Source organism: Pirellulales bacterium, assembly GCA_019694455.1.
In the GTDB taxonomy this organism is placed as follows: Bacteria; Planctomycetota; Planctomycetia; order Pirellulales; family JAEUIK01; genus JAIBBY01.
Window position 1 is genome coordinate 1 of sequence record JAIBBY010000012.1, and the last position, 57,671, is coordinate 57,671.

General features: G+C 63.6%; 36 protein-coding genes and 1 tRNA gene (1 of these 37 running past the window's edge). 16 read left to right on the forward strand and 21 right to left on the reverse strand.

Features of this window, described 5'->3' with window-relative positions; all coding sequences use genetic code 11:
* The 3 genes from K1X71_06870 to K1X71_06880 form a co-directional block, all read right to left on the reverse strand.
* The coding region (locus K1X71_06870; protein MBX7072856.1) for a hypothetical protein at positions 1-1,584 on the reverse strand (1,584 nt) is incomplete at its 3' end.
* 311 nt (positions 1,585-1,895) lie between these two features.
* Positions 1,896-3,314: a replicative DNA helicase gene (dnaB, locus tag K1X71_06875; GenBank protein MBX7072857.1), complete on the reverse strand. Its 1,419-nt coding sequence runs from the start codon at positions 3,312-3,314 to the stop codon at positions 1,896-1,898.
* A gap of 197 nt (positions 3,315-3,511) precedes the next feature.
* On the reverse strand, positions 3,512-5,104 hold the full coding sequence (locus K1X71_06880; protein ID MBX7072858.1) for an amidophosphoribosyltransferase: 1,593 nt from the start codon (positions 5,102-5,104) through the stop codon (positions 3,512-3,514).
* Between the two features lie 277 nt (positions 5,105-5,381).
* On the opposite strand from K1X71_06880, the gene proB reads away from it, so the two are divergent.
* Positions 5,382-6,518: a glutamate 5-kinase gene (gene proB, locus K1X71_06885; protein ID MBX7072859.1), complete on the forward strand. Its 1,137-nt coding sequence runs from the start codon at positions 5,382-5,384 to the stop codon at positions 6,516-6,518.
* Positions 6,519-6,541: 23 nt separating this feature from the next.
* On the opposite strand, the gene typA is transcribed toward proB, so the two are convergent.
* From typA to K1X71_06905, 4 genes are all read right to left on the reverse strand, one after another.
* Complete coding sequence (typA, locus tag K1X71_06890; protein MBX7072860.1) at positions 6,542-8,368, reverse strand: translational GTPase TypA; 1,827 nt, start codon at positions 8,366-8,368, stop codon at positions 6,542-6,544.
* 241 nt (positions 8,369-8,609) lie between these two features.
* A complete protein-coding gene (locus tag K1X71_06895; protein ID MBX7072861.1) occupies positions 8,610-10,013 on the reverse strand; it encodes an MFS transporter in 1,404 nt (467 codons plus the stop codon).
* A 272-nt stretch (positions 10,014-10,285) separates the two neighbouring features.
* Positions 10,286-11,017, reverse strand: coding sequence for a hypothetical protein (locus tag K1X71_06900; GenBank protein MBX7072862.1), 732 nt, complete (start codon positions 11,015-11,017; stop codon positions 10,286-10,288).
* Positions 11,018-11,206: 189 nt separating this feature from the next.
* The gene (locus tag K1X71_06905; GenBank protein MBX7072863.1) at positions 11,207-13,486 is read right to left on the reverse strand and encodes an acetylxylan esterase; all 2,280 of its coding nucleotides are present in this window, start codon (positions 13,484-13,486) and stop codon (positions 11,207-11,209) included.
* A gap of 423 nt (positions 13,487-13,909) precedes the next feature.
* Here K1X71_06905 and K1X71_06910 point away from each other — a divergent pair, with 423 nt between their 5' ends.
* Entirely contained in the window at positions 13,910-15,739 is a 1,830-nt protein-coding gene (locus K1X71_06910) for a redoxin domain-containing protein (protein MBX7072864.1), read from the forward strand.
* A 59-nt stretch (positions 15,740-15,798) separates the two neighbouring features.
* On the opposite strand, the gene K1X71_06915 is transcribed toward K1X71_06910, so the two are convergent.
* Positions 15,799-17,475, reverse strand: a complete 1,677-nt coding sequence (locus K1X71_06915) for an SGNH/GDSL hydrolase family protein (GenBank protein ID MBX7072865.1) — start codon at positions 17,473-17,475, stop codon at positions 15,799-15,801.
* The gene (locus K1X71_06920) at positions 17,472-20,099 is read right to left on the reverse strand and encodes a tetratricopeptide repeat protein (GenBank protein ID MBX7072866.1); all 2,628 of its coding nucleotides are present in this window, start codon (positions 20,097-20,099) and stop codon (positions 17,472-17,474) included. The genes K1X71_06915 and K1X71_06920 overlap by 4 nt, the downstream gene beginning before the upstream one ends.
* Before the next feature lie 201 nt (positions 20,100-20,300).
* Between K1X71_06920 and K1X71_06925 the strand changes: the two genes are divergently transcribed.
* Together K1X71_06925 and K1X71_06930 are read left to right on the forward strand one after the other, a co-directional pair.
* Entirely contained in the window at positions 20,301-21,860 is a 1,560-nt protein-coding gene (locus tag K1X71_06925) for a protein kinase (GenBank protein MBX7072867.1), read from the forward strand.
* Positions 21,861-22,036: 176 nt separating this feature from the next.
* Positions 22,037-22,109, forward strand: a tRNA-Glu gene (locus K1X71_06930).
* 96 nt (positions 22,110-22,205) lie between these two features.
* On the opposite strand, the gene K1X71_06935 is transcribed toward K1X71_06930, so the two are convergent.
* A complete protein-coding gene (locus K1X71_06935; protein MBX7072868.1) occupies positions 22,206-23,813 on the reverse strand; it encodes a hypothetical protein in 1,608 nt (535 codons plus the stop codon).
* A gap of 227 nt (positions 23,814-24,040) precedes the next feature.
* On the opposite strand from K1X71_06935, the gene K1X71_06940 reads away from it, so the two are divergent.
* Entirely contained in the window at positions 24,041-24,763 is a 723-nt protein-coding gene (locus K1X71_06940) for a YebC/PmpR family DNA-binding transcriptional regulator (GenBank protein MBX7072869.1), read from the forward strand.
* 124 nt (positions 24,764-24,887) lie between these two features.
* Here K1X71_06940 and K1X71_06945 read toward each other — a convergent pair whose 3' ends face one another.
* The 5 genes from K1X71_06945 to K1X71_06965 form a co-directional block, all read right to left on the reverse strand.
* Positions 24,888-25,055, reverse strand: coding sequence for a hypothetical protein (locus K1X71_06945; GenBank protein ID MBX7072870.1), 168 nt, complete (start codon positions 25,053-25,055; stop codon positions 24,888-24,890).
* Positions 25,052-25,654: a hypothetical protein gene (locus tag K1X71_06950; protein MBX7072871.1), complete on the reverse strand. Its 603-nt coding sequence runs from the start codon at positions 25,652-25,654 to the stop codon at positions 25,052-25,054. The genes K1X71_06945 and K1X71_06950 overlap by 4 nt, the downstream gene beginning before the upstream one ends.
* A 105-nt stretch (positions 25,655-25,759) precedes the next feature.
* Complete coding sequence (locus K1X71_06955; protein MBX7072872.1) at positions 25,760-29,050, reverse strand: hypothetical protein; 3,291 nt, start codon at positions 29,048-29,050, stop codon at positions 25,760-25,762.
* A gap of 70 nt (positions 29,051-29,120) precedes the next feature.
* Entirely contained in the window at positions 29,121-33,809 is a 4,689-nt protein-coding gene (locus tag K1X71_06960; protein ID MBX7072873.1) for a PEP-CTERM sorting domain-containing protein, read from the reverse strand.
* 464 nt (positions 33,810-34,273) lie between these two features.
* Positions 34,274-35,644 (reverse strand): PhoPQ-activated pathogenicity-related family protein, encoded by a 1,371-nt coding sequence (locus K1X71_06965; GenBank protein MBX7072874.1) that lies wholly within the window; start codon positions 35,642-35,644, stop codon positions 34,274-34,276.
* A 262-nt stretch (positions 35,645-35,906) separates the two neighbouring features.
* Here K1X71_06965 and K1X71_06970 point away from each other — a divergent pair, with 262 nt between their 5' ends.
* A complete protein-coding gene (locus tag K1X71_06970) occupies positions 35,907-38,276 on the forward strand; it encodes an MMPL family transporter (protein MBX7072875.1) in 2,370 nt (789 codons plus the stop codon).
* Here the strand turns inward: K1X71_06970 and K1X71_06975 are convergent.
* Positions 38,167-40,290: a hypothetical protein gene (locus K1X71_06975; protein ID MBX7072876.1), complete on the reverse strand. Its 2,124-nt coding sequence runs from the start codon at positions 40,288-40,290 to the stop codon at positions 38,167-38,169. The two genes, K1X71_06970 and K1X71_06975, sit on opposite strands and share 110 nt — an antisense overlap.
* Before the next feature lie 219 nt (positions 40,291-40,509).
* Between K1X71_06975 and K1X71_06980 the strand changes: the two genes are divergently transcribed.
* From K1X71_06980 to K1X71_06995, 4 genes are all read left to right on the forward strand, one after another.
* On the forward strand, positions 40,510-41,325 hold the full coding sequence (locus K1X71_06980) for an ABC-2 family transporter protein (protein ID MBX7072877.1): 816 nt from the start codon (positions 40,510-40,512) through the stop codon (positions 41,323-41,325).
* A 69-nt stretch (positions 41,326-41,394) separates the two neighbouring features.
* A complete protein-coding gene (locus K1X71_06985; protein ID MBX7072878.1) occupies positions 41,395-42,156 on the forward strand; it encodes an ABC-2 family transporter protein in 762 nt (253 codons plus the stop codon).
* 45 nt (positions 42,157-42,201) lie between these two features.
* The gene (locus K1X71_06990; GenBank protein MBX7072879.1) at positions 42,202-42,657 is read left to right on the forward strand and encodes a hypothetical protein; all 456 of its coding nucleotides are present in this window, start codon (positions 42,202-42,204) and stop codon (positions 42,655-42,657) included.
* Positions 42,654-43,415, forward strand: coding sequence for a class I SAM-dependent methyltransferase (locus K1X71_06995; GenBank protein ID MBX7072880.1), 762 nt, complete (start codon positions 42,654-42,656; stop codon positions 43,413-43,415). The genes K1X71_06990 and K1X71_06995 overlap by 4 nt, the downstream gene beginning before the upstream one ends.
* A gap of 1,089 nt (positions 43,416-44,504) precedes the next feature.
* Here K1X71_06995 and K1X71_07000 read toward each other — a convergent pair.
* Entirely contained in the window at positions 44,505-45,635 is a 1,131-nt protein-coding gene (locus tag K1X71_07000) for a PA0069 family radical SAM protein (protein ID MBX7072881.1), read from the reverse strand.
* Between the two features lie 197 nt (positions 45,636-45,832).
* Between K1X71_07000 and K1X71_07005 the strand changes: the two genes are divergently transcribed.
* The 4 genes from K1X71_07005 (at position 45,833) to K1X71_07020 (ending at position 51,093) form a co-directional block, all read left to right on the forward strand.
* Positions 45,833-47,383 (forward strand): hypothetical protein, encoded by a 1,551-nt coding sequence (locus tag K1X71_07005; GenBank protein ID MBX7072882.1) that lies wholly within the window; start codon positions 45,833-45,835, stop codon positions 47,381-47,383.
* Positions 47,384-47,496: 113 nt separating this feature from the next.
* Positions 47,497-48,498, forward strand: a complete 1,002-nt coding sequence (locus K1X71_07010) for a phytanoyl-CoA dioxygenase family protein (GenBank protein ID MBX7072883.1) — start codon at positions 47,497-47,499, stop codon at positions 48,496-48,498.
* A 15-nt stretch (positions 48,499-48,513) separates the two neighbouring features.
* The gene (locus K1X71_07015; protein MBX7072884.1) at positions 48,514-49,452 is read left to right on the forward strand and encodes a sulfotransferase; all 939 of its coding nucleotides are present in this window, start codon (positions 48,514-48,516) and stop codon (positions 49,450-49,452) included.
* Between the two features lie 84 nt (positions 49,453-49,536).
* A complete protein-coding gene (locus tag K1X71_07020) occupies positions 49,537-51,093 on the forward strand; it encodes a hypothetical protein (protein MBX7072885.1) in 1,557 nt (518 codons plus the stop codon).
* Positions 51,094-51,106: 13 nt separating this feature from the next.
* Here K1X71_07020 and K1X71_07025 read toward each other — a convergent pair whose 3' ends face one another.
* Positions 51,107-53,002, reverse strand: a complete 1,896-nt coding sequence (locus K1X71_07025; protein MBX7072886.1) for an ABC-F family ATP-binding cassette domain-containing protein — start codon at positions 53,000-53,002, stop codon at positions 51,107-51,109.
* A gap of 221 nt (positions 53,003-53,223) precedes the next feature.
* On the opposite strand from K1X71_07025, the gene K1X71_07030 reads away from it, so the two are divergent.
* Complete coding sequence (locus K1X71_07030; GenBank protein ID MBX7072887.1) at positions 53,224-54,003, forward strand: methyltransferase domain-containing protein; 780 nt, start codon at positions 53,224-53,226, stop codon at positions 54,001-54,003.
* Between the two features lie 26 nt (positions 54,004-54,029).
* Here K1X71_07030 and ndk read toward each other — a convergent pair whose 3' ends face one another.
* Together ndk and K1X71_07040 are read right to left on the reverse strand one after the other, a co-directional pair.
* On the reverse strand, positions 54,030-54,491 hold the full coding sequence (gene ndk, locus K1X71_07035) for a nucleoside-diphosphate kinase (GenBank protein ID MBX7072888.1): 462 nt from the start codon (positions 54,489-54,491) through the stop codon (positions 54,030-54,032).
* A gap of 113 nt (positions 54,492-54,604) precedes the next feature.
* Positions 54,605-55,798, reverse strand: a complete 1,194-nt coding sequence (locus K1X71_07040) for an acyl-CoA dehydrogenase family protein (GenBank protein ID MBX7072889.1) — start codon at positions 55,796-55,798, stop codon at positions 54,605-54,607.
* Positions 55,799-56,052: 254 nt separating this feature from the next.
* On the opposite strand from K1X71_07040, the gene K1X71_07045 reads away from it, so the two are divergent.
* On the forward strand, positions 56,053-57,543 hold the full coding sequence (locus tag K1X71_07045) for a hypothetical protein (protein MBX7072890.1): 1,491 nt from the start codon (positions 56,053-56,055) through the stop codon (positions 57,541-57,543).
* Between the two features lie 69 nt (positions 57,544-57,612).
* Here the strand turns inward: K1X71_07045 and K1X71_07050 are convergent, their stop codons facing one another.
* Positions 57,613-57,671 carry the 3' portion of a Gfo/Idh/MocA family oxidoreductase gene (locus tag K1X71_07050; GenBank protein ID MBX7072891.1) on the reverse strand. The gene runs 1,279 nt beyond the window's last position, so only the last 59 of its 1,338 coding nucleotides appear in the window; its start codon lies off the right edge, out of view — the gene reads right to left on this strand; its stop codon occupies positions 57,613-57,615.

A 57,671-nucleotide genomic window follows, 5' to 3' on the forward strand; every position in this document is an offset into this window, starting at 1 on the left:
CCGACCCGTCGCATTGGCCGCCACGGCGCCGGCAACGGGGCGCAGCGCGCCGGCGCGGCCGCGCGGCACGTATTGAAAGCTGTTGTCTGGCCGCTCGACCAGATCGACGATCCAATCGTTGTCGCTCGGCGGCTCGACAATGCCATCCTCTGGATCGGGGCTTTGCCCGCGGAAGTTGCCGGGATCCTTCGGCTTTTCGGCGTAGCTCTCCAGCTCTTCGTCGCCGTCGGGCGCGCGGAACACGATCTTCGGCGGCTCGCCCCCTTGCGTGGGGTCGACCATGAAGATGCCCGACGCCTTCAATCGGCGCTCGCTGTCGCGAATTTTGCGGATGTCGGCGATGTCGCCCGGACGCACGTCAAGGCGGTTCAGCACCGTCATGCGTCGCGTGTGCGGATCGTCGCCTTGAATATGCACGTTGATGGCGCCAATCCGGCAGCGCGCTCCTTCTTCGATCTTGTAAACCAGGTCCACTTCCCCGGGCTGTTCCAGAAACCGCGTCTCGGGCTGAATGGCCGCGAACAGGTAGCCTTTGCGGCCGTACTGCTCCTCGATCGCGGTCACGTCGGCGCTGAGTTTGGTCTGGTTGAAGTAATCGCCGCTGACCAGCGTCATGGGCTCGCGCAGTTGCTCAACGGTGCGTTTGGTGTTGCCGATGAAGTTGACGTTGCGCACCTTGTAGCGCACGCCTTCGCTGATCACGAACTGCACGGTCGCCCACTCGTGGTCATCGTCGTACATGACCTCCGGGGCGATCTTGGCCTGAAAATAACCGAGCGCGCGATAGTACGCGGTCAGCGCGTCGACATCGGCGTCGACCTTGTCCTTTTCCGCAAAGCCCTTGAAGCCGGCAAAGAGATAGGGAATCCGCAAGAACGGCTTCTTGGTCTGCACAAGCTGCTGCAATCGTCCGTCCGGCGCCAGCTTGGGATCGTTGCCCACGAAGCGCACCTTGCCGACGCGTTGAATCGGCCCTTCGTGGATCATGAACACGGCGCCCTGATCGCCGGGCTTGGTTCCTTCGGTGGCGGTGACCACGGCACGCGAGTGTCCTTTGTCGCGCAACCATTGCTCGATTTTTCCGCGCGCGTCCTCGACCGCGTAAGGATCGGCGGAATCACCCGGTTTGATGCCAGATTGCTTGGCCAGGCTTCTGGTCTTCACCTTGCGGTTGCCGGCGTATTTGACATACGCCAGTTTGGGGCGTTCGATCACCTGGTAGGTCAGCACCACGCCACCAGCCACCTTGGTGTACGTGGGCCGCACATCCAAAAACCGTTTCGAGCCGTGCAGTCGCCGCACGTCTTCTTCCACCATCCGCGGGTCGAGCGGACGGCCGCTGCGGGTGCGCACCATGGCGCGGATCTGGTCCAGAGAGTTCTTCGCGTGTCCTTCAATGCGCACGTCAACGACCATCGGCATCGTGGGGTCGACATACACGGGGCCCACCAGATCGGGATGGACATGCTCACCGCTCTTGCCGCCCATCAATTGCGGCGGCGGCGCCATCCCACCCGGCCCGCCACCCATTCCCGGCGAGAATTGGGCCCAGGCCGCGCACGGTGCCGCACAATACAGCGCCATGGCCAGCGCGATTGGCCGCCAGCTTCGCAGTACCGTACCAGGGCGTAATGCCATCCAGTGGCTTTCGACGTGTGTGCGGTAGCGCGGGTGCGCAAGAACTAGAAACGACGCCAGACTGTCACCCCTCGCGGCGGCCACCGGTCTGCGCGCAAGCTGCGACCGACCGGCGGAGCGCCATAGGGGCGGCTAGAAATATCCGAACCCCCCGCCGTCGGCAAGGCGAACTTCAGATCGATTGAGTCGTGGCAGTCTGGGCGAACTTCGATGGCCGTTTGCCGTCAGTTCACGCCGCGCTTGCCGCTGAGCGGCCGCTAGAACGGATTGAATTCTTCAAAACGGGCGGCGGCGCGGTCGGTGAAACGGGTGTACTTGTCTTCCCAATTTAGCTTGACGTCCCCAATCGGCCCGTTTCGCTGTTTCGCCACGATGATCTCGGCCAGCCCCTTGAGATGCTCCTTGCTGCCGCCGGGCTCCAGCTCGTCGCGGGTGGCGTAATACTCCTCGCGATGAACGAACATCACGACATCCGCGTCCTGCTCAATGGCGCCCGACTCGCGCAGGTGGCTTAGCCGCGGCCGATTCTCCTTGCTCGTTTCCGCCTGCCGATTGAGCTGCGCCAGGCACAGGACCGGCACCTTGAGCTCGCGCGCCAGCCCCTTCAGCCGCCGCGCGATCTTGGCCACCTGCTCCTGTCGCTGGTCCTTTTGATTGTCTGGTTCGATCAATTGCAAATAGTCGATCACGATCAGCGACAAACCATTTCGCCGCTTCAATCGCCGGCCAGTGGCCGCGATCTCCGTGACGTTGCGGCTGGGCGAGTCATCGATATAGAGCGGGGCCTCGCTCAACTCCGCGCTGGCGGCCACCAGTTGCCCACGCTCGGCCGCCGAGATGAATCCGCTGCGAAACTTGCGGCTGTCGATCCGCCCGTGCGAGCAGAGCATGCGCTGCGCCAACTCCAGACGCGCCATTTCGAGGCTGACGAACAGCACCGGCTTCTTTTCCTTGAGCGCCACATGCTCGGCGATGTTGGTGGCGAAGGCCGTTTTGCCCATGCTGGGCCGCGCGGCCAGGATCACCAACTCCGATTCGTGCAGTCCGCCGGTCATCTCGTCCAGATCGGCGTAGTGCGACGGCACCCCGGTCGCCCGCCCATGTTCCAGCCGCTTGTCGATGTGGTCGAAGGCCTCGATCAGCACATCCTGCATCGGCTTGACTTCGCCCCCCCCTTTTTGATCGTGAATCGCGAAGATTTTTTCTTCCGCGCGATTCAGCAGATTCCGCGGCTCGTCGGTGGGATCGTACGCCTCGCGCAGAATCTCCGTGCTGGCGTGGATCAACGAACGCAGCGTCGCCTTGTCGGCCACGATCCGCGCATAGTACACCGCGTTGGCCGCGGTGGGCACCTGCGTCAATTCGTACAGATAGGCCATGCCCCCGATATAGTCGAGCTCGTTGGCCTGCTTCAGCCGGTCGATCAGCAACAAGGCGTCGACCCGCTTGCCTTGTTCGTGAATCGCGACCACATGCTCGAACAGCTTGCGGTTGGCGTCTGAGTAAAAATCGTCCGACTGCACCTCCATCACCACGTCGTCGCACAGCACGGGGTCGATCAACAGACTGCCGATCACCCCTTTTTCCGCCTCCAGGTTGTGGGGCGGCAGCCGGTCCAATATCTCAGAGGTTACCCGCGGGCTGGCTTCTTTACGGGGACGGTTCGCCGTGGCCATAACTTCGCGATCCTTCAGGCGCCATGCTGGCGGCGGTTGCCGCTGCTCCTAGTCCACAACACTTGCCGCATGATAACGCCGGAGGCACGCGTCACAAGGAGCGGCGGCGCCAATTGTGCCGCCGGCCGAAATCCACCCCACATCCTGCGCTCTTGACTGCGCCCTTGACCGCGGCGCCAAGTGTCAAACCGTGCGCACTAATGCGCTTCCACGGCCCTGCGACCGCGATGCCCCAGCTCATACGTGCGGCTGGAGCTTTGCTCGGCGTTGGCCAGCGCAATTTGATACAACTCCTGACCGCACGGCGTGGGATAGCTCCCGGTGATGCACGCCTGACAGAGCTGGTCGCGACCTAGTTGAATTGCCCGCGCGATCGAATCGACGGGCAAGTAGCGCAGCGAGTCGGCGCCAAGTTGCGCGGCCATCGCATCTTGCGCTGCTTGCGTCAGTTCGTTCCCTTGCAAGAACTTGGGAGCAAACAACTCGCTGATCGTCGACATGTCGATGCCGTAAAAGCACGGCGCCACAATCGGCGGACACGCCACGCGCACATGAATTTCGCGCGCGCCTCCCAGATCGCGAATGCGGCGCACCAGGCTCTTGAGCGTGGTGGAGCGCACGATCGAGTCTTCGACCAGCAGCACGCGCTTGCCCGCCAGCACCTCGCGCAGCGGCGTGTACTTGGTTTCGACCTTGGTCTTGCGGTTGCTGCTCCCCTCGATGAAGGTGCGTCCCGTGTAGCGATTGCGAATCAACCCTTCGCGCGACGGAATTTTGAGCCGATACGCCATAGCGTCGGCCGCCGCTTTGCTGGTGTCGGGCACCGGCACCACAATGGTGTCGTCGTCAATCGGCACGTCTTCCAAGCGCGCCAGTTCTTCGCCGAGCACGGTCCGCGACAGGTACACGCTCCGCCCATCCAGCGTGCTGGCGACGTTGGCGAAGTAAATCCATTCAAAGAAGCAGTGTGCCCGCCGCGTGCTCGGCACAAACTGCTCGATTTGCAGGCCGGCCGGGGTGATGCTCAGCGCCTCGCCCGGCGCCAACGCGTGAATTGCCTCCGCAGCAAAGCCGAGGTTGAGCAGCGCCACACTTTCGCTGGCGGCGGCGAACAGCGCGCCGTCGAACGCGTAGCACATGGGTTTGATGCCGAGGGGATCGCGCACCACGCACATATCGCCGAGCGCATTGAGCATGGCCAAGGAGTAGGCGCCGTCGAACTTGCTGCAAATGTTGCGAAAGATATCGACCATCCGCGGCCGGCGATCGCCCGAAAGCTGATGTCCTATCTGATGCAGCAAAATCTCGGTGTCGTTTTCACGCGCCAAGTAGTTGCTGCCGTCGCTCAGCAACTGCTCGCGCAGTTCGGCGTAGTTGGCTAGTTGCCCATTGAAGGCAAAGGCGAACCATTTGTGCTTTTTGAGGTGTGGGCTTTCGTACGGTTGCGCGTAGGATGGCTCCTCGGCGCCGCAGGTGGCGTAGCGCACATGTCCGATCGCGGCGCGGCCGGCGTTGTCGCGCATCAGGCTCTCGAATTTGCCGCGATGGCTCATCCGAAAGACCTCGCTGACGCTGCCCAATTCCTTGTAGGTGTTGAGCAGTAGCTTGCGGTCGGGGTTGTAGGTGGTCATGCCGGCCGAAAGTTGGCCGCGATTTTGAATGTCCAAGAGCATCCGCGGCATCAACCGCGAAATCTGGTCTGGACCCTCCGCCGGACAAAGCGGGCTCGGATCGCGACCCGGCAGGTGATAGAGGGCGGCGACGCCGCATTCGTGTCGCAGTTCGCTCATGCGTGGTTGACCGCCGCCATCCTGGGGCGGGTCCGTGGGGGAGGTGAGGGAACCTGCGGCCGGAATGGATTGTCCAAACCGCGATGGAAGCCGCCGCTCATTCGATTGTAGGAAGCAACGCCTTTTGACTCAACTTGCCGAGCGTGGTTGCGACGCTCGAACGCGGCAAATCCGCCACAATCGGGCCAGAATCGCGGGGCTACTGGCCACCGGCCGCCGGACCGTTATCGTATACGAACTTGCCCGCTTCCAATTTCCGCGTCGCGCATCTGCTCACATGGCCGATCTCGTTCGTCAAGAAATCGCCGCCACGGCCCAACTGGTGGTCATCAAGATCGGCACCCGGCCGCTGACCAACGATCAAGGGACGCTCGACGAGCGCCGCGTGCATGCGTTGGCCGAGGAAATTCACGCCGCCATGCAGTCGGGCAAGCGGGTGGTGCTGGTCAGTTCTGGCGCGGTGGGCGCCGGCATGGGGCAACTCGGCCTCAAACAGCGGCCCACCGACCTGGCCACCTTGCAGGCGGTGGCGGCGGTCGGTCAAAGCTACCTGGTGCAGGCCTACGAACGCGCCCTGCGAGCCCACGGCCGGCACGCCGCGCAGATTCTCCTCACGGCGGAGGATTTTGACGACCGCACTCGGTATCTCAACATTCGCAACACCATCGCCGCCCTGCTGCATCTGGGCGCCGTGCCGATCATCAACGAAAACGACACCGTGAGCGTGGAGGAACTGCGCACCACGTTTGGCGACAACGACCGCCTGGCGGCCATGGTCACCAATCTGATGCGCGCCTCGCTGTTGGTCATTTTGAGCGATGTTGACGGCCTTTACGACCGCGACCCCACTGACCCGACGGCGCAGGTGCTGCCGACCGTCACTCAACTCGACGAATCGATCGCCGCGCTGGTGAAAGACCGCCAGACTGGATTAAGCAAAGGGGGCATGGCCAGTAAGCTGGCCGCCGCCAAGATGTGCACCGCCGCCGGCGAGAGCGTGATCATTGCCAGCGGCCGTAGCGACGGCGTCATCTCGCGCATTTTGCGCGGCGAGTCGGTCGGCACGCTGTTTCTGGCACAAGGCGCCGCGCTGCGCTCGCGCAAACGCTGGATTGGCTACACGGCCCAGCCACGCGGCTATCTGATCGTCGACGACGGCGCCCGCCAGGCGATCACCGCCCAGGGACGCAGTCTTTTGGCGATTGGCGTCCGCGACTGCGCGGGCGACTTCCACAAGGGAGACCTGGTGGGGCTGCGCGATTTAGCGGGCGTCGAGTTCGCCCGCGGACTGTGCAATTACTCGTCGTCCGAAATGGCCCGCATCAAGGGACTGAAGAGCGACGCCATCGCCGCGGCGCTGGGATACAGTCCTTATCAGGAAGTCGTGCATCGCGACAACATGCACGCCTTATAGCCAGGACAACAAGGGAACGCGGGCTAGGCCATGATCGACGCCCGCGCCCGATTGGCGCGACGGCGATCCGCCTCGCTGAGCAGAATCTTGCGCAGCCGCACCTTGGTGGGCGTCACCTCGACCAGTTCATCTTCTTCGATGTACTCGAGCGCCGCCTCCAGTGTCAGGATGCGTGGCGGCTTGAGGATGATGTTGCGGTCGCTGCCCGAGGCCCGCATGTTGGTCAGCTTCTTTTCCTTGGTGGGATTCACGTTCATGTCGTCACTGCGGCTGTTTTCGCCCACGATCATCCCCTCGTAGACTTCCTCGCCCGGCGCGATGAACATCTCCGCGCGGTCTTGCAGGCCATCGAGCCCGAAGGCGACCGCCTTGCCGCCGACCATCGAAACCAGCACGCCGTTGGCCCGCGTCGGAATATCGCCCACCAGCATTTGATACCCCTCGAACCGATGGTGCATGATCGCGTTGCCTTGGGTCGCGTTCAAAAGCCGAGTCCGCAGACCGATCAGTCCGCGCGCGGGGATCGAAAACGCCACATGAGCGAATTTGCCGCGCGTCGACATCTCGATCATCTGGCCGCGCCGCGCCCCCACCAACTCCATCACCGAGCCCAATTGCTCGGGCGGAACTTCCACGATCAGCGACTCGAACGGTTCCTCCGTCACCCCCTCGTGCACGCGGGTAATCACGCGCGGCTTACCCACAGACAGTTCAAAACTTTCGCGCCGCATCGTCTCGATGAGCACCGACAAGTGCAACAGGCCACGGCCCGAGACCAGAAAGCTGTCGGTCCCTTCCAGCGGCCGCACCTGTAGGGCCACGTTGCGCTCCAGTTCGCGGTAGAGACGTTCGCGTAGATTGCGGTTGGTGACGAATTTGCCCTCGCGTCCGCACAGCGGCGACGTATTGGCGGAAAACACCATCTCCAAGGTGGGCTGATCGACTTCCAATCGCGGCAAAGCCACGGGCCGCTCCACGTCGGCGATAGTGTCGCCAATCTCCACGGTCTCGATGCCGATCACCGCGCAAATGTCGCCGGCCGTCGCCTCTTCGACCGCCGCCCGCCCCAGCTTGTCGAAGACGTCGACGCTCACTGCCCGCTGCGTGCTGGTGCGATCATCCGATTGCAGCAGCGCCACCTGCTGCCCTTTGCGGAGCCTGCCCGACTGGATGCGGCCAATGCCAATGCGGCCTACATACTCCGACCACTCGAGCGTGGTGACCAAGAGTTGCAATGGCCCGTCGGGGTCGACCTCTGGTCCCGGAATGCGCTCCAGCACCAGATCGAGCAACGGGTGAATCGACTCGCTCGGCTGATCGGGATCGTGCGTGGCGAAACCGCCGCGGCCGCTAGCGAACATGTACGGAAAATCGGCCAGGTCGTCATCGGCGTCGAGTTCCAGAAACAGGTCGAACACTTCGTGCAGCGCCTCGTGCGGGCGAGCGTCGGGGCGGTCGATCTTGTTGATCACCACAATAGGCTGTAGCCCACACTCAAACGCCTTGGAAAGCACGAAGCGCGTTTGCGGCATCGGCCCTTCGGCCGCGTCGACCAGCACCAGCGCGCCGTCGGCCATCCGCAGCACGCGCTCGACCTCGCCGCCAAAGTCGGCGTGGCCCGGGGTGTCGATCAGGTTGATCTTCACCCCTTTGTAAAGCAGCGCGATGTTCTTGGCCAAAATCGTGATGCCGCGCTCGCGCTCCAAATCGTTGGAGTCCAAAATGCAGTCGCCCACCAGTTGGCTCGCCCGATACTCGCCGCTTTGCCGCAGCAGGCAATCGACCAGGGTTGTCTTGCCGTGATCGACGTGGGCAATGATCGCGATATTCCGAATGTCGCTACGACGCATGCGTTGCTCAAACCAGAAAAGAGGACCGGAAGCACGGCGGCACAGGCCGACGCGCTAACGAAGGGCGGGAACATGCCGCTTGAGACAGAGGGCGTTCGCTGGGAACTTCCGTGAGCGAACCCAAGCGGCGTCAGGTGGGCAGTAAAATATAGTATCAGGCCAGCCCGCAATAGGCCATGCCAGTCAAAAAACCGCCCCCAGGCCACAACTGGCGACCACGCGACATGGCCGGTGTGTCTCGTCACGCCGCATTCGATTCCACCAACTCGGCGGCCAGCCTCGTCGGCTCGTGCCGGCCGCTGGCCAGCGATCCGCCGCGGACGGCCGGGTCGACGCGCAGGCTCCGCCCGGCAACCGCCGGCCAGCTTGGCGCCGCCTGCGCATTGCCGGCGCCGGCCGGCGTCGGCACGCGCATCAGCAATGTGACCGAGACCAGTCGACACACCGAAGACGCCGCGAACACCGCCAGATAGGCGCCGTAATTCTGCCCTAGCGCCGCCAGCAGCAGGCCGCCCCCCAACGAGCCGACTACCGTGGCCAACGAGTTGGCGAAGTTGTACGCCGTGAGCATGCTCACACGATCGCGCTCGGGAATGGCGTCGAACAGCAACAAGAACATGGCCAGTTCGTAGGCCGACCAGCACACGCCCGACGCCGTTTGCACCAACATAAGATACGGAAACGACCGCGAGACGACCCACAGCGACGCGATCGGTATCACCCCCAGACCGCCGCACCACATTAAAGCTCGCGCGCCATGCCGCTGGGCGACTCGCCCCCACAACGGAGCAGCGGCGATCTTGGCAATGTACGAAACGCTGACCAGCGCGGCGTAACCCGCATAGGGCAGATGCAGTTGCTTGAGCATGAATGGGGCGAAGTACGGCCCCGACACCTGCACCGAGGCCTGAATCGCGATCAGATACACCAGCAATCGCCCCTCGCTGGAACCGCGAAACCGCGCCACGATGTCTTTGGTGGCGAGCCGGTGATGATGTAACCCGCGCAACTCGGTCTGCCGAGCCAGACAGGCGGCCGAACCGAGTCGCGAGATCATCGCCAAGGCGAACACCGCGGCAAACGTGATGAGCACGGCGTTCCAATGCGCCGCGGCCTGCAGCGCGCACCCCGCCAGCAAGAAACCGGCCAATAGCGCCCCCTGACTGGTGCGCGTTCGCAGCGCGAAGTAGCGTGACCGCAACCGCGTTGGCACCAGCCGCCCCACCCAGGTGTTCCAGGCTGGCATGGTGGCCATCCCAGCGCCCCAATAAAGGCCAATCGCCAAAAAGAGCCCGGCTGGGTGAATAGCCCCTACGGTCGCCGCGTAGGCCAACGGCGCGAACGACAGCGCTTGCAGCGCCGCGCAAAGCACGACCCACTTGCGATACGAACCGGCGAGGCACACGCCGCGCGGCGCCAGCAATTGCAACACCGCCCCCAAGAACAACGGCACGGTCGTCACCAGACCGCTCGCCGCCTGCCCCACGCCAATCGCCAGCGCGAACGGCGCGAAGTAGTTCTCCCCCATGCCGACCATGGCGCTATGCAACGCGCCGTCGGCGCGGATCGCCAGCAGGTTGTGTCGCAGCGTCGACGGTTGAGCTTGGCTCTCGACCCGAGAAGTTGGCGAAGCGATGGAAATCACGGTCTTTGACGCGCGCAGGCAAATTAAATCGGTTCGATTCGCCGGCCATGCGCTCGCTGGTCGCATCCGCAAACAGCGGGCGTGGCCGTGGATGTAACCAATCGGCAGATTGCGCCCGCCAGCCGCTCTATGAGACGCTTTTAATGCGCGCCAGAAGCGTGCGGTCTAATTCCTTCGCGGCGCTAGCGGCCCCAGAGGTATTCATCCGGGCAGCGCGAGGCAAGAAAGGGACGAACGCCAATGCGGCCTTTGCGCTCAGAATCATGCGGTTGCTAGCGCACAGGCGTCGGCGCCATGGCCGTGAACGTGGCCGGCGGCGAAGGCGCTGATGCCGGAGGCGCGGCGCTGGTCGCCTTCTCCTTTTTGCGGCGGGCAAGCATCGACGGTTCGCCAACGATGTTCTCGCTTTCGCCCGTGGTGATTGCCAGCTCTTCGTGAACGCTGCCGCTGTTGGTGCCGCCAAAGCCCAGCACGTTCCAACTCTTGTGGTCGGCCCGCGCGATCGAATAGCCGCTGTTGACCACCGGCGACCTGGTCTTGGTGTCGTACGCCACGACCGCCAGCTTGGCGGTCCCCATGGCGCGTATCCGCTCAAATAGCGCCAGCTTCGGCACTGAAATGGGCGATGGCGGAGGCAGCGGAATCTCGGGGATGCCGAAGAACAGATCGGTGCGATCGGTTCCCACGCCGCCGCTGGCGACTTCCAGAATCACGTCGGCGCCTTCGGCCTTTTCGGCCAATGTGCAGCGATTTTGCAACAGCCGCTGCCGCAGCGCGACCAGCACATAGTTCTTGTCGACGCAATCGAGGTACTTTTCCTCGATGTACACCTTGGCGCCGCTGATCGGACTCAGATCGATCTTCTGCAGCGAGCGGTCGGCCGCGCTAGAAATGAGCAGTTGCTCCACGCCGGTGCGCGCCGTGTCGGTTTGCTTCATCGTCGCGCAACCGCTGGCAGCCACAGGCAGCATGAGCATCGCCATCCCCAACAGCCGTTTCCGCATCGCTGGTCTTCCTCTGCCCGCTAGCTACGATTGCGCACGAATTGCCTGCCGCGTTGAATGGGCAGCCGCTGCCGGTCATATCGGCCATCGGGAAGGGGATGATTCAATGAACTTGTCCGCGCGCATGCGCGCGCTGGCAAGACAGCAGTCGACCGAACGACTGCAACTCGCGGCCGCGCGCCGCTGCGGCTAGCGTCCGTCGGCGTTGGGAAACATCAACTGCCGGCCAAGAAACTCAAATGTGCCGACGCCGTGAATCGTGTGCGGGCCGTCGAAGAACTCAATTGTAGTGCGGTCCGGTATTTTGAGCGCGGCGTACAAACGCCGCACCTTGGCGTACTCGTAGGCCACCCACTCGTCGGGCGCCACCCCGTCGTCGTGCCCACGTTCGACCATGAAGGGGCGCGGCGCAATGAGCGCCGCCATCTCTGCATAGTTAAAGGTGTTGCCCAGATCGAACTCCACCATCTCGTACTCTCCCGTCCCCAGGTAGCTGTACTTGGCGCGGTTCGACACGTTCTTCCAAATCCATTCGTTGAAGTCGGCGGAACAGATCGACAGGCAATATTTCTCCACGAGCGCCGGCACGCGCATCGCCGTCTTGCCGCCATACGAAAGCCCATAGAACGCGATCCGCTCGCCATCCACCATCGGCAAGCTCGCCAGCCAATCCACCGCCTGGCGGTGTTGCGGCACGATGATCGAGAACAGCGACTTCCGCAGCGGGTTCGCCTTGCGCTGCAACGAACGAAAGCGATCCTCGCCGATGTACGGGTTCTGCGGCGCATAAGTGATGTACCCGCGCTCCGCCAATTGGCAGGCGAACTGGTGATAGGCGGGATTATTTACGCGCGGATCGGCCACGTCTTGCGGCCGCCCCTCCAGCCCATGCTGGCACACCACCACGGGGCGCCGCTCTCCTGGCCGAATGTCCTTCGGCACGAGCAGGATGCCGTAAGCAAATACGTCGGGGAACACGTCGAGCAGCACTTCGTACCCGCGGTACTTCGGCTGGTCTTCAACTTGCCGCGAGCGTGGGCGTGGCGGCAGGCGTTGGTCCGCAAACTCGCCGATCACCTCCTGCGAAAAGTAGTTGCGATACCACTCGGTCGATTTCTGCCAGTTCTCCAGTGAGCTTGCATCGGCGCGATTCCAAAACTCGCGCCGAACATACTCCGATTCGCGCATGAGGAACTGCGTGTACTCCACCAATTCTTGAAAACGCCGCGCATGCTCGCGGCGATAAAAACCTTCTTCCGGCCGCACCACGGCCGTATCGGCGTCCGACGCCACCGGCGCATCGCCAGAGCCGACCAGTTCCAGCAGACGGTTGATCGCTCCGGCCGATCCAGATGGCCCGGCGCCGTCGCCGCTGGCCACCACCTCGACGACGGGCGGCGGCGTTAAGCCTTTGGTCAGTTGTCGCGCCCGCGCCGCTTCTTTTTGCACGGTCTGGAGACTGGGCGTTTCCAGGCGACCGGGCGCGGCGCCGCGCTTGCCGTCGGCCGGCTGTGGCGGACCCGCCACCGGCGGAAACGCGCACGCCTCGATCAAGAGGGGGCGCGGCGCGATGAGCGAGGCGATCTCGGCGTCGCCAAACTCCGTGAGCAGTCCCCACACATTGCGATAGATCGGCTCGCGCCAAAGCTGTTGCCGATCATCGAAGTAGCCGCTCACCAGCGCCAGATCGATTCGCGGATCGACCGCGGCCGCGTACAGGGCCACCAGCCCCCCTTCGCCATAACCGTAAATGGCGATCGGCCGGCGCTGGCCGCTGCGCTGTTGCGCTTCAAGTAGCTGCGTCACTATTTGCGAGACCAGATCGATCTCGTAACCAATGATGTGGCGCCCCATCTCATACGCCTGCCGATAGACAAACTCGCGATGTGGTTGATTCGTGCGCCGCTCCCCTCCCACGAGCGAAAGCTCATCCGACCGGTTGATCAAAATTGGCGCGACGACTCGGCAATGTCGCGCGAGCCATGCTGGCACGCCTGCCCCCGCCTCGGCGTCGGCCAGCGCGATGACGTCGGCCATTGGCTCCCCGGCGGGAACTAATATCAAGCCTCCATCGACCTGCCGCGTTTCAAAGCCACCGGCCGCTTGCTGTGTGGCGCCGCGCGCCTCTTCGAGCGACGCCAGGTCCATGCCCTTGGGGATCCCCAGCGGATGGCGCAAAGGTTGCTCGCGCAAGCCCAATATCCGCCGCAAGCGTTGTCGGTTTGGCTCAATCGATCGAAGGTACGCCTCGTGCGACGACAAGTCGCGCCGCCAATGCCGTGCGCGACTCTCGACCGACTCCGCCGTCAGCCGGTCCAGAAACTTGTGGCAGCCGTCCACCATCTGGGCCGCCAGGTCCCCCTCGACGGTCAGCGGCGCGGTTCCGGCAAGTGGCTCCGCTGCTGGCAACGCGCCAGCGAAGGTGAGACAAACAAGAAGTTCGATTGCTAGCAGTCGCGTACCGAGCATGAAAAATCTCAACAAGGATTGCGCTGGACCGAGCGAAAATGAGTCTATGGTGAGCCGCCAGCCGATGGAACGTCCGGCGCCTCCACTGAGCCAACCGCACGGCGCCGCCACAGGGGGGGATTCGTCGGGCGAAATATGGCGTCACCCATCAAAATATCAGGCCGTCCGCGTCGAATAATGGTCAGCGGTTGGCCCAGTCACGAACCGCCAAGACTCGGCTATGTATGACGAAATTGCCCACATATAATGTGACACTTGCACAATTTGGCCGGTTTTGTCCCCAGACCATGCCGTAGGCGCAATAGCCTGCGGGGAATCGCCGGTGGAGTACGCGCGCACAAACTGTGCTGGCGCCCATCTGTTAGTAGGCTACCTACCTGTCGGTTTTGGACCGCCTGTTTCGCTAACCGAGGATGTTGAATCATGCGACACTCTGCTCATCGGATTGAGAGCGTTCGCCTGTTGTTGGCGAGTTGCGTCGTTCTGTTTGCGGCCTACCCGCTAGCGGCAGGCGAGGCGGTCGAGTCAGATCGCGTGGGACGCCAGATCGAGGGTTTTGAGCTCCGCGACTTCTATGGCAAGACGCATCAACTGAGTGATTACGCGGGCGCTAAGGCGGTGGTCGTCGCCTTCCTCGGGACCGATTGCCCGCTGGTCAAGCTCTACACGCCGCGGCTGATCGACCTGGCCAAACAATACGAAGCCAAAGGGGTCGCCTTCCTGGCCATCAATTCCAACCATCAAGACACTGTCACCGAGATCAGCGCCTTCGCGCGTCGGCTGGAAGTTCCTTTCCCCATCCTGAAAGACCCAGATAGCGCCGTGGCCGATCAGTTCCAGGCGGTGCGCACTCCCGAGGTGTTCGTGCTGGATGGCCAGCGCGTCGTTCGTTACTGGGGCCGCATCGACGACCAGTACGGCATTGGCTTTCAGAAGAAAGAGCCGGCTCGCCGCGACCTGGCCCAGGCGATCGACGAGACGCTCGCCGGCAAGCCGGTCAGCGTGGCCGTCGCCGCCGCCCCCGGTTGCCTCATCGGCCGCACGCAAAAGGTGGCCCCGCGTGGCGACATCACCTACACCAAGCACATCGCCGGCATCCTGCAAAACCGCTGCGTCGAGTGCCATCGCGAGAAAGAGATCGCCCCGTTCCCCCTCACCAACTATGACGAAGTGGTGGGCTGGGCCGACATGATCTGCGAGGTGATCGATCAGGGACGCATGCCCCCCTGGTTCGCCGATCCTCGGCACGGCGAGTTCAAAAACGACGCCCGCATGACCGACGAAGAAAAGGGCCTGATCCACCAGTGGGTCGATAACGGCTGTCCCGAGGGAGACGAAAAAGACCTGCCCGAGCCTCGGCAGTTTGTCGAAGGCTGGCGCATTGGCGAGCCGGACGCCGTTTATTACATGGACGACAAACCGTACGACGTCGAGGCCGAAGGGGTCGTCGAATACCAACATTTTGAGGTTGACCCACAGTTCACGGAAGACAAATGGATCGTCGCCGCCGAGGCGCGCCCTGGCAATCCCAGCGTGGTGCATCACATCATCGTTTTCGTGCAACGCCCCGGTGACTCCCCCGGCGGTGGATTCAGCGAGGGCGCACAGATCGGCTACGCCCCCGGCATGCCGCCGCGCGACTTCGAGAAAGGGCAGGCCATGCTCGTCCCGGCCGGCTCCAAATTAGTCTTTCAGATGCACTACACCCCCAACGGCGTCGCCGCGCAAGACCGCAGCTACGTCGGCTTCAAATTCTGCGACAAGAAAGACGTCAAGCAGCGAGTGAAAGGCGCGGTGTGCGGTAATTTCTCCTTCGAGATTCCGCCCGGCGACGGCAATTACGAAGTCAAAGCCCGCAAGCGCATTCGCCGCGACACCTTGCTGGTCAGCATGCTGCCCCACATGCATCTGCGCGGCAAGGATTTCAAGTTTGAACTGGAGTATCCAGACGGTCGCCGCGAGGTGCTCTTGGACGTGCCGAAGTACGACTTCAACTGGCAGCTTTGGTACAACTGCGCCGAACCCAAGTTGTTGCCCAAGGGCTCCAAGCTGTATTGCACGGCGCACTTCGACAACTCGGAGGAGAACCCCTTCAACCCCGATCCCACAGACAGTGTCACCTGGGGGGAACAGACGTTCGAAGAGATGATGTTTGGGTTTATGAGCGTCATCGACCCCAATGAAGACGTGAACAAACTGGTTGAAGAGGAAGAAGTCGACGAAGACTTCAAGGGTCGCCGCGTCGCCTTCTAACGCTCTGTTGAGTAATCGCCACCCAAGAAGCCCCAGAGGACCAAACTCTGGGGCTTTTTTTATGGCGACTCCAGCCAATCCAAAGGGGGTAGCGCCACGGCATTGCGCTGGGGATTCGTCAGTGGCTGGGCGTCGCTGAACTGATCCAGATGCGTCTCGATCATCGTGGCCAGCGACAATTTGCGGGCGATGGTCGCCTGCGCCAGCGCTTCGGTCGCGGTATGCACAGCGTCTTTGAATCGCCCCGCCGCCGCTTGCGCCGCGGCCAGCGCATCGAGCGACAGCGGATCAGCCGCACTCTCCCCGGCGCTGGCCTGCTGTGCCAAGCGCAGCGCTTCCTCCGGGTTTCGCAAGCTAGTGTCCTGGGCCGTCGCCAACAGCCAGGCCAGTTCGCGCGCCGCGGCCGCCGCCTGGGCATCCAGTTGCGCGGCCTGCCTCAATTCGCTCACGGCGTCCTGCTCTTTGCCGGCCAAGAGCAGGCAAAAACCACTCCCCAAACGCGCTAACCAAGACTCCGCATCGAGTTCGCTAGCCTGCTGGTAGTGCTCCAGCGCCTGGGCCAACCTGCCTGGGTCAACCGCGGGCGCCGCCATGCCCGCCTCCAGCGCGCAGCGGGCGAGCGCCAGCCGCTCACCGAGCGCCGTCTGCTTGTCGGCTAGCCGCGCCTCGGTGTCGGCGTGCAAAGTCACACCGCGCAAGTGCTGTTCCAAGCGCATCGCCATCCGGGCGTAACCGAGCGGGCTGGGGTGCATCACATCGGCGGGCCAATTCCAGTTTTCCGCCTGGCGCCAATCGAAGGCGATGTCGGCCACGTCGCCCCCTTGCCTTCGCAGGCTCTTCAAGGCCGCGCGCGTATTGGCCGACTGACTGAGGCCCGCCAACAAGAATGGAACCTCGCTCGCCGCGCATAAGGCGCGTATCTCGCGCAACAGCGCCTCGGTCGTCGCATGGCTTGGCACGGTCCGCAATTCCCACGCGTTGTACGACTCTTCCAGCGCGTTGACCAAGGCCGACGATCTCAATAACGGCGGCTCGGTGTAGATTGTCTCGGCCAGCGTCAGTTGCAACTTGCCGGCGCTGTCGAGCCGCACGTAGGGCTGCGTCATCGGCCCCAAACGGCTGAACGTGTTGATGATCTTGCGCCGCTGCCGCACCAAGGTGTTGCGCAAATCGTGATCGTCGAAGTACAACACCACGACGAGCCGTGGCCGCTCGCCGGCGGCCAGCGCCGCGCGCAGCCGCACATAGGCCTGCACCGTTCCATAACCTGGCGCGCTGTAGTTCACCACATCGTAGGCCGGCATCCGCCGCTGCAACCGCCACGCCATGCTTTGGTCGTCATTCACGGCCTCGCCATAGGTGAAAGAACACCCGCACAGCCAAATCTCCGGTCGCGAGTCTTCCGGCGTGAGCCGATCGCCCGCTTCTGAGATGCGCCTGCCGTCGGCCAGATGCGTCACGGCGTATTCGTAACCAGTGCGCGAGCGAATCTGAAACGCCCCTTCGCGCGGACGATACCCCAGCGTCTGATCGCGAACGAACAGGCTTCCCCCTGGCGTGACGGAGACATTCGCGATCGGTATCCGCCACGGCTCAAACCCCAGCACGCGCAACGCGACTTCCGCCATTACAACGCTCGCCACCAGCAACAACAGGGCAAAGGCCAGCAAAAAGCCGATGCGGCGGCGCCCTGCGCGATTGGTCGACATGGCGAGCTTGTCCGCCTTCTGGCTCATGGCGCCGCCGGCACGGTCGCCGCTCGAAGCTCCTCCAACCGCGAGCGCAAAGACGCTGCGTCCATTCCCTTCTCCGTCGCCACGGCCACCGCCTGCTCCTGCGCGGCAACCGCCGCGCTCGGGTTTCCCGTCGCCGCATAGGCCGTGGCCAATGTGGCCAGCGCCACCGGGTCGCGCCGCTCGGTCTTCAAGCACACCTCTTCGGCGTATTGCACCGCCGCCGAAGGATTGCGCACCTGTGGGTCGTCCGCCGTAGCGAGAATTTGCGCAATCGCGTGGACGCCAGGCAGCCAATCGGGACGATTGGCCAGCGCCCCGCGCAAACGGGCGACCGCCTCGCGCGCCCGGCCGTGCTGCCCCCACCACGGCGCCACCGCCGCCAGCGCGTTGAGGAGGTTAGGATCGTTGGCCAGCGCTTGCTCATATGCCGCCATCGCGAGTTCCGTCTGTCCCACACGCGCCAGCGCCAGCCCCAAATGATAATGCGCCTGCGCGTGCGACGGCTTGATTGTGACCGCCCGCCGAAAGGTCTCAATCGCCTGTTCGTTCTGGTTTTCGGCAAGTTGGCAAACGCCCGTCTGAAATAGCGCTTCGGCATGATCGGGCGCGCTTTGCAGCGCTTCGGCGAATCGCGGCAGCGCGGCGTCGATCTGTCCGCCCTGCAAGTAGGCCAACCCCATCAAGTACTGTCCCTGAGCGAACGCCGCCAGCGGCGCCGCCTGCGACTGCGCGATCGCCTGCCGCACCACCTCGCTGGCCTGCCGCAACGCGCGGTCGCTCTGTCCATTCTGAATGAGCGTCTCCGCCAACTCGATTCGCGTCGACAAGTCGTCGGGCGCCCGTCGTAATCGCGCCTCGAGCATTTCGATTCCATAGTCGGGCATGCCCGACGCCGCTAAATGCCGCGCGCGCTCGCGCCAAAGTTCCGGCGGCACGCCTGCTGGCGCCACCGCCCACAAGCGATCGATGTACCACAGATCGAGCGCCCGCGGATTGCCCTTCAGCGCTGAAAGATCCTTCTCGAACACCACCAGCGGCGGCTCAATCGCATCGCGATACAAAATACGGTCGCCTTTGTCGATCGACGGCGCCGAGATGGGACCATAGCGATGACTCGGATTCTCCGCCGACACAAACACCAATCGCGTGGGATGATCTTTGAACATGTCGAGCGGATTCTTATTGTTCGGCTTGGCCAGCGGCATCATGCCGTAGCACGGCAGCGGGCGGCTCACATAGCCCAAGTTGGGCCGCGCCAGATAATAGCTGTAGGGGTAGCCCACCACGATCGGGGCGCCGTCGGATTCGCGCTCAATCGCCTGCATGGCCGCCATGCTCGATCGCAAATCGGCGAGGTACTCGCGACTACGCTCCAGTAGCCCGCAGTGCCGCCGATTGGTCAGCGGTTGCGGCAACAAACGGCCGTCGGCGTTGTACACATTGAGCGCAACCATCGCCGCCGGCAAGGCGATCAACAGGCGCCGCCACTCAGGCCGATACAGCAGACTTCCCAGTAGTAGATAGCCGAGCGGCACGGTGACGAACATATAGCGAATGACATACACCCGCGTGTACAGCACCATGGCGGCCAAGTCGCCCACGATCAAGATCGCGCTAAACACCAACTCGGGCCGCTCCGTGGCCAGTTGATGCGCGCTGGCGACGATCGTTTCCAGCCGCCGGCCGACGGCGCGCCGTCGCTGCCGCAAGCCGCGCCATGCCCCCCATGCCCCCGCCAATAGGCACACCACGGCCAGCGCCAACAGATCAGGGCAGGTGTGAATCACATTGATCCACCACGAATCGGCGAATCCCATCCGCCGCAACCGCACATGCACGCCCCCCCAACGGTAAAAGGCGAACGCCGCGACGACGACCGCCAAGTTCACCAACAGACCAATGAGCAGCGCCCGACGCTTCTCTTGATCCGCTTTGACTAGCCAACCGGTCGTCAAGCGCAGCATGAGCAGGCAAATCACCGTCAGCCCCACGATCAGGCCGGTGGGCTTCATCATGAACGAGCAAGCGCCCGCCAGCGCGGCCAGCGAGAAGCGTTCCCGTGTGACAGCCAGCAGCGCCAGCATGGCAAAAGCGGCCATTGGCACGTCCATGCCGATCATCTCCACCTGCGCCATCGCCATCGGCGTGGTGATGGCCGCAGCGCAGACAACCGCCGCGAACCAGCGATCGGTCCTCGGCGTCAATAGCTCGTAAAGCACCGCCACAATCAGCGCCGCGCACAAGAACGACAGCAAATGCGTCACCACAAACACTGCCGTCGTGGGCAGCGTTTTCATCAGCACGGCGATCACCGTCGGCATGGCGCTGGTCATATAACAAAAAGCGCCGCCGTCATTCGCCGCCGGCTCATGCAGGCGCAATCGCGTATAGTCGAAGTTCGTTTCGGCCAGAAAATCGGCCTCCCAGAACAGCCCCATCGCCGTCTCATAAAACGGCGGCAGCGGCAACACCTCGCCGCGCCAAAGCAACAGCGCCGCCAGCGTGATCGCCGTGACCGCCAAGAGTCGCAGCGCCATCGGTCGCCACGGGTCGGCGCTGGCTGCGACGGGCGCCGCGATCGCGGAACGCGGCGGGGGCGGTACGTGCGATCGCTTTTTCACCATGAACCAGCGCGGTGCAATGCCTGGCCGGACGCGCGAAGTCTCGATTGCCGTCGCCGCGGGCCTACGGGATACTATTAGCCAGCCAGGGCGCGGGGGGCCCCAAGCAGCGAACGTCGGCAGGCGGCAAAATATGCTTGCTCAATCGCCGATCGGTTCGAATTCGGACGAGCCAATTCCCATCGTAGCAGCCGTCAAATGCCCATGACAGAGGGAGCACCAAGCCAGCCGAATCTGACCGAAGCGGATCTTTCGGGTCGGGAGCTGGGCGGCTATCGCGTCTTGCGCCGCTTGGGGCGCGGCGCCATGGCGGCCGTTTATCTGGCGGAGCAAACCTCGCTCAAGCGGCAGGTGGCCATCAAAGTGCTGCTGCCACACCTCGCCGCCGATTCCAGTTATGTCGAGCGTTTTCGACTCGAAGCGCAGGCCGCCGCCTCGCTCGTCCACGCTAACATCGTGCAGGTGCATGAAGTCGGCGAGTGCGACGGTTGGCACTACATTGCGCAGGAATATGTCGCCGGCGTTAATCTCAAGGACTACCTCCGCCGTGAGGGGCCGCTCGCATTGACGCCGGCCGTGAGCGTCATGCGGCAGGTCGTCGCCGCGCTGGCCAAGGCCGCCTCGCACGGCATCGTCCATCGCGATATCAAACCAGAAAACATCATGCTCTCACCCGCCGGCGATGTGAAAGTGGCCGACTTCGGTCTGGCCCGCATCGTCAGCGACGCCACAGTGAATCTCACCCAGGTCGGCGTCACGCTCGGCACCCCCCTCTACATGAGCCCCGAGCAGGTCGAAGGCCGACCGCTCGATCCGCGCAGCGATCAATATTCGTTTGGCGTCACCTGCTATCAAATGCTGGCCGGCCGCCCCCCGTTCGAGGCCGATACCGCGCTCGGCGTCGCGGTGCAGCACCTGCGCACCACTCCCCGACCGCTCGGCGAAATCCGCACGGACCTCCCCCCCGCGTTTTGCGATCTGGTGATGCGCATGCTCGCCAAATCACCCGACGAGCGCTTCACCAGCGGACGCGAACTGCTCAAGCAACTCGGCGCGCTCAACTTGCCGGGCGTCGACGCCGATTGGGCCGCCGTGGCCGACATCGACGACGCCCCCACATCCGGCCAGGTGACCGCCGCCACGCAGCACTTGCAAACGGTGCTCACGCGGCAACTGCAACTCGACCAGCGCCCCCGGCGCCGCGCGTGGGTCCTGTTCGGCCTCATCGCGCTGGGCCTTTGCGCTGGCGCCGCCGTTGGCTGGCGCACGCGCGCGCCGTTTGTCTTGGCGGGGGCCGACCCCACGCGATCGCACGTCGAGCGACGCCCCAATGTCATCGATCAGCTCTTTTACGCCACGGCCTTGAACACCGAGGAGGGCTGGCTGGCAATCCATGAGTATTTTCCCGAGGAGGATTTTTACATTCGCCTCGCCGATCAGCAGTTGGCTCGGCTCTATCTGCAAGAGGGAGACTACGCCCGCGCCGAGCCGATCTTTCGCGAGTTCGCCGGGCTCGATCCGGCGGAAGAGAGCTTTCGCGCGTTTGGCCTGGCCGGCCTGGCCGTGGTCTACAGCTTGGAGGGGGACCCGCGCCGCTCGGCCGAGGAGTTGACCCAGCTATTGCCGCTGGCCAAGCATCTCGACGATCAAATGCGCCGACTGGTGGACGGCGTGATTCGCCGCAATCAAAACGCGCTCAGCCAACAGGCCGCCGACCGCTGGCGCGAGCTTTTGGCCGAGCCGACGCCGGTCGAAGACGGTTGACACGCGGCCGCCGAATGTAGAAAACTATGGACTCGTCGGCCTGCGGGCCGATAATTCCCGTGGCGCCTCGCTCGCAAGACTCGAGGCCAGCCACAGGCCGGTAGAAAAGGTCGTCTTGCGGCGCAATGGCCCTCAGGCGCGCGCCGCAAATCGTCCTCGCATGCTGGCCGCCACACGCCCCCATCGTCTAGTGGCCTAGGACATCGGGTTCTCAGTCCGAGAACAGGGGTTCGACTCCCCTTGGGGGTACTGACAGAGCCATCGCTGGAGCCATCTCCAGCGGTGGCTTTTTTAATTGTTGACTGGCTATGAAGTGTTGGTGATCGGTGAGCACATGGCCGCCACTCACGGTTTCGCGCTTACGGTCACTGAGCCATCCAGTTGCTTGCCGGCGAACGGGCCGTAGACGCCTCTGCGCCAGGTGACCGGCTTCAACCGTCGCAAGCCGCGAAGTTGTTCGCCCAGCGCGCCCGCGACCTCCGTCTGCGCGAGCAGCTTGCCATCTTGAGCGATCGTCATGCTCGCGTCGCGCAGCGTCAGTTCCACCACGGTCGGGCCGCTGGTCCACGCGAGGCTGGCGGCCAGAGCGCCGGGCATCGTCACTCGATACACCGTGCCATACGACTTCCACTTGTCCGGGGCCAGAAACGGATATTGTTCTGGGTTCCATTCGCACGCCGATTTGGCGGAGGTCGATACGAACAGGTCGCCCCCCTGCGTCACCAGACTGGTGACGCGCTGCCCCCATTGATTGCCAACCGGGCTTCCCTGATTCTCTTTGTCGTACGGGTGAATCGTCTGATCGGTGACCTCGGGATGCGAAAACATCCGCCGCATGAACGACCACTTCTTGGCGTCGGGGCTATAGCGCCATAGTTCCCCCCACGGCCAGACCCCCACGAGCGGCTCGCCGCCATAAATCACCGTCGTCTGCGCCTCGCGCGCGCTGCCTGACGCCCCGACCAGCGTTGGCGGCCAACCGGCCCGGTCGGTGATCGAGTTTCCGTCGTACTCGAACAGCCGGCCAGTCGGATATTGCCCCATCAGCAACCGATCATAAAACGCCATGGTCGAATAAAGCTGGTAGCTGACCTGCACGTTCGGTTCCAGACGCATCTGCCAGCGATCGTCGTCGAGCACATAAAAACCGCCGATGTTCGACCCGGTCACAATCTTTCCGCCGAGCACGCCCCAGGCGAAGGTCGTCTCGCCGACGATCGGCAACGTGCGCGCCGCGGCGCTCGCGCGCAGATCGATCGGCCCGTCACCCGGCGCCCAGCGACAGGCGTACAACTTGCTGAAGCCGTCTTGCTCGCTGGTAAACGGGCGATAGCCTCCCTCTCCGCGATCGACGTGATAGAAGCACAGCCTGCCATTGGCGTAATAGAAAAGCTGATAGGTTCCGCGATCTGGCCGCTGCAGGATGGCGCGGCCGTCGTAGCGCACCGCGCTGTCGCCGAACTCGAGCAAGCCATCGCCGACGCGCATGGCCTCCTGCGTGCCACCGACGCTCGGCTGCTCGCGCCAAGTTTGGCTGGCGGCGTCCCACGACCGTAGCCCGCCAGTCGTCGCATACACCACGTCGTCGCGGCCATAGAGGTAGGCGCCGCAGAGCGCATTCGGCCTCGGCAAGGCTTCGATCGCAAACTCTCGCTCCCCGCTCGTCGGTCGCACAAAGAATTGCAACTGATGCCGATCTGCCCGGTTCTGCGTGTTGTACACGTTCAAGAACCCGGCCCCGATCACCAGCGTCCCATCGTCGCTGGCCACCTCGAACAGCGAGCCGAAGCACTGCCCCACGTCGGCTCCGCGATCCAGCACGATTCTGAACGTCGTCGCATCGCCGGCCCGCGCCGGCGCAAGGCACGGCCAACAGCGCCCGCCGCACAGCAAAATCGCGGTCAGAATCGCCATCAAAATCACCCGTCGCGGCGTCGCGCGCTGATCGTGCATGTCGTGCCTTTCGTTGAGCGCGGGAACCGTGTTCGCTCCCGCGTGGCCGATGGGCCTCGCCCTTTTCTCCACACCCCCACCGCGTATTGTAGCCGCCGAATACTGGCCCATTGCGGCAAGGCGCTGCGGAAGTCGGACTTGCGCGAATTGCTAACTGGAACCCCTGGCTGGTAAAATCCGGCTCTCCGTTCCACCAAACACAGCCATCTCAACAGTCAAATCGCCGCATGGGAAGAATCTTCGAGAAGCGCAAAGAGTCGATCTTCAAGACGGCGGCGCAAAAGTCCAAGCTCTACGCCAAGTACGGCAAGCAGTTGTATGTGGTGGCCAAAAACGGCGTGCCCGACCCCGAGGCCAACCCCTCGCTGCGCAGCATGATCGAAAAGGCCAAGCGCGAGCAGGTGCCCAGCCACGTGATTGAAAAGGCGATTCAAAAGGCGAGCGGCGCGGGGGGGGAGGACTTTCAGGCCGCGCGCTACGAAGGGTTTGGCCCCGGCGGCGCGATGGTGATCGTCGATTGCCTGACCGACAACAACCAGCGGACCATCTCCGACATCCGCAGTTGCTTCACCAAGACCGGCTCGAAGCTGGCGGCCAACGGCGCCATTGTGATGTCGTTCGACCACGTGGCGGTGCTCTCCTTCAAGGGGGACAACGAAGAGCAGGTGCTGGAGGCGATGTTCGCCGCCGACGTCGCCGTGGACGAGGTCGAGTCGAGCGACGGCTACATCACGATCTTCGCCCCGCCCGCCGAGTTCCACAAAGCCAAGAAGGCGCTGTTAGACGCGCTGCCACAGGTCGATCTGGAGACGCAGGAGATCACGTTTTTGCCGCAGTCGCGCAAGACGCTGAGCGCGGAGGATCAGGCCTTGTTCGACAAGTTCCTGGGCATGCTCAACGACTGCGACGACGTGCAAGAGATTTATCACAACGTCGCCCCGGCGGGCTGATCGCGCCGCTCGATAGCAGCACCAACCCGGCCGCGATTGCGCAAAGCGCGATTCCCGCTGCTACAGCAGCGCCAACCAGAAAGCGGTGGGTGGGTCGCATCAGATCGTGCCCGAGTCGCTTGGCCTAATGGTCGCCGCTGTCGACCAGGGCTTGGAAGTCGCGTTTCAAGTGGGGCCAGCGCCACTGCACGCGCGGCGACCCCGCGCCGCTGCGATGGCCGCGCCGCATCTGATGCGCGCGGACCACCAGGACGCCATGCTCTCCATCGTGGGTTGTGCCATGCTGGTTCATGTCGCTTGCCTAGTCATGTCGCGTATGCGGTTTACTGTCCAGCAGGTCAACGGCGCGCCGCTGCGCTGGTCATAGTCGCCGGTCCCGGTCGCCAGACCGATGCGCCACCGCCCGCCGCAATCGTCGCACGCGCGCAGCCAATTGGGTGATTGATCGTCGCCCGGCCAGCACAACAAGCCGCCGCAGTCGGGACAGGTCACGCTCTCCGGCCAACCCCCCGCCGTCACGATATGGATAGTGTGCGCTGTATACGCCACGGTCGTTTCCGGCAGGCCGTCCGACGGCGGCCAGCCGGGATACACGCTCTCCCGCCATGCGTCGACAATGCTGTCGTGCCACCCCGGATAACGGTAGCGAAACAGCGACGGACTAACACGGCCCATATAGCAGTCGTCGGCGCGGGGGCGCAATGGCTGAACGCGCGGCGTTTCGCCCGGCGGTATCCGCCGCGTGTAGACCAAGCCGTCGCACAGAACAAACTGAATCCGCGACTTCACGCCGGGGTCGGGCAAAAACCCGTCGTTGGGGTCGCGCAATTCCAATAGCGCGCGCCCCAACAGGCGGTTTAGTTTGCCGTCTAGGTCGGGATGCTCAAACATGCGCGCCACCCTCCAGCGTCACTTTCCAGTCCGGCGGCCCGCTCCTGGTGTGACCGATATCAACCACCGCGCAAAGACCAGTTTTTCACCCCAGGGCGTGAACGGTTACGGATTGTTCGCCGGGATGTCGGCGCCGGTTCGCGGCAGCCGATGCGTGAAGCCGGTGCCGGTGCCCGCAGCGTCCAAGATTGTGCCGGGCACCGGGGCGCCAAAGTCGAGCACCAGCGGCGTTGCGCCGGCTAGGCTCGTGACGAGCGACATAGCGACGCACAGTAGCACGCGGCAAACGCTGAACTGCGAGAGATGCTGTAGCAAAGCGCGAATTGGCCGCCCCGTCATCCGGCCTACGGCTCGCCGATACAGCGCGCCAGCGACCATGCCGGCGCAGCCGACGAGCAACAGTTGCGCCGCCGCAGGCTCTGGCACGGGGATCGCTGCCGAGGCGGCAGCCGGGGTGAAGTGGTCTGCCCAAACGGTGTAGTCGGCGCCGGAGACGATGCCATCGCCGGTGAAGTCGCCTTGTCCCCACGTGGCGCCAGTGGCTTTGAAGTGGTCGGCCCAGATGGTGTAGTCGGCGCCAGAGACCCGGCCATCGAGCGAGGCGTCGCCCGCCAGTTTGGTCACATCCGCCGAACCGACGTTCACCAGGAAATAATCGAGTTGGTTCTGCATCTGAGTCTGCGAAGCCGCGTTCGCGTGCGAGATGCCAAAGTAATAGTCGGGCGTGGCGTCGAGCCACGGCAGCGGCACCGCCGGACTTTGGCCATTGGCGGCGGGATTGGTGATGTTCTCCCAGGCCATCTGCCACAGTCCGCCGCGGCGCGTCAGCGACAGCAAAACGTCGTCCCCTGGCGCAAAGGCGCCATGGCCAGTAGCGAAAGTATTGTCGTCGTGGTACGACGTGCCCGACCAGTTTCGCGAGAAGAAGTAGGTCTCACCGTTGTGCAGACTGACGCGCAGCGTGTCGTTGTTCGGCGCGCCGGCCACGATCGATAATTGATCCGACGCGTTCGGCACTTGAATATCGCGCACCATCATCGACACGGCGAAATCCTGCGCCCCGACCCCGGTCACATACAGCGCCGGCGTGACCGCGATCCCCAGGTTCACATGAAAGTTCAAATTGGAAGCGGTCGATGTTGTGCGCAACAGACCCGGCGTGGTGGTCACGTCGAGATAGGGATCGTTGGTCGGGATGTCGGCGCCGGTTCGCGGCAGCCGATGCGTGAAACCGGTACCGTTGCCCGCAGCGTCCAAAATCGTGCCGGGCACAGGGGCGCCAAAGTCGAGCACCAGCGGGTTCGCGGCGGCGAGGCTCGTAACGAGCGACATGGCGACACAGAGCAGCGCGCGGCAAACGCTGAACTGCGAGAGATGCTGTAGCGGAGCGCGGGGTCGCCGCCCCCTCATCCGGCCTGCGGCCACCTTCTCCCCCTGCTGCGCGGGGGCGAAGGACGAATGCGACCAGCGACCAGCACCGCGCGGCCACCGCAGCGCGGCACTTAGCGCGCGGCAAGCGCTGAACTGCGAGAGACGACCTAGCGAATCGCGAGTTTGCCTCCCCCTCATCCGGCCTGCGGCCACCTTCTCCCCCTGCTGCGCGGGGGCGAAGGACGAATGCGACCAGCGCCTAGCGCCGCGCGGCCACCGCAGCGCGGCACTTAGCGCGCGGCAAGCGCTGAACTGCGCGAAATGATGTAGCAGAGCGCGGGGGCGCCGCTCCCTCATCCGGCCTGCGGCCACCTCCAGCCCTTGCTGCGCGGGGGCGAAGGACGAGATCGACTTGCTCAAGGTTCGGCATAGCCACAGTTGCGCGGGGGCGAAGGACGAATGCGACCAGCGCCGATACAGCGCGCTGACGATCATGCCGGCGCAGCCGACAATCAACAGTAGCCCCGCCCCCGGCTCTGGCACGGGGATGGCCGCTGAGGCCGCCGGGGTGAAGTGGTCTGCCCACAACGTATAGTCGGCGCCGGAAACCGTGCCGTCGCGGTTGAAGTCGCCTTTCGAAAAATTGCCGGGCTGATGAAAGTGGTCTGCCCAAACGGTGTAGTCGGCGCCGGACACCTTGCCATCGCGATTGGCGTCTCCCGGGATGGGGGCGGGGAGCGCCTGAATCTGATAGATCACCCCGGTCCCTGGCGCGCTGAACGAACCGGTGCTCGTCAGATCGGTGAGGAACAGCGAGTTGCCGCTGCTCAAGACGCCGTTCCAACTGCCGACCGAGGGATCGTCGTTCGAAATGAAGTGCAGGTATTCGTTGCGCGCAAAGTCGTAATAGACCAGGGGGTTTTCGCCATTGGCCAAGCCCGCCTTGCCCGACTCGCCGTGAAAGGCGACGAACATGCCGTTGTTGAGCCCGCCCGGAAAGGCGGCCGGCGACAGGCCAATTTCGACGGGTCCCTCGCTCTCCGACTGCGTGGGCCCCAGCGGCTGAAACGCCACGATCGGCGCAACGCCAGTGTTGCCGATCTGCGCGCCGGTGCGGTATTGAATGTAGGTGTCGGGGAAGCCGAAGTTTTCGACCGCGCCCCCCAGGTCGCCGGCGGCGATCACGTTCAACTCGTCGGCGCTGAACGCCTCTGAGAGGTTGCCCGGCGTGTCGATGCCGTTGTCTTCAAAGTAGAGCGCGCCGCTGTTGGGCTGAATCACCATGCCGGCGGCGTTGCGCAGCCCGGAGGCAATCTGCTCCAGATTGCTGACGACGGGCGCAGGCCCGGTGTCGCTGACGCGGACGCGATAGATGGAGTCGCCGGCGAGCGTGCCGCTGGCCAGTCCGCTCAGGCCAACCGTGCCGGTGGTCGCCAGATTGTTGAACTGCGAGCCAATGTTGAAATACAGCTCGTAATCGCCGGGGGAGCCCGCGACCGGGCGCGTGGTCATGGTGTAGGTGCTGTGCTCCCAGCCGGCGGGAAACGAAAAGTTGAGCGAGCCGAGCAGCGAGTAGGGATCGGCGGCGGTGGCCCCTGTGCGCAGCAAGCTAATTCGCTGCGAACCCGATTGTGAACTGGTCGCGAAGACCAGGCTCCCTTCGCGCCGGACCGAAGTCACCACGCCGGGCAGTCCGTTGTACAGCGTTTGCGGCGCCGCGTCGGCCACGCCGTCGCTGTTGGCGTCGACCAGTCGCACCAGCGCTCCGGTGGAGTTGAACAGGCTGCCGTTGGGGTTGCTGGTGGCGACCAACAGCGAGCCATCGCCGAGCGTTTGCATGCTGGTCGGAAAGTTCAAACCGCTGCGGTAGGTGGTCACCCGAAAATCGAGCGGATCGATGAATGGCGAGTCGCCGAACATCAAAGGCTGCGCGCGGGCCGCCCCGGCGCACGAAATGAACGTCATTGCCAGCGCGGCCAGCGCAATCGACCATCGCACCCAACAGGTTGGGTAACTTCGCCTCATCTCCTCCTCCATGTGCCGATGACCCCAGTGGCAGCCCGATCAACCAGCCGCGCTGGCCGCAAGGCGTAGTCTACACCTTTTTGCGGCGCGCCGCGGCGACTGCAACGAGCGCCGCGCCCAGTCCGCACAGCAGCAGAGAAGAAGGCTCGGGCACGGCCACCGCCATCGACGGCAGCGCCGCCGCCAGCGGCGTGGCGCCGAAGTTGTCGGCCCAAATCGTGTAGTCGGCGCCCTCGGTGTGGCCATCGCCGTTGAAGTCGCCGGTTTGCCAGGTGGTGGCGCCGGCGCTCTTGAAGTTGTCTGCCCACACCGTGTAGTCGGCGCCGTTGACCTTGCCATCGAGATTGGCGTCGCCGGGTCGGGTGACGAACAACGTCAGATCGCCGACACCGTACACCGGCGCGTAGGCCAATCCGCCGGGCGCCGCGATGCCGTTGATCTGCGAGAAGTAGCCGCTGCGCAAACCGGCTTCGACCACGGCGAAGGTGTTGCCATACACGGGCGTGAAGCCGCCAATGGTGGAGATGTTCAACACGCCATCCAACGCGGCGATGCCGGCGGCCGCCACCTGATCGTAGCCGCTGCCCGGCGTAAGGCCGCCGATCTGGCTATTCAAGACGGCGCTGGCGTCTTGCACATAGCTGCCGGCGATCGAAAGCTGTCCGGCGGAAGAACTGCCCGGCGCAACCGTGCCCGAGTTGAGCACGCTGCCGGTGATCTGGCCGCTGCCGGTGAGGGCGCCGTTGGCCACGTTGACAAACGGGGCGTTGAGCGTGCCGCCGGCGAGCGCGACCGAGCCGCCGCCATACACGTTGGCGATGCCGGCCACGTTGACCTGCGCGCCACCTGTGATGTTCAGCGCGCCTGTGCCGCCCGAGACGCCGGGCGAGTCGCCACCGACAAAGAGCGCGCCGTTGTTGGTCCAGGTCGAACCCGCGCCGTCGACATTCACCACGCCGTTGGCGCCGGGGACGCGACCAATGGCGCCATAGGTGTTCGACACCGCGCCGCCAGCGGTGACGTTGAGCGTGCCACTACCGAGCGAGCCCACCTCGATGAAGCCGCCGTTGGTCCAGTTGGAACCGGCGCCGGTGACGGTGGCCACGCCGGTGGCGTCGCCATATTCGCCAATGGCCGACGCGAAGGCGACGTTCAACTGACCGCCGGCGCTGACCGTGAGATTGCCATTGCCGTGCTGCGAGCCAACCTCGACGATGCCGAGATCCGGGCCGCCGGCGTTGACGTTGATCTTTGAGCCGGCGCCAGTGATGAGCACCGTGCCGCTCGATCCATTGTTGAAGCCGACTTGCAGATCGCGCTGCGTGACGGTGGCGCCCCCCGAGACTGTCAGCGAGGCCGCGCCGGTTTCGGCCAGCCGCAGAGTTCCGGGGTTGGTCCACGACGAACCGACGCCGTCGATGGTCACCGCGGCGCCGCTATCGACGGTGTAGCCGCCTTGCAGCGTGCCGGCGTTGTGAACTGTCAGCGTGCGCCCGGCCAGCGGCAAGGTTCCGCCGGTCCGCGCCAAGAGGCCACCATCGACGTCGATGTTTTGCGCGTTGATGGTTCCGCCGGCCAACTGCACGCTGCCGTTGTCGTAGATTTGAAGCGCACCGCCAGCTTGCAGCGTGCCGTTGTTCACGGTCAGGCTGCCGGTACCGCCGACGCCGCCCGCGCCGCCGCCGACATACACCGCGCCGGTTGATTGCACCTTGGAGCCGGCATCGTTCAAGGTCACCGTGCCCGTGGCGCCGCTGTTCTTGCCAATCGCAACCGCGGCAGCGCTGACCTGCCCGCCGCCGCCGACGGTCAATTGGCCATTGCCGCCGCGTCCCACATCGAGCGCGCCGGCGCTGTTGATTTGCGAACCGGCGCCGCTGACGTTGGCGCTGCCGGTGGCGCCGGCCAATTCGCCAATGGCCGTGGTCGCGGCGACATTCAGTTTGCCGCCGGCGCTCACGGTGAGATTGCCCTGCCCTAGTTGCGAACCGATCGTCGCCGCGCCAAGGTCAGGCCCCCCCGCGTTGACGTTGACCACCGAGCCGGCGCCGGTGATGAGCGCCGTGCCGTTGGAACCGGCCGCCGAGCCAAGATTCAGGTCGTGTTGCGTGACGGTGGCGCCGCCACTAACCGTTAGCGAAGCGGAGCCAATTGCGGCCAACGCCAGATTGCCGGGGTTGGTCCACGACGAGCCAGCGCCATCGATGGTCACCGCGGCGCCGCTGTTGACGGTGTAGTTGCCTTGCAGCGTGCCGGCGTTATGCACCACGAGCGTGCGGCCGTTGAGCAGCAGGCTGCCGCCAGTACGAGCCAGCGAACCGCCATCGACATCGTAGCTGGCCGCGTCGATCGTTCCGCCATTGAGCAGCACGTTGCCGTTGTCATAGACTTGCAGCGCGCCGCCGGCTTGCAACGTGCCGTTGTTCACGGTCGCGCTGCCGGTTCCGCCGACGCCAGCCGAGCCACCGCCGACGTAGATGGCGCCGGAGGATTGCAGCTTGGAGCCAGCGTCGTTCAGGACGACGGTCCCGGTGGCGCCGCTGTTCTCGCCAAGGGCGACTTGCGCGGCGCTGACCTGCCCACTGTCGCCAATTGTCAATTGACCGCTGCCATCACGCCCGACATCGAGCGCGCCGCTGTTGGTCCAGGTGGAGTTGAGGCCGCTAACGGTGACCGCGCCGATGGCGCCCGTTCCTCGCCCGATCGTGCCGTCGGTGTTGGAGACGGCGCCGCCGGCGGTGACGTTGAGTGTGCCGTTGCCGAGCGTGCCGACCTCGATGAAATCGCCGTGGGTCCAACTCGAACCAGCGCCGGTCACGGTGGCCACGCCCGTGGCGCCATTGAATTCGCCGATCGATGTGGCGAAGGCAACGTTCAACTGTCCGCCATTGGCGATGGTGAGGTTGCCTTGCCCCACCTGCGAACCGACTTCGACGATGCCGAGATCCGGGCCGCCGGCGTTGACGTTGATCTTTGAGCCGGCGCCGGTGATGAGCACCGTGCCGTTTGATCCATTGTTGAAGCCGATCAACAGGTCGCGCTGCGTGACGGTCGCGCCGCCGGAGACCGTGAGCGAGGCCGCGCCGGTTTCGGCCAGCCGCAGCGTGCCGGGGTTGGTCCACGACGAGCCGACGCCGTCGATGGTCACCGCGGCGCCGCTATCGACGGTGTAGCTTCCTTGCAGCGTGCCCGCGTTATGGACCACGAGCGTGCGCCCGGCGAGCGGCAAGGTTCCGCCGGTCCGCGCCAACAGGCCGCCGTCGACATCAATGCTTTGCGCGTTGATGGTTCCGCCGTTGAGTTGCACGCTGCCGTTGTCGTAGATCTGTAGCGCGCCGCCGGCTTGTAGCGTACCGTTGTTCACGGTCACGCTGCCGGTACCGCCGACGCCCCCCGCGCCGCCGCCGACATACACCGCGCCGGCCGATTGCACTTTGGAGCCGGCGTCGTTCAAGGTCACCGCGCCGGTGGCGCCGCTGTTCTCGCCGATCGAGACCACCGCGGCGCTCACCTGCCCGGCGCCGCCAACGGTCAATTGGCCATCGCCGTCGCGCCCCACATCGAGCGCGCCGGTGGCGTTTAGCTGCGAGCCGGTCCCCGACACGGTGGCCGTGCCGTTACCGGTAGCCGCGCTACCAAGCGAAACCACGTTGCTGTTCACCACGCCGCCGCTCGAAACGCCAAGCGAGCCGACGCCCGCCTTGCCAACAAAGATCTCGCCGCTGTTGCTCCAGGTGGAACCGGCACCACTGACGGTCGCGCTGCCGGTGGCGTCGTCTGACGTGCCAATCTCTCCTTGGCCGCTGACGACATCGCCGCCGCCTTGAATGTTAAGCGTGCCGTTACCGTGAGCGCCGATATTCGCAGATTGACCACTGAGGTTCCAGGTTCCGCCGGCGCCGACGGTCACCGTGCCGCTGCCGCCGTTGGCGGTTGCTATCCTGGCGGCATTGGTGACCAGCGTGCCGTTGTTGATGGTGAGCGAGGCGGTGAGCCCGGCCCCCTCGCCAATGGTCGACAGCACCGAGGGGGAGGCCAAGGTATACGTGTTGCCCGCCAGGTTGAAGGTGACGGCGCCGTTGCGCACGCTCAGCACGTCGTTGGTCACATTGCCGTCAAAGTTCACCGTGTAGGTGTTTGGCAGGTCGAACACCGCCGTGTTCGACAGGCCGGGCGCCCCCAGCGGCGACCAGTTGCTGGCTCCGCTGAACGTGCCGCCCGCGGCGTTCACCCAATAGCGCAGAGGCGTGGGGATGTTGAACGTGCCGGCCAGCGGATACTCGACCGCTAAGCGGGCGACGATCCCGGCAAAGTCGACATTGGTGTTGGCCACGATGCGCCCGACCGGCACCGTGTTGAGTTGCGATCCGCCCCCTGTTCCGGCGGTGATCGCGTAGCTGTTGGCCGCTTCGACAATGCTGGGGCTCACCAGGTTTTCTGTCCAGGGAGAACTGAACCAACTGTCCTGGTCCATGTCGTAGCCAGACAACGGGTCGGCCGTGAAGGCGGCGGCGTTGGTCTCGGTGTCGACCTTGATCTTGCTGTAGGCCTTGGTCTGCTTGATGCCGCCGGTGAACGTGAGTTGGTCGAGAAAAAACGAAGCGAGATTCGCATCGTCGGCGTCGAGCGTGACATCGATGGCGTAGTAGCCGCCGCCGACATCGGTGTAAGTGGCGTTCAAGATCGGCGCGGCGCTCGCGGTGGCCACCAGCGCGGAGAACGAAACAGCAAAAACCAAAGCAAACAAGCGTGACGGCATGTCATGCCTCCCCAGTGAAGAATGTGCGTCGGGATCGCGCCGGCCCAGTGGCGCGAACAATCGTCCTAGAGGCCCGAACACCATATCGCCCGCACTTTCGCGGGCTGATGTCACGAACCTGCCCTGTGTCCGCCGCAAGAATTACTTCCGTTGGCGGACCGCTTCCCTTGCGGCGTGGCTACTGTGAAAACCGCCCTCGCAATGGGAAGTCACGTGAATGAACAGGCGTACGGTAACAAATTCACCCGCCCCCTGTAAAGAATTTCCTTGCAATTGTGCAAGCTATTTTGATAAATGGCGCGAGGCCCGCGCCGCGCGCGATTGGCTCGCGCGCATTTCCAACGCTCAATCGAGCGAACTCGCGCGCGGCGCGCGCGATAAAAAAAGCCTCCGAGCGTTTTCGCTCGAAGGCTTCCGGAAGTGGCAGTCTCGCTGGCGAGACCGTCGCTGAATTGTGCTCGCGGCTAGTTGCCCGTCGCCGCCGTTTGCGAGTCGACCGCGCCGACGATCTTCACGTTCGTCGACAAGAAGTAGGGCGCGCCGCCATCTTTGTACACGGCCTCGCCAAACAGCGCGGCGTAGCCGCTGGCCGGCACCGGCAGTTCATACACATATTTGCCGTCTACCTGGCTCGTCGGCTGCGACACCCACTTGGACTCGCGGAAATCGCGGGTTGGCGCCGTGGCGGTCCAGACCACCACCTTCATCGGCGCCACGTCGCTCGTGACGCTCAGCCGCGTTTTGCCATCGGCCTCGGCCAGATCCCACTGGAGGTTGGGCAGCGTCAGTTGCCCGGCCGCCTGCTTGTGCAAGGCGCCAATCGTGCCGATCAAACGTGGGATGTCATCGACCATGTGCCCCTTGTTCGGCACGTACAACAGGCGTTTCTCACCGAGCAGATCGTTCCAATACAAGTTGCAGGCGTCCAGGCACCAATAGCGGTCGTTGGCGCCCATGATGAGCAGCTTGGGCTGCGTCAGCTTGTCTCGGTAGTGAAACGGATCGACCCACGAGCCGAGCTTGCGCCCGGCTGGCGTATCCATCTTTTGTTGAATGCCGCGGCGCGTGTAATCCTGAATCTGCTCGGAATACTCGCCCCAGCTCGCCAACTGGTGCTTCATCTGCTCGGGCATGTTGAGCGTGTCGATCACCATGGGGGCGATAGCGTTGGCCCGCGCGTCCACGGCGCCGGTCAGCCAGGTGGTCCAGCCGCGCTTGCTGGCGCCGGTCACGGTGAAGTTTTTGATGCCAAGCTGCCATTCTTTCTGGGCAAACTCCTGTGTGGCGTCCATCGCGCGGACGGCGCTCTTGACCATCGGAAAGAGCAACGGCCACTCGGCGTCTTCGGTCTTGAAATACTGATCGAAGGTGTACGAGATGATCTCGTCTTCCTTCATGCCGTCGAAAATCGGTTGAAACGGCACCTGCAACAAGAGCGCCACCGGCGCCTTGATCTGCCGCACCACCTGCGCGAGGATCGCCGCCTCGCCCGGTATCTCGGGCTTGGCCGGATCGATCGGCTTGTCGAGCCCGTCGTGCCAGTCGCCCCCCCAGATAATGAGCATCCCTTGCTCGGGGTTCTTCACTTCCTCCGGCCGCGCGATGTAAAGCTGATGCTTCCAGGTGATCCCCTTCCAGGTCTGCGAGGTCAGCGTCAGTTCGACGAACTTCACGCCGCCGAGTTCGCGCTCTTGCCGTTTGACCCACTGATAACTGTCGTCGGGCTTGGCGACGTAGTCGCGCAAGGGGCTCGGATCAGGCTCGGCCAGCGCCGGCAGCGCGCGGTAGAGTGCCACCAGCGCAACAAAACACGCAACCAAGAATGGTTTCTTCACGGAACGACTTCCTGAGGGCGGGGCGAGGCGGGCGGAAGATGAAAGAGCGGCCGGCGACAACCGAAGATTGCCGGGTCGATCCTTCGGCGGGCAGCGCATTTTTCAGGCGCTCTCGCACCATAGCATGCCCGATTTGCCGCTTCAAGCAAATTGCGGCATTTGTCGCGATTTTCGCGCATCCTCAGCGTCCGGCTCGACCCGCCGGCGGCTGATTGGGTAGAATCGGCCGTGCGTGCCGCGGAATCAGAAAGAGACCCTCCCCTTGCGCCTTGACGCCCCCGCCGACCTGTTTGCGCGCTTCCGACCGCTGGTGGCCCTGTTCGTCATTGCGCTCTGCATCGCCGCCGGCATCGGCCTGCGGCGGCTGGAGTTCGACGACGTCCCCCGCGATGTCTTCAAGACGTCTGGCGACGAATATCATCAACTCGAACGGTTCTTCGCCGACTTCGAGTCGGACGACAGCGACTGTTTGCTGGTCGTCCAATCGCCGGACCTGTTCACCCCCCAATCCATTGCCCGCTTGCGGGCTTTTGTCGATCAGGTTGGCCGCGTGCCCGGCGTGCAGTCGGTGCGCAGCCTAGTGGATGTGCTGGTGTTCGACGAGGGGCGGCCCCGCTCGCTACTGCCGGCCGCCGCGGCGCCGCCCGCGGCTTATGCTTTGGCGCGCCAGCAGGCGCTTGCCCTGCCGCTGGTGCGTGGGCAGGTGCTGTCAGAAGATGGTCAAACGGCGCTGGTCGTCGCGCGATTGAACAACGACGTCGCCTCGATCGCGCAGATCAAGCCAGTCGCGGCCGAATTGACGCGGTTGGCCAGCGAGGCGTCGAGCGCCCACTGGAGCGCGCGGTTGACGGGCCTGCCGCCGATTCGCGTCGAAATCTATGAAATGGTGCAGCGCGAGACGACGCGCTTTGTGCTGATTGGCGCCGGGCTGGCCTTTTTGACGGGCGTCGCGCTGTTTCGCCAAATCTGGGCCGCGGTGATCGTGGCCGCCGCCCCGATCACCGCCTCGTTCTGGACCTTGGGGCTGATGGGGCTGGTCGGCGAACGGCTCAATGTCATCAACACCGTGCTGCCGACCTTGATTTTGGTCGTCGGTTTTGCCGACTCGATGCACTTGCTGATGGACGTGCGCCACTCGCTGGCCGATGGCCTGTCTCCCTTGGAAGCCTCCAAGAACGCCATCCGCCATCTCTTTGTCGCTTGCCTGTTGACCGCGGGCACCACCGCGATTGGCTTTGCCGCGCTCTGTCTGGCCGAGGTGAACATCATTCGCCAGTTCGGCATCGACGCCGCCGCCGGTTGTGTGTTGGCGTTCATCGCGACCGTCACCATCGTGCCGCTGCTCGCCAGTACGCGACTCGGCCACCGCATTCGCGCCGCGCACGATCAGGATTTTGTCGTCAAGCATTTTCACTACTTCGAGCGCGGGCTGGATTGGATCGTCGCGCACGCGCGCATCGTCACCGCCGCCGGAATGGTGGTGACACTGCTGTTGGCCACTTCGATGTGGCGGCTGATCCCCGACAACCGCGTGGTCGAAATGATTCCGCGCGGCAACGAGTCGTATCGGGCGCTGCGGCATATCGACGAGTCGCTGGGGGGGAGTCTCCAGATCTTTGTGGCGGTCACCTGGCCCGACGATCGCGGCCTTGCGGACCAGAGCGTGCTGGACGCGATCGCCGCCGCGCAGCAGGCGCTGGCCGAGACGCCGGGGGTGCATTACCCCATTTCGGTGCTCGACTTGTTGCGAGCGCTGCCGGGCGAAGGAGATGACCTGCGGCTGCGCGTGGCGCTGTTGCCGCTAGCGCCGCAAGACGTGACGCGCCGCTATGTGCGCCCCGAACTGCGGCGCGCGCTGGTCACCGCCCGGTTGGCCGACATCGGCAGCGCGGCGACACGCCCGCTGTACGATCAGATCGACCGGCGCTTAGCCGCGCTGGCCCAAGAGCATCCGGGCATGGAACTGAAGCTCACCGGCACCTCGGTCATTGGCGCGCGCAGCGTGCATAAGATGATCGAATCGCTCAATCAAAGCCTGCTTGGCGCCGCGGTGGCGATCTTCGCGGCGATTGGCGTGGGCTTTCGTTCTGCTCGGCTGGCGGCGATCAGCGTGCTGCCGAACATCTTTCCGATGGTGGCCACCGCCACACTCTTGGTGCTCAGCGGTCGGCCGCTGCAAATGACCAGCGTCATGGTGTTCAGCATCTGTCTGGGCATCGCGGTCGACGACACCATCCACTTCCTCAATCGCTTTCAGCGTGAGATGGAGATCGACGGCGACGTGCGCGCCGCGATGAAGCGCGCCTTTCGCGCGGTCGGTTCGGCAGTGATTACGACGACGGTGGTGCTGCTGGTCGGGTTCGGCAGCGTGCTCACCAGCCAGATGCCCCCCAGCTTTCTGTTTGCCTGGCTGTCGTGCGTGGCGTATGCCACCGCGATCATCGGCGATCTGGTGCTGTTGCCGGCGCTACTGGTTTGCTTTTATCCCGCAGGCAAGCCCAGCGAGCGCCGCTGGCGCCGCGTTAGCGACCACCCGCCGGAGCGAGCGCCGGCTCATAGTCGCGCAGCCACAGCCGCCAGCGCCGCACCGCTCCTTGCCGCAAATTCGGCGAGTCTTGCGGACGATAACTAAAGTCCTTGCCCGTGATCCGCTCCAAGTTCCAGATCGCCAGCACCCGCAAGTCCAGATCGGTGCTGTCGAGGTCGGCCACGAGTGTGGCCGCTTCGCCGCCGCGCAATTGAGCTTCGGTGTAGCCCGACAGCATTCTGAATATTTCCGCCGCCTGATTTGGCCGCCGCTTGACCAGCGCCGCGCGCAACTTGGCCGCCGTCTCTGGTCCGCGCGCCAGCGCCTGGTGCAACTGGTCGACATGCTCGTCCCACGAACTGCGCTGCAGCGCCTCGCCAAGCGCATCGATCATTGGCTCGAAATTGCCCAGGTACGCTAGCCCCTGAACGGCCAGCGCCTTTACCTCGTTGCGCCGATTTTGCGCCAGTTCCAACAGCGTCAGCCGCGCCGAGCGATCGGGCGTGATTGTCGCCGCCAGCACGTCGGCGCCACGGCGATCGACCTCGCTCGTGTCGTCGGTCAATAACCAGGTCGGCAGATCGGCGTCGGCGATGCTTTGGGCCGGCTCCTCGCTTGCGAGCGAGCGCCGCGCCGGCGCCGCCATCGTTTCGGCAGCGGCGGCGCCGTCGGTTTGCCAATTCACCGTCCCTTTGCCCACATACAGTATGGCAAACCGCGTTGGGGTTTCTTGCATCGGATCAGTGCCGTCCAACAGTTCTGGACGCGTCTCGATGCCGGCGACCGACGACGCGTCGTTGAGCGTCAGCACCCCAGAAATATCTCCCATGTGCAGCTTGATCTTGGCGTCGGGCGTGCCCGAGTTCATCAGGACCAGCCGACCATACTCGATCTGCAACACCGGGCCGCTGTCGGCGTCGATTGGCTCAAACGTGATCGCTGTTCCGCCCAACACCTGCGCGGTGATGCTTGAGTTCAGCGAGATGGTGCCGCGAAAACCCGGCAAGCAAACGATCCGTTCCCCGGCGGTCAGCGGCTCGTGCTGCGGCAGCCGCAGCCATTCGTCGGGCGCTTCGAATCGCAACAGCACCTGCTGCCCTTCGGATACGAAGCGCCCCACCTGCGACGATTGATCGGCTGGCGCCGCCGGCTCGGCGGCTGGCGCATCTGCATTCGTAGCGGCCTTGGTCGCGGTATCCGCCGCAACTGGCGCGCCGGCCACCTTGTCCATGCCGGGCTCGGTCGCGGGCGCCGCACCATCCGCCGGAGTCGGCGCAACTGCATCCGGCATGGGCTCGGCCTTGGCCGGCACTTTGGCGGTATCGGTTTTGGCGGGCATGTCGGCCGCCTTGGTTTCATTGGACGCTATTTCACTGGGCGACGTTTTGCTCGGCGCCGTTTCGCTTGGGGTATTGTCCGGCGCCGCAGCTTCTTCCGCATGCGGCGCCGCATCGGCCTGCTCACCCGGGGCCACTGGCGCGGCTTGCTCCGCTGCCGGCGCCTTTGCCGCAGGCGCGTCGGCCGGCGCCTGAGCGATCTGCTCTTGGGGGCGTAAGAACACGAACATGCCTATTGCCAGCAGCAACAGCGCCGCAATCGCCGCCGCCCAGCGCTGCCAACCGCCGCGCCGATCAGGTTCGCGCAAGTAGTCGGGCACAGTCGGTCGACGTCGTTCGCGCCGCTTGGGAGGCGCTGTCGGCGGCGACAATAGCGCAGCCGGCGTGGCCGCCCCTTCCTCGCGAGCCACGGCGTACATCCGTTGGCGGCTGGCGGGGTCCACCTCAGCCGGACCGCTCAGCACCAGCGCCAAGATTTGGTGGCAAGCCGCCACCTCGGCCAGGTGCATGTCGGATTCCAGACACACGCGCTCAAACTCCGGCACCATTTCGGCGGGCATCGTATTGTCCAGATACTCCGCCACCGTGTTCGCGTCGCCCCCCATTCCCTTGGCGGTGATGCCCGGCACGCCCAGCCGCAACCGGCGCATCACATCGCGAATGCGATCGACGATGCCGGAGGCCAGATCGCTCTCTTCGATCTTGTGCTCCAACTGTTGCGAGTCGGTCGGCTCCAGCAGGTCGTCTAGATAAGCCAAGAGCGTGCGTAGTGTAAGTCGCATTCGCCGGAACCTTCAGGCAGAGAATCGAGAACCATTGCCGCCACCATGAATAGTGCCGAGGCGGACCCGACTTCGTGCATCGTGGAGAAAAAAAATGGCGATGACTGTCGCTAAGCCTTGCCCGCAAAGCCTTTGCCGCCAGGGTTCCCCCTTGCGAGCCAACCGGTCGGCGACCATAACAGGGCGGTTCGCGGCGCCGATTCGACTGGGAGCTCTGAATTGCCGGCCAAAGCCCAAACCTGGTGGACCATACTGCGCATTTGCCTCGAAGAGCGGCTAGTCTACCGAGGCGATTTCGCCCTCGGCACGCTCGTTCGCTTTCTCCCCTTTGTCACGCAAATCTTTCTCTGGGCGGCCATCTTCGCCGCCAATGGCGATCAGAACATCGCCGGCTACAGCTACCGCGAGTTTGTCGCCTACTACTTGCTGACCATCGTTTCGCGCGCTTTTTCCAGCATGCCCGGGCTGTCGGCGGGCATCGCGCTGGAGATTCGCGACGGCAGCATCAAGAAATTTTTGATTCAGCCGATCGACATGATCGGCTTTTTGCTGGTCAAACGGATCGCCCACAAGCTGGTCTATTATCTGGTGGCGGCCGGGCCGTTCGCCTTGGTCTTCTATCTATGCCGAGGCTACTTCAATGGCTGGCCACCGCCGCACATTCTGGCGGCCTACTTCGCCTCGCTGGCCATGTCGTTCCTATTGGGCTTCTTTCTCGAAGCGACCATCGGCATGATCGGTTTCTGGATTCTGGAAATCAGCTCGCTGCTCTTCGTCTACATGCTGTTCAACTTCTTCTTCTCCGGGCACATGTTTCCCATCGACATGCTCCCCGGCCGCTTTGGCGACGTGGTGCAGTTGATGCCGTTTCAATACCTGGCCTATTTCCCGGCGGCGGTCTTTCTCGGCAAGATCGAGGGTCGTGACCTGATGCTTGGTCTGTGGACGCAGGCGGCCTGGGTCTTCACCTTCATTGTCGCTTGCCGCGTTTCGTTTGCGCTGGGACTGAAGCGCTACAGCGCCTACGGAGGTTGAGCGGTGCGGCAGTTCGAGCGCTACCTGCGGGTCTTTCTCACCTTCGCGCGCAATAGTTTGGTTCGCGACATGACGTTTCGCGCCAACTTTGTGATCGACTGCGTCTCGTCGCTGACCTGGATGTTCATGAACCTGGGCTTTTACCTGCTCATCTTTGAGTACACCGATTCCATCGGCGCCGGGACCGGCTGGAGCAAGTTTCAGTTCTTCATTTTTCTCTCCACCACGCTGTTCATCTTCAGCCTGGTGCAAGCCTTCTTCATGCCCAACGCCAACGAGTTTGGCGAGTTGATCCGCACCGGCAATCTCGATTTCGCGTTGCTCAAGCCGATCGACACGCAGTTTTTGGTGTCGCTGCGCCGCATCGAATGGTCGAGCCTGTCGAACTTTGTGTTCGCGCTGGTGCTGTTGTTCTATTCGCTGTGGCGGATCGAGTATCGCCCCGGCCTGGTCGAGTGCCTGTTGTATCCGTTCTATTTGCTCTGCGGCGTGGTGGTGATGTACTCGCTGATGATGCCGCTGGCGGCTTGCGCCGTGTGGCTGGGGCGCAACGAGAGCCTGTACGACTATTGGTTTTACGTCACCAATTTTTCCCGCTACCCGATGGAAATCTATCGCGGGCCGCTGGGGACGCCGATCCGCCTGATCTTCACCTTTGTGATCCCGATTCTCTTGGTGGTCAACGTGCCGGCGCGGATGCTGGCCCGTCCGCTCCACGCCGACGAATGGCGTCTGGCCGCGCTGACGCTGGTCGTCACCGCGGCGAGTTTTCTGGTCTGCCGCTGGATCTTCAACCGCGCGCTGGTCAGCTATCGCAGCGCCAGCAGTTAGACGCAGCGCCAGCAGTTGAGCGGCGCCCGCATTGGAGCGGCATTCATGACCAACCTCCAAGAAAACCCCTTCGCCAGTCCGGCCCCGTTGGCGTCGCCGCGCGGACAGCATGCGGCCAGCGAACCAGCCGATTGGAAGAAGATCGCTCGCCGCTGGGAGTTGTTGCGAATTCCCTACAACGTCTTGGTCTTTTTGGCGGGCATGTTTTGGATCGCGCTCAACCCCGATCAGCTCCGCTATTGGCCGGAGATCGTGATTTTCGGAATTGCCGCGAACCTTGCCTACTGCATCGGCCCTCTAGGCGAGATGTATGTCCATTGGTTTTGCGACACGTTCGATCGGCGGCTGCCCGCCTGGCTGACCATGTCGCTGCGCTCGCCATCGCTCACGTTCTTGCTGTTTTCGCTCGGCGCCGCGTTTTCGGTGGTGGTGACATTGGCTGCTGGTTATCTGACGAACGAGACAATTTTCATTCACGACACATACATTGTGAACCCATGAATTCAAAATCCTCCGTCGACGAGATTCGCCGCCGCTTCGACGCCGATGTCGATCGCTTTTCGAATCTCGACATTGGCCAGTCGGCGACGATCGATTCTCCCTTGGCGATGGACCTGGTGACCGAGGCGGCCGCAGCCGTCACCCCCAACGCCAAGGCGGTGCTCGACATTGGCTGCGGCGCCGGCAACTACACGCTCAAGCTGCTGCAACGACTGCCGGCGCTCGATGTGACTTTGGTCGATCTGAGCCAGCCGATGCTCGATCGCGCGGTCGAGCGAATCACGCCCACCACCAGCGGTCGCGTGCGGGCGACGCAAGGCGATATTCGCCAAGTCGAACTGGCGCGCGAGTCGCTCGATATCGTGCTGGCCGCTTCGGTGTTGCATCACTTGCGTTCGGATGACGAGTGGCGGGCCGTGTTCGGCAAGATCTTCGCCGCGCTCGCCCCGGGCGGATCGTTCTGGGTCTTTGATCTCATCGAGAGCCAACTCCCCGCCGTGCAGGCCATGCAGTGGCGGCGCTATGGAGAATATCTCGCGCGGCTTAAGGACGCGGCCTATCGCGACACGGTGTTTCAGTATGTCGAGGCGGAGGACACGCCGCGCAGCCTGCCGTTTCAGCTTGATTTGCTGCGCGGGGTGGGCTTTTCGCAGATTGAGGTGCTGCATCAAAACGGCCCCTTCGCCGCCTTCGGCGGAGTGAAGGCGAGTGGATCGGGAAGAAGACAACCGCCGAGGCACGGAGACGCAGAGGGGTGAGGGTAGAAGGAAAAAACGCCAAGGCGCAAGGGAAAGAGGAGAGTAAGAAGAAAGCCCCCTCACCAGCGACCTGCGGCCGCTACCTCTCCCCCGACTGCGCTTCGCTTCGTGGGGGCGAGGTGAAGAGAAGAAAACCGCAGAGACGCCGAGACGCGGAGGGGCGGTAGTGGTTAGTGTCGAGTGGATAGGGGAGGAGGCGGGCTTGATTGGGGCACGCCGATCGGATCAGGTGAGCAGTGGAACAGGTGAGAGGCCCCCCCTCACCAGCGACCTGCGGCCGCTACCTCTCCCCCTACTTCGCTTCGCTCCGTGGGGGCGAGGTGAAGAGAAGAAAACCGCAGAGACGCCGAGACGCGGAGGGGCGGTAGTGGTTAGTGTCGAGTGGATAGGGGAGGAGGCGGGCTTGATTGGGGCACGCCGGTCGGATCAGGCGAGCAGTAGAGCAGGTTAGAAGCCCCCCTCACCAGCGACCTGCGGCCGCTACCTCTCCCCCTACTTCGCTTCGCTCCGTGGGGGCGAGGTGGGTGAGAAGAAAACCGCAGAGACGCCGAGACGCCGAGACGCGGAGGGGGAGGAGTGGTTAGTGGCGAGTGGATAGGGGAGGAGACGGGATTGATTGGTGACACGCCGGTCGGATCAGGCGAGCAGTAGAGCAGGTTAGAAGCCCCCCTCACCAGCGACCTGCGGCCGCTACCTCTCCCCCTACTTCGCTTCGCTCCGTGGGGGCGAGGTGAAGAGAAGAAAACCGCAGAGACGCCGAGACGCGGAGGGGGAGGAGTGGTTAGTGGCGAGTGGATAGGGGAGGAGACGGGATTGATTGGTGACACGCCGATCGGATCAGGTGAGCAGTGGAGCAGGTTAGAAGCCCCCCTCACCAGCGACCTGCGGCCGCTACCTCTCCCCCTACTTCGCTTCGCTGCGCGGGGGCGAGGTGGGTGAGAAGAAACAAATCTTCAATTATAGTTCTTTGCTCCCTCTCTCTGCTCTGCGTCTCCACGTCTCTGCGGTAGACGAACTTTCTTCGGCGGCCACAGCCGCGCCTAAGGTCCCTAGCGTCTGCCCTCGAGTCTCACTTTCTGTTCATCTCATTCAATCAAACAGCGGCAGTTGATCGCCAGTAAGTCGGGCGCGTCGAAACTTTGTTGTGTCAATCGCCGGCGTCAGCTTACCGTCGAGACCATGCTTCTTGGCGAACACGGCGAATTGTCGGCCAATCCCTTCGGCATAGGCGCCGCCCCCTTTCATGCGCTGCCCCCATTCAGAACGGTAATACTCGCCGCCGCGCGTGGCCTGCACCAGCGATTCGATCCGCTCCTGCTTTTCCGGATAGTTGCGAACGAGCCAATCGCGAAACACCGGCTCGACCGCCAGTGGCAATCGCAGCAGCACATAGCCCGCCGAGCGCGCACCGGCCTGGCTCGCCGCCGCCAAGATCGCAGGGGTTTCCAGATCGGTGAGGCCGGGGATGATCGGCGCGACCATCACGCGCACCGGCACGCCCGCCGCGGCAAGCTGAGCAATGGCGTCGAGCCGCGCCGCGGGCGAACTGGTTCGCGGTTCCATGGCGCGCGCCAAATTTGCGTCGAGCGTGGTGACGCTCATGTTGACATGCACCAGGCGCTCGCGGGCCAACTCGGTCAGCAGGTCGAGATCGCGCAGCAGCAGGGCATTTTTGGTGATGATGCCCACGGCCTGACGCGCTTGAGCGCAAACGGCCAGGCAGCCGCGCGTCAGCTCATACTGCCGCTCGGCCGGCTGATAACAATCGGTGTTGCCGGAGAAGGCGATCAATTCCCCCTGCCAAGATTTTTTGGCCAGCGCCTCGCGCAACAAATCCGGCGCGCGATGTTTGACCATGATCTTCGATTCGAAGTCGAGCCCCGCGTCGAAGCCCAGATACTCGTGCGTGGGCCGGGCGTAACAATAGGCGCAGCCATGTTCGCAACCGCGGTACGGATTGACGCTGAACCGAAAGCCGACGTCCGGGCTGTTGTTCTCGCTGATGATCGACCGGGTTTGATCGGGCAAGAACTGAGTGGCTAACCGCGGCTGGGCGTCGGCGAGCGGGCGCCGGGTTTGGCGGTCGATTGCAGGCGGTTCGTCCGGTCGATAATCCGCGTCGGCAGCGGGCGCCTGTTCGAGCCGCACCCGTTCGTATCGATTGGGCGGTCGGCTTTGGGCGCCGCGACCTTTGATATTTTTTTTGGCGCCGTCAGCCACGGCGTCACCCGAAGCGTTGCTGTCATTAAAGGGGACCGCGCGTCATGCCTTGCCATTCTACCGCTTGCGGCCGCCACATTTTGCCTTCGCCGCTGGGGTAAAAGTTTGACCGCCCACCTTCAGGCAGGTAGTTTTCAACTAGCAGCTCGCCCCTCGGTTCGCCCATCCCCCCTCTCCCACCCGACATGGAGGCGTTCATGTCTTTCTGGCGTCTGCCTGCTTCGACGGCATTGCCCGTCTCGACGCTCTTGATCTCGCTGGCCTGCTCGTCCGCGCCGGCGCGCGGGCGTGATGTCTTTTTGACCATTGGCGGCGGCGGCACACCCAGCGGCAATCAGGTGTCGCTGGAGAAGAACGTGCTCTATTTTCAGCGCGTGCTGCGGGCGCTCGATCTGGCCGATCTGCGGCACGACATTCTCTTTGCCGATGGCGCCGATCCGGGACGCGACCTGCAATTGATCGACCCCGACGCGCAGATTCCGCCCGCTAACCGGCTGCTGGCGCAACTGTGCGGACAGGAAGATGGCGTCGACGATCAATACCGCACGCACGAGATTCCCGGTTTGCGCGGGCCGTCGACCCGCGCGGAAATAGAGCGCTGGTTCGACGAGACGAAGGGCGACCTCGGCGCTGGCGACCGGCTGTTGATTTACTTCACCGGGCATGGCGGCAAGGCCAAGAACCAGTCTGAAAACCACATGCATCTGTGGAACGGCGAAAAGCTGACCGCCAAGGAGATGGCGGCGTTGCTCGACAAGCTGGCGCCGGAAGTGGAGGTGACGCTGGTGATGGTGCAATGCTACTCGGGCGGGTTCGCGAATCTCATCTTTGGCGAGGCCAATCCTGAGAAAGGCGCCACGGCCGCGCGGCGCTGTGGCTTCTTCGCCACCACACACGACCGCGTGGCCGCCGGCTGCACCGCCGACATCGACGAAGAGAACTATCAAGAGTACAGCAGCTTTTTTTGGGCGGCGCTAGCGGGCCAAAAGCGATTGGGCGAGGCAACGCCGCGCCCTGACTACGATGGCGACCGCCGCACCTCGTTCGAGGAGGCGCACGCGTACGCCTTGATTCATAGCGACACAATCGACGTTTCGATTCGCACCTCTGACGCGCTGCTCAAGGCGATTTCAAAGACCAAGGCCGAGGGGCACGACGACTTGCTCTCTGCCGACGCTCCCAAGGAAAAGTTGCTTTCGGCGGCGACGCCGGCCGATCGCGCCGCGCTCCACGGCCTGCTGGCGGCGCTCGAGCTAGAAGACGGCTGGACGGCGGAGGTTCGCAAGCTCGCTGATGAGCTCAAGGAAAAGAAAGAGACCAACGACGAAGAAAAAGGGAAGCTGCAGAGCGCCCATCGCAAGATCGCCGGCGAAGTCCTCAAGGCGCTCAAGCTGAAGTGGCCCGAGATTGGCAATCCGTGGAACGCCCGCGTCACAGAAATATTGACGGCCGATTCGCCCGCGCTGTTGGCCGCCGCGGAGGCGCACCCGCGCTTTAGCGAGCTAAACCAGTTGCACGAGCGTATCGCGGAAAGGAAACAAGATAGTCTCGATTTGCAGCGGCGCGCCGCCAAGTGCCAACGCTTCTTGGCCACGGCGGAGCGCGTGGCGCTAGCCGCCAATTTGCCGAAAGTCGCCAAGCCCGAAGAGATCTCTCGCTACCACGAACTGCTGGCGCTCGAGCGATCGACGCTGGCCGAGCCGCCGCCTCCGCTGCCCAATACGGGCGACACCGCGAGGAGGCGGTGAGGACGGTTGGTGATTGGTCGATGGCAATTGCAGCATTTCGATTCCCGCGCGGCGCGCTGTATAATGGGCCTTCCAAATTTCTATTGCGCCAGGCCCTCGCTTCAATTGCATAGATGTCAACGCCACCACTTTCGACTGAAGTGCCGGGCTATCGCAGCCGGTTTGGCGGATTTTGGGCGGACCGGCTAGATGCTCCGAGTGTGCTCAATCAAAAGCTGGAGTCGGGCGTTATCGCTTTAGATCAAGCTGAACTTTTTCAGCAATGGATCGACGAAGGTTTTGTGCTGCTGCCGGCCGCATTATCTCCCGAAACGGTTGACGAGGTTAACCGTGAGGTCGACAAGGCCTGGCGAGGCGAGTTCTCGAAGCTCTATTGCGAGTACCGTCAGGACAATACCTTCTATCGCCAGCCCATTCGATCGACCATGCGCGGGATGCGCACCAAGCTGCTCGATTTGTACTCTCAGTCGGCGCCGACGCGCGACGCTTTCTTCGTCAAGCCCTTGTTCGATTTCTTGTCGGCGCTGTTCGAGCGTCCGCCGATGGTGTTCCAAAGCCTGTACTTCGAGCGCGGATCGGAACAGCGCATGCACCAGGATTCCGCGTTTGTCAGAGTCGGCTCGCCAATGGATTTTGTCGGCGTGTGGGTCGCTCTTGAAGACATCCAACCCGGTTCGGGCGAATTGGAGTATTACTCAGGCAGCCATAAGCTGCCGGAATTTATTTGGGACAATCACAGCAAGAACATGCCAATGAGTTATTGGCAAACTCCCGCCCATCATCAGTATCTTGATTCGCTGCACGCGAATTCGCAGGAGGCCGGATTGCGCCGCGTGCAACACCGCCCGCGCAAGGGTGACATATTGGTTTGGCACGCCGATCTGGCGCATGGCGGCAGTCCGCACACCAACACCGACCTGACTCGCAAGAGCTTTGCCGTCCACATTTGCCCGCACGACGCCGCGCCCGAGTACTTTACGACAACCGGTTTTACGGGGCCGCTGGCGCATGCGTCGGGAGGCAAGTACGCCTACGAGCATCATCACCGGGCGCCAGCAACTTACTGGGACCGTGTCGCTTCGCGGATTCGCCAGTTCGCCACCGCCAAGTCCTGAAAGTAAAGTCGCCGCGTGCCAAACAAGCTACCCAACCTGTTTCTCATCGGCGCGATGAAGAGCGGCACGAGCACCCTTGCGAAGTGCCTTTCGGTCCATCCCGAGATTTTCATGTCGGAGCCGAAGGAAACCCATTTCTTCGTCGACGAACTAGGCGCCAAGCGGGGTTGGCAGTGGTACCGGGATTTGTTCGCGAACGCCGGCGACGTGCCGTTTGTCGCGGAGGCGAGCACCACTTACTCCATGCTGCCCCGCTTCGCCGGAGTGCCCGAGCGCATCGCGCGACATTGTCCGCAGGCGCGCATCATTTACATTGTGCGCGACCCCGTCGTGAGGGCCATTAGCCACTATTGGCATATGGTGCGTTGGCATGGCGAGTCGCGCGCGATGGCCGACGGAATCCGAGCCAATCCACATTGGCTGGACTACAGCGATTACGCGCGACAACTAACGCCGTACTGGCGATTGTTTGGGCGCGACCGAGTGTACGTCCTCACGCTCGAAGAGTTTTCGATTCGGCCGATTGAAGAAATGGCGCGATTATTGCGTTGGCTCGGCGTCGATGTTGCGCCGGCGGCCCAGTCCGCGTCGCTGCGCGAAAACGAGACACCGGCCGAGGTACGCGTCGCGCGAGCGCCGTTGGCTCGACTGGCGCACGCGCCAATTGTAAGGCAATCGATCCAGTGGGCGCCCTATCGCCTGCGCAACTATGCCTGGCGGTGGCTATCAAAGCCTGTCGATCATTGGCGCGAGCAGACGCAGTCGGTCATTGAGATGCTACGACCCAACGCGCAACTGCAAGCGAACGAATTGGCTCGGCAGCTAGGACGCGATTTTCCACAATGGACCACGCTTTGGGGAACTACGGCGCCCAACCTGGCGCCGGGAATCGCCGCCGAGGATGCCGCGTCGTTGCCGGCCGCGCCGCTGCGCTTGCCGCAGGCCACCAGTTAGTGGCCTCGCGCGCCCGTGTGTACAATTTGACCGGCTGGCAATTGCACGCTTTCAGAACCCAAGTGCGCCCGACTCGGAGCTTGCGTGAGCAGCGCCCCATCCAACCCGTTGGGTCCACCACCAAACAAGCGTTGGCGGCGCTGGGGGTTCCGCGCTTTATTGGCAATCGTAGCGCTGGCGCTGATCGCGCCGCGATTGATTGGCGACACTCCGCTGCGCAATTTCTTGCTGGGGGTCGCGCTACGCGACGCGCGCGGCACGCTGACGTGTGACAGCGCGTCGCTCGGCTGGTTCAGCCCGATCTCGTTTCGCGGTGTTCAACTGCAAGACGATCGTGGCGAGACGATCGCCAGCATCGACTCGATTCAAGGCAACACCGCGTTGTGGCGCATCGCGCTATTGCGCGACGACCTGGGACGCTTTGAGTTCCGACACCCGGCGGCGCACATCGTCATTGCCGACGATGGCAGCAACTTTTCGCGAGTCTTTCAAAAGAAGGACGATCAGGACAAGGAAGAAGAGACCCCACCGGCCGACAATCCGCTATCCGCGGTACCGCCTGTTTCGGTGGCGCTGAGCGTGGTCGACGCCGAAGTTTCGCTCGAGCGCGTCGCCGGCCCGATCGCGGCCGCCCATGCGCTGCATGATCCCAGTCGCTGGGTCGCGAAAGGCATTCAGCTCACGGCTGGCATCCGCCGCTCGCCGCAAGACCCGGCTGAGTCGATCTTGTTCGTCGAGCCGGGCCGGCTGATCGATCGCGCGGCAATCAATCGCGATGTGTCGGCCGCCTGGCTCCAGTACATCGCGCCGCTCTTGGCCGGCGCCACCCAGAGCGAAGGTTCGTTTTCGATCGATCTCGACGAGTGGCGCGTGCCGCTGTCGGCGCCGCGGCAGGCGCGCCTGGGCGGCGCGCTGACCTTGCATCATCTCGATGTGTCGCCAGGGCCGGTGGGGCAAGCGATCACCGAGTTTCTGCGACTGCCGCCATCGATCGTGGCCAGCGACGACACCACCGTGCGGTTTCACATGAGCGACGAAGTGGTGCGTCACGAAGGGATGCGCCTCTTGGTTGGCGGGCTGCCGGTCGTCACGCATGGCGCCGTGGGACTCGATCAAACGCTCGATATTGTCGCCGAGGTCACGCTGCCGGAGTTCGACAGTCAAGACGCCCCGGTTCGCAATGCCCTCAGTGGCCGTCAACTGGTGATCCCGATCCGCGGCACACTGGCCAAACCAGAAGTCGACGCGCAATCGCTGGCCAATAGCGGCATCGACCTATTGAACGATGTGCTGGCGAATCTCGGACAGCGGTTGCCAAACACAAGCGCCCCGCCTTCGGGTGAGGAAATACCGGTACCCGATCCCAACCATCCCAACGCCGCGGCGGTCGATTGGCAGTCGACGATCAATCAGGCGATACCCTTGGTGCAGGAAGCGCTGCGCCGCCGGCGGGAGCGGCAACAGCAGGCGGGAGCAGAGTCGGCGACGTCTCCGGAGGCATCGACGCCAGAAAATGCGGCCGTGCCAGATACTACCTCGCCCGAGGCGCCGCCGGGCCAGCGTCCATTCCGGCGCCGCGTGCGCCGCTTGCTCGATGTGCTAACCGAGCCCGCGCCAGCGGAACAGCCGCCGCCGAAGTGATCCGACGGCGCAGCTACCCGTTGAGTTCGCTGGCTTCTTCCCAGTGCTCCATGAGTCGAGTGATGGCGTTTCGTTCTTCGGCGATCTGCGACTTCGCCTCGCGCAGTCGCTCGCCACTGCGATACACCTCGGGATCGGCGAGTGAGGCCTCCAGCGCGGCGGCGCGCGTCTCGCGCTCGGCAATCTCTTTTTCGATATCCGACGCCTTGCGATACGGAAAACGCCGCTTGCGACGGGACACATTTTCCGCCGGCCTCGGCGGCACGACGGGCTGTTGCTCGCGCGTCGCGTCATCGGCCTTCCTGGGACCGGCGTCCAGCGCCGCCAGATGCAAATATGTTTCGTAGTTGCCTTCAATCACCCGAAAGCGATTTGGCTCCACCACCAACAGATGATCGGCGACTCGGTTCAAGAAGTAGCGATCGTGGCTCACGAAAAGCACTGTGCCGTCATACGCCAAAAGCGCCCGCTCCAAGGCGTCGCGGGCCCACAGGTCCAGATGATTCGTCGGCTCGTCGAGCACCAGAAAATTCGCGTCCGACGCCGACAGTTTGGCCAGCGCCGCGCGGCTGCGCTCGCCGCCGCTGAGACTCTTCACTTTTTGAAAGACCATGTCCCCCGTCAGGCCAAAGCGGGCTAACAGGTCGCGCCGCTGCGGCTCGCGAAACTCCTTGTGCGCCGGCCGGATGGCGTCGACCACCAGTTCTTCATCGCTCACCAGGTCAAGCCGTTGGTCGTAGTAGCCAAACTTGACTCCCGTCCCGATGATCGCTTGCCCCTCATCCGGCCGCTCCTCGCGAACGATACACCGCAAGAGCGTGGTCTTGCCGGTTCCGTTGGGCCCCAAAATTCCCCAACGCTGGCCGCGCAGCACGTCCCAACTCAAGTCTTGAAACAGCGGTCGATCGTAACTCTTTGACAGGTGCTCCACCCGCAAGGCCACATCGCCCGATCGCGACGCGGGCGGAAAACCAAAGGCCGGCGACTCGATCGCCTTGGGAGGATTGACGCGCTCGACGCGGGCCAGCTTCTTCTCGCGATCCTTGGCCTGGGCGCTCTTTTGGCCATACGCGTTGCGGCGAATGAAGTCCTGAGTCTTGGCGATGAACTCTTGCTGCTTCTCCCAGGTACGGCGCTGCACTTCGAGCCGCTCGGCCTTTTGCCGCCAATACGCCGAGAAGTTCCCCACGTAACGATCGATCGTGCCGTGAAATAATTCCAGCGTGTGATTGGTGACCTTGTCCAGAAAGTAGCGGTCGTGACTGACGACGATCATCGCCTGCTGGCTCTGCGCCAGAAAGCTCTCCAACCACTGAGTGGCGTCGATATCGAGGTGATTCGACGGCTCGTCGAGCAACAACAGGTCGGCCTCGGCGAGCAGCAGCTTTGCCAGTAGCAGACGATTCTGCTGGCCGCCGCTGAGCGTTTCGACCGGCTGCTGATACGCCTCACGGGCAAAGCCCAGGCCATCCAGCACATGCTCCACGCGATGATCGAGATGGTACGCGCCGCGGCGGTGAACTTCGTCTTGCAGCCGCTCGTAGCGAGCCGCCAAGCGATCGTGGTTGTCCGGGGTCGCGGTGGCCAGCGCATGCGCGGCGGCTTCGGCCTCATCGGCCAGATCGATCAATTCCGACAACCCACTATGCGCCTCCTGCCACAGCGTGCGACCGGCATCGAACGTGGGATGTTGTTCGAGGTAGGCCATGCGGGCGGAGGAGTGCAACTCGCAGGCGCCGCGATCGGCGGCCAACTTGCCCGCGATAATCTTAATGAGTGTGCTTTTGCCGGCGCCGTTGGGGCCGACGAGCCCGTGCTTCTCGCCGGGGCGCACCTCCAGCGCTACGCCGTCGAGCACTGGCTCAGGGCCGTAGTGCTTTGCCAGATCGTCGATTTGCAAGAGGATCATGGAAACGCGCGCTGCTATTCAGGCCGTGACAGCCCACTGGAAAACCAACAATTTTGGCGAGCGAGCGCGATTCGGGCAATGAGCGCTAGCAGAAAACGGCTGCGATGCCGCACATTGGACGCCATTTTAAGTTTTGCGTCGCAATGAAACGACCCTGCTGCTCCGCTTCTCCATTGCTCGACAATCCCTAGAATTGGGGACCAGCCAACCCTCAAGCAACAATGAACAACAAAGATCGGCAGCGCACGAGCCCGCCGCAGCGCATCGAACGCGAATTTGGCGTGCCGGTGCCGGGCGAGATACTCCCTCCCGAGCACTGGACGAAGACGGCGCTCAAGCGGCTGCCAGATGGACCGCTCGATTGGAACGAGCTTTTCGGCCGACAAGCGCCGCGCATCCTGGAACTAGGCTGCGGCAACGGTCGCTACCTCATCGGCAGCGCGCTGGCTCGGCCGCAGGCCGATCACATCGGTGTGGACGTGCTGCCGGTGGTAATTCGCTACGCCACGCGGCGAGGCAACCAACGAGGCTTGGCGAACCTTCGCTTCGCCGTGCGCGATGCCGAAAGTTTCGTCGCTCACAACGTGGCGCCGGGCAGCATCGACGAAATTCACATCTACCACCCGCAGCCGTACTACCATCCGGCGCAGGTTGGCAAGCGGTTGCTCAAGCCTGCGTTTCTCGCGGTGCTGCATGGAGCGCTCACGCCGGGAGGCAAGTTGTTTTTGCAGACCGATCATCCGGCGTATTGGCGCTACATTTTGTCGGCGGCGCCCCTATTCTTCGAATTTCGTGAGCGCGGCGAGCCGTGGCCCGACACGCCGCGCGGCCGCACACGGCGCGAGATTATCGCGCGGCGAGCGGGCTTGCCGATCTTTCGCGGCGAAGGGCGCGCTCGCACCGGTCTCGACGCCGCGGAAGCGCAGCGCATCGCCGAGTCACTACCGCCACCAGTGTTCAACGCCGATCGGCGACTGCAAGCGCTCGACCAGTTGGAGTGAATAGCGACGAACCGTACGATTGGCCGTTAGCTTTCGTCGCCGGCGCGCAGCCACGGCGTGACGGTTGGCTCGTAAGCGCAAAGCTGGTCTTTGGTGAAGTACAGCTCAATTTCGCGGGCAGCGGCCTCGGGGCCGTCGGAGGCATGCACCAGGTTCATCTGGCGGCTGGAACTGAAATCGCCGCGAATGGTGCCGGCCGCCGCCTTCAATCCGCTGGTGGCGCCAAGCATTTCGCGCACTACGCGGATGGCTTCTAGCCCTTCGATCACCGCCGCCACGATTGGGCCGCCGGTGATGAACTTTTCGAGATTCGGATAGAACGGCTTGCTGACGTGCTCGGCATAGTGCTTCTTGGACAATTCCGGCGTGACCACCATCATGCGCATGGCGACCAGATTGAGTCCCTTGTCCTCGAACCGAGTCAGAATGCGGCCGATCAACCGGCGTTGTACGCAATCGGGCTTGAGCAGAATGAGCGTGCGTTCCATGACTGTGCCTCTCTCTGGGGGGCGCGGAGTCGGAAATTCGCGCCAGTTGTTTCGCTGGGAAAAGCGAGAGTTTAGGGAATTCGGCGACGCGGCTCAAGCCAGCGGCCAGCGCGTTAAATGCCCATCTGCTTCGCGATGATGTCGTACATCACCTCGGTGGCGCCGCCGCCGATGCGATCGAGTCGAATATCTCGGTAGGCGCGCTCGATCTGGTATTCGGCGAAGTAGCCGTAGCCGCCGTGCAATTGCAGGCAATCGTCGATGATCCGAAACGCGGCTTCGCTGGCAAACGCCTTGGCCATGGCCACCTCCTTGAGCGAAGGTATGCCACGAACGACGCGCCAAGCGGTGGTGTAGGTCAGGTGCCGCATCGCCTCCAGCTCCATGTAGCTCTTGGCGAGTCGCTGCTTGGTGACTTGCATATCGGCCAATCGGCCGATGCCAAACGGACGCTCCTGGGCGTAGCGCACCGTGTGTTCCAATGCCCACTCGGCGGCGCCAATGCAGCCAGCGGCAATGACGAGGCGCTCGTTCTCGAAGCAACTCATGATTTGATAGAAGCCGCGGTTCTCCACCCCCAAAAGCGCATCGCCAGCGAGCGGGGCATTGTCAAAGGTCAAAAGACCAGTGTCGGAGGAGCGGCGCCCCAGCTTGCCTTTCATTTCCTCGATCAAGAAGCCCGGCGTCTCGCGAGGAACCAGAAACATGCTGATGCCGCGGTGGCCGGCCGAGGGATTGGTCTTGGCGGCGATGCAGAACATGTCGGCATGCAGCGAGTTGGTGATAAAGATCTTTGATCCATTGAGCTTCCAACCTTCGCCATCGCGGCGCGCGGTGGTCTCAATGGCCGACACATTGCTACCCGCGCCAGGCTCGGTAATGCCGAGCGCGGCAACCTTGCGCCCGGCAACGAGGTCGGGCAGCCAGCGGCGCTTTTGGGCATCGCTGCCAAAACGCACCAGGTGCGGCATGGCGATCTCGCTGTGCGCGCCGTAACCCATGCCGATCCCCGAACAGCGCGCCCGCGATAGTTCTTCGGCGATGACGATTGCCATCCGCACATCGGCCCCGAGTCCGTCGTACTCCTCCGGAACGCAGTGGCCGAACAGACCCAACTCGCCGCCGCGGAGAAACATGGACTTAGGGATGCGGCCGGCGGCCTCCCAGGCTTCGGCGTGCGGATCGACCTCGCGCTCGATGAACTGCCGAACCGTGCGGCGCAGAATGTCGTGTTCTGCCGCGAACAGATAATGCGAGCCGTCGCTAGCGGCGGCGCCAGCATCGGGGTTGGAAGCGAGTGTCGCCATTGATTCACCCAAATCTGTACATGCAGGCCGTTTTCAGGCAGCAGCCAATCTAGCATCAGGCGCTGCGATTGTCCCTTGGCGCGCGGAATGCCGAGCGAAATCTCGCAGCCTTCCTAGATTGGCGCGCAAATCGGTAAGGCAGGGAGCATTTTCTAGTCAGCGAGAGTTTGACGAAAGTCTCGACTCTGACGGTCCGATAGATTGGCCGAGCATAGACCATTTTGTTGGTAGTTCACTGCTATCGGATGTCAGGCATGACTGCGAATCAGCGCAAGCACCTTGGTGGCGCCATCTCCGGATTGTTGGCGCTCATTTCTTGCTTTGGCTTGGCCGCCAACGCGCAGGCCGATGGCTGGCGTCGGCCTGGGACGACGGCCGAATCGTCGCCGCGTGAGACGGCCCGGCGTGAGACTCCGCCGCGCGCCATGCCGGCCGCCGAGCAGTCGCCGGCCAGCGAAGAAGGCCCTGCGCTCTTTGCCCCCGAAGCGGTGAAGGCAAGCTACACACCTGCCCGGCGCGCGCCGCGCAAGCGATTGCCCGCGCCAGAACTACCGCCCGTCGAGGAGGTGCAAGATGCGCCGGACGACTGGGCCGAACAAGCAATGCATCAGCGGCGCGGCGCCGATATGGAAGCCGGTGGAGTGGCGCCCGCTTCGCATCGCTCGATGGTGATCAACAATGCGCGTCAGGCGCCGCCATCGGCGTATTCGGGCGACCGTCCCACCGGGCCGACGCCGGCCCAAGAAGAACTTCCGCTGATTGATGATTCGCTGGAAACGGAACCTCGGTCGGGCGCACGTGGCCCCGCGCCGCCAATCAATGGCGATCAATTCTTGATGAGCGACGCTGATCCCGACTTCATGTTCGAAGACCAGCAATTTGGCGGTGATTGCGCGGAGTGTGGATCGTGCGATACTTGCGGGCCATCCTGCGGGGGCGGCGGATGCGGGCATCACGGTTGGCTTCAGAACCTCAGTGTGTTTGGCGGTTTTCATGCCTTCAAGGGACCAGTCGACCGTGGCCAAAACGGCAACTTCGGTTTGCATGAAGGCATCAACTGGGGCTCGGCCCTCTGGTACGCGCGGCGACTTGGGTACCAGGTGGGTGGTCAAATCTTGCACAGTGATTTGTCGGGCAACAACAACTTCTTTCGCACTTCGGCCAGCCGAACGCAGTACTTCATCACGGTGGGCATGTTCCAGCGAGCCATCGCCGGCGACCCCTGGCAATGGGGCGTGGCCTTCGACGGGCTGAACGACGAATACTTCGTCAATCAGCGCATGAGCAAGGTGCGCGCTGAGATCAGCTTTGTCGGTTCGCAGGGTGAAGAACTCGGTTTTTGGACCAGTGTGGGCACCGACTCGGCGACTGCCAACTACGAGAACAACGGACAGTTGATCACCACCACTTGGGAATCGGTCGATCTATTCGCGTTCTTCTATCGCAAGACGTTTAGCAATTTTGGCCAAGGTCGAGTGTGGGGCGGATTCACTGACACTTCCGATGGTCTGTTCGGCGGCGACTACCGCGTGCCGCTCGGCAATTATTTGGCCATCAGCGGCAACGCCAACTACCTGATCCCCAGTCAAGGGGGCGCGAACGGCGGGGTGAATCAGGAGTCGTGGAATCTGAGCATGAACCTGGTGTGGCACATCGGCGGCGGCGCCACCGCGTCGAGCTGCAGCCCTTGGCGGCCGCTGTTCGATGTGGCTGACAATTCGATCTTCATGATGCGGACGAAATAGGTCGGCGGACGGCTTGTTCGAGGCAGTAGCGCCGCGCCGGGCAACGCGTGGCTACCACTGGCCAGACTGTTATGTCTGAGTCCTCGGCACGGCCCAATGCCCCTCGCGATACGTGCGACCGACCAGCC

Coding starts and splice junctions, on each gene's coding strand:
- K1X71_06935 (MBX7072868.1), bottom strand. CDS start 23,813: ATGCACGATCAGCGCGCGACGCCGCGACGGGTGATTTTGATGGCGATT.
- K1X71_06950 (MBX7072871.1), bottom strand. CDS start 25,654: ATGTTTGAGCATCCCGACCTAGACGGCAAACTAAACCGCCTGTTGGGG.
- K1X71_06995 (MBX7072880.1), top strand. CDS start 42,654: ATGAATTCAAAATCCTCCGTCGACGAGATTCGCCGCCGCTTCGACGCC.
- dnaB (MBX7072857.1), bottom strand. CDS start 3,314: ATGGCCACGGCGAACCGTCCCCGTAAAGAAGCCAGCCCGCGGGTAACC.
- K1X71_06940 (MBX7072869.1), top strand. CDS start 24,041: ATGGGAAGAATCTTCGAGAAGCGCAAAGAGTCGATCTTCAAGACGGCG.
- K1X71_06990 (MBX7072879.1), top strand. CDS start 42,202: ATGACCAACCTCCAAGAAAACCCCTTCGCCAGTCCGGCCCCGTTGGCG.
- K1X71_06900 (MBX7072862.1), bottom strand. CDS start 11,017: ATGCGGAAACGGCTGTTGGGGATGGCGATGCTCATGCTGCCTGTGGCT.
- K1X71_06905 (MBX7072863.1), bottom strand. CDS start 13,486: ATGCTCGGTACGCGACTGCTAGCAATCGAACTTCTTGTTTGTCTCACC.
- K1X71_07010 (MBX7072883.1), top strand. CDS start 47,497: ATGTCAACGCCACCACTTTCGACTGAAGTGCCGGGCTATCGCAGCCGG.
- K1X71_06945 (MBX7072870.1), bottom strand. CDS start 25,055: ATGAACCAGCATGGCACAACCCACGATGGAGAGCATGGCGTCCTGGTG.
- K1X71_07005 (MBX7072882.1), top strand. CDS start 45,833: ATGTCTTTCTGGCGTCTGCCTGCTTCGACGGCATTGCCCGTCTCGACG.
- K1X71_06920 (MBX7072866.1), bottom strand. CDS start 20,099: ATGGTGAAAAAGCGATCGCACGTACCGCCCCCGCCGCGTTCCGCGATC.
- K1X71_06915 (MBX7072865.1), bottom strand. CDS start 17,475: ATGAGCCAGAAGGCGGACAAGCTCGCCATGTCGACCAATCGCGCAGGG.
- K1X71_07025 (MBX7072886.1), bottom strand. CDS start 53,002: ATGATCCTCTTGCAAATCGACGATCTGGCAAAGCACTACGGCCCTGAG.
- K1X71_06955 (MBX7072872.1), bottom strand. CDS start 29,050: ATGAGGCGAAGTTACCCAACCTGTTGGGTGCGATGGTCGATTGCGCTG.
- K1X71_06880 (MBX7072858.1), bottom strand. CDS start 5,104: ATGAGCGAACTGCGACACGAATGCGGCGTCGCCGCCCTCTATCACCTG.
- K1X71_06975 (MBX7072876.1), bottom strand. CDS start 40,290: ATGCGACTTACACTACGCACGCTCTTGGCTTATCTAGACGACCTGCTG.
- K1X71_07030 (MBX7072887.1), top strand. CDS start 53,224: ATGAACAACAAAGATCGGCAGCGCACGAGCCCGCCGCAGCGCATCGAA.
- K1X71_06985 (MBX7072878.1), top strand. CDS start 41,395: ATGACGTTTCGCGCCAACTTTGTGATCGACTGCGTCTCGTCGCTGACC.
- K1X71_06960 (MBX7072873.1), bottom strand. CDS start 33,809: ATGCCGTCACGCTTGTTTGCTTTGGTTTTTGCTGTTTCGTTCTCCGCG.
- K1X71_07045 (MBX7072890.1), top strand. CDS start 56,053: ATGACTGCGAATCAGCGCAAGCACCTTGGTGGCGCCATCTCCGGATTG.
- typA (MBX7072860.1), bottom strand. CDS start 8,368: ATGCGTCGTAGCGACATTCGGAATATCGCGATCATTGCCCACGTCGAT.
- proB (MBX7072859.1), top strand. CDS start 5,382: ATGGCCGATCTCGTTCGTCAAGAAATCGCCGCCACGGCCCAACTGGTG.
- K1X71_07040 (MBX7072889.1), bottom strand. CDS start 55,798: ATGGCGACACTCGCTTCCAACCCCGATGCTGGCGCCGCCGCTAGCGAC.
- ndk (MBX7072888.1), bottom strand. CDS start 54,491: ATGGAACGCACGCTCATTCTGCTCAAGCCCGATTGCGTACAACGCCGG.
- K1X71_06925 (MBX7072867.1), top strand. CDS start 20,301: ATGACAGAGGGAGCACCAAGCCAGCCGAATCTGACCGAAGCGGATCTT.
- K1X71_06910 (MBX7072864.1), top strand. CDS start 13,910: ATGCGACACTCTGCTCATCGGATTGAGAGCGTTCGCCTGTTGTTGGCG.